General features: G+C 39.2%; 49 protein-coding genes, 2 tRNA genes and 3 rRNA genes (2 of these 54 only partly in view). 37 read left to right on the top strand and 17 right to left on the bottom strand.

Annotation, left to right across the window (positions count from 1 at the left end; translation table 11 throughout):
- Nucleotides 1-242, top strand: partial view of a YqaA family protein gene (locus O1450_RS02770; RefSeq protein WP_269229618.1) — the 3' portion only. It extends 184 nt beyond the left edge of the window; 242 of the gene's 426 nt are visible here — the last part of the coding sequence; its start codon lies off the left edge, out of view; its stop codon occupies nt 240-242.
- Between the two features lie 34 nt (nt 243-276).
- Here O1450_RS02770 and O1450_RS02775 read toward each other — a convergent pair whose 3' ends face one another.
- Complete coding sequence (locus O1450_RS02775) at nt 277-1,530, bottom strand: MFS transporter (RefSeq protein ID WP_269229619.1); 1,254 nt, start codon at nt 1,528-1,530, stop codon at nt 277-279.
- A 236-nt stretch (nt 1,531-1,766) separates the two neighbouring features.
- Between O1450_RS02775 and rpmI the strand changes: the two genes are divergently transcribed.
- The 3 genes from rpmI to O1450_RS02790 all read left to right on the top strand — a co-directional run bounded on the left by rpmI (nt 1,767) and on the right by O1450_RS02790 (nt 2,983).
- Nucleotides 1,767-1,961 carry a 50S ribosomal protein L35 gene (gene rpmI / locus O1450_RS02780; protein ID WP_004637967.1) on the top strand — a complete coding sequence of 65 codons (195 nt, stop codon included), beginning with the start codon at nt 1,767-1,769 and terminating at the stop codon, nt 1,959-1,961.
- An 11-nt stretch (nt 1,962-1,972) separates the two neighbouring features.
- The gene (gene rplT / locus O1450_RS02785) at nt 1,973-2,332 is read left to right on the top strand and encodes a 50S ribosomal protein L20 (protein ID WP_004664213.1); all 360 of its coding nucleotides are present in this window, start codon (nt 1,973-1,975) and stop codon (nt 2,330-2,332) included.
- A gap of 93 nt (nt 2,333-2,425) precedes the next feature.
- On the top strand, nt 2,426-2,983 hold the full coding sequence (locus tag O1450_RS02790) for an NADAR family protein (RefSeq protein ID WP_269230397.1): 558 nt from the start codon (nt 2,426-2,428) through the stop codon (nt 2,981-2,983).
- A gap of 155 nt (nt 2,984-3,138) precedes the next feature.
- Here O1450_RS02790 and O1450_RS02795 read toward each other — a convergent pair whose 3' ends face one another.
- Complete coding sequence (locus tag O1450_RS02795) at nt 3,139-4,140, bottom strand: hypothetical protein (protein WP_269229620.1); 1,002 nt, start codon at nt 4,138-4,140, stop codon at nt 3,139-3,141.
- Between the two features lie 230 nt (nt 4,141-4,370).
- On the opposite strand from O1450_RS02795, the gene pheS reads away from it, so the two are divergent.
- From pheS to O1450_RS02810, 3 genes are read left to right on the top strand one after another with little or no spacing between them, the layout of a single operon-like run.
- Entirely contained in the window at nt 4,371-5,351 is a 981-nt protein-coding gene (gene pheS, locus O1450_RS02800) for a phenylalanine--tRNA ligase subunit alpha (RefSeq protein ID WP_269229621.1), read from the top strand.
- Nucleotides 5,352-5,384: 33 nt separating this feature from the next.
- On the top strand, nt 5,385-7,766 hold the full coding sequence (pheT, locus tag O1450_RS02805) for a phenylalanine--tRNA ligase subunit beta (protein ID WP_269229622.1): 2,382 nt from the start codon (nt 5,385-5,387) through the stop codon (nt 7,764-7,766).
- Nucleotides 7,763-8,059, top strand: a complete 297-nt coding sequence (locus tag O1450_RS02810; RefSeq protein ID WP_004664224.1) for an integration host factor subunit alpha — start codon at nt 7,763-7,765, stop codon at nt 8,057-8,059. Before pheT ends, O1450_RS02810 begins: the two co-directional genes overlap by 4 nt.
- A gap of 99 nt (nt 8,060-8,158) precedes the next feature.
- Here the strand turns inward: O1450_RS02810 and O1450_RS02815 are convergent, their stop codons facing one another.
- The 3 genes from O1450_RS02815 to trxA all read right to left on the bottom strand — a co-directional run bounded on the left by O1450_RS02815 (nt 8,159) and on the right by trxA (nt 10,724).
- A complete protein-coding gene (locus O1450_RS02815; RefSeq protein WP_004664225.1) occupies nt 8,159-8,410 on the bottom strand; it encodes a hypothetical protein in 252 nt (83 codons plus the stop codon).
- 392 nt (nt 8,411-8,802) lie between these two features.
- Nucleotides 8,803-10,071: a transcription termination factor Rho gene (gene rho / locus O1450_RS02820; protein WP_269229623.1), complete on the bottom strand. Its 1,269-nt coding sequence runs from the start codon at nt 10,069-10,071 to the stop codon at nt 8,803-8,805.
- A 326-nt stretch (nt 10,072-10,397) separates the two neighbouring features.
- Complete coding sequence (gene trxA, locus O1450_RS02825) at nt 10,398-10,724, bottom strand: thioredoxin (RefSeq protein ID WP_004675702.1); 327 nt, start codon at nt 10,722-10,724, stop codon at nt 10,398-10,400.
- 273 nt (nt 10,725-10,997) lie between these two features.
- Here trxA and ppx point away from each other — a divergent pair, with 273 nt between their 5' ends.
- Genes ppx through O1450_RS02850 form a run of 5 tightly spaced genes read left to right on the top strand, consistent with a single transcriptional unit; the run spans nt 10,998 to nt 16,133 of the window.
- Nucleotides 10,998-12,518, top strand: a complete 1,521-nt coding sequence (ppx, locus tag O1450_RS02830; protein WP_269229624.1) for an exopolyphosphatase — start codon at nt 10,998-11,000, stop codon at nt 12,516-12,518.
- A gap of 33 nt (nt 12,519-12,551) precedes the next feature.
- Nucleotides 12,552-13,376, top strand: a complete 825-nt coding sequence (locus O1450_RS02835) for an acetyl-CoA carboxylase carboxyltransferase subunit alpha (RefSeq protein WP_269229625.1) — start codon at nt 12,552-12,554, stop codon at nt 13,374-13,376.
- 56 nt (nt 13,377-13,432) lie between these two features.
- The gene (gene tilS, locus O1450_RS02840) at nt 13,433-14,704 is read left to right on the top strand and encodes a tRNA lysidine(34) synthetase TilS (RefSeq protein ID WP_269230398.1); all 1,272 of its coding nucleotides are present in this window, start codon (nt 13,433-13,435) and stop codon (nt 14,702-14,704) included.
- A gap of 3 nt (nt 14,705-14,707) precedes the next feature.
- Complete coding sequence (gene proC, locus O1450_RS02845) at nt 14,708-15,547, top strand: pyrroline-5-carboxylate reductase (protein WP_269229626.1); 840 nt, start codon at nt 14,708-14,710, stop codon at nt 15,545-15,547.
- Nucleotides 15,548-15,563: 16 nt separating this feature from the next.
- The gene (locus O1450_RS02850; protein WP_004664238.1) at nt 15,564-16,133 is read left to right on the top strand and encodes a YggT family protein; all 570 of its coding nucleotides are present in this window, start codon (nt 15,564-15,566) and stop codon (nt 16,131-16,133) included.
- 61 nt (nt 16,134-16,194) lie between these two features.
- Here O1450_RS02850 and polA read toward each other — a convergent pair whose 3' ends face one another.
- Nucleotides 16,195-18,960 (bottom strand): DNA polymerase I, encoded by a 2,766-nt coding sequence (polA, locus tag O1450_RS02855; protein ID WP_269229627.1) that lies wholly within the window; start codon nt 18,958-18,960, stop codon nt 16,195-16,197.
- A 189-nt stretch (nt 18,961-19,149) separates the two neighbouring features.
- Here polA and O1450_RS02860 point away from each other — a divergent pair, with 189 nt between their 5' ends.
- Nucleotides 19,150-22,026 carry a DUF2339 domain-containing protein gene (locus O1450_RS02860; RefSeq protein WP_269229628.1) on the top strand — a complete coding sequence of 959 codons (2,877 nt, stop codon included), beginning with the start codon at nt 19,150-19,152 and terminating at the stop codon, nt 22,024-22,026.
- Here the strand turns inward: O1450_RS02860 and O1450_RS02865 are convergent, their stop codons facing one another.
- Both O1450_RS02865 and O1450_RS02870 read right to left on the bottom strand, forming a co-directional pair.
- A complete protein-coding gene (locus O1450_RS02865; protein ID WP_269229629.1) occupies nt 22,027-22,944 on the bottom strand; it encodes a mechanosensitive ion channel family protein in 918 nt (305 codons plus the stop codon). It abuts the gene before it with no gap.
- A gap of 9 nt (nt 22,945-22,953) precedes the next feature.
- The gene (locus O1450_RS02870; protein WP_269229630.1) at nt 22,954-23,775 is read right to left on the bottom strand and encodes a hypothetical protein; all 822 of its coding nucleotides are present in this window, start codon (nt 23,773-23,775) and stop codon (nt 22,954-22,956) included.
- A gap of 93 nt (nt 23,776-23,868) precedes the next feature.
- Between O1450_RS02870 and gspE the strand changes: the two genes are divergently transcribed.
- Entirely contained in the window at nt 23,869-25,359 is a 1,491-nt protein-coding gene (gene gspE, locus O1450_RS02875) for a type II secretion system ATPase GspE (RefSeq protein WP_046738491.1), read from the top strand.
- Nucleotides 25,360-25,423: 64 nt separating this feature from the next.
- Here gspE and O1450_RS02880 read toward each other — a convergent pair whose 3' ends face one another.
- The 7 genes from O1450_RS02880 to O1450_RS02910 form a co-directional block, all read right to left on the bottom strand.
- The gene (locus O1450_RS02880) at nt 25,424-25,858 is read right to left on the bottom strand and encodes an organic hydroperoxide resistance protein (protein WP_269229631.1); all 435 of its coding nucleotides are present in this window, start codon (nt 25,856-25,858) and stop codon (nt 25,424-25,426) included.
- 87 nt (nt 25,859-25,945) lie between these two features.
- A complete protein-coding gene (locus O1450_RS02885; protein WP_269229632.1) occupies nt 25,946-26,383 on the bottom strand; it encodes a MarR family winged helix-turn-helix transcriptional regulator in 438 nt (145 codons plus the stop codon).
- An 80-nt stretch (nt 26,384-26,463) separates the two neighbouring features.
- Entirely contained in the window at nt 26,464-26,817 is a 354-nt protein-coding gene (locus O1450_RS02890) for a DUF4951 domain-containing protein (RefSeq protein WP_269229633.1), read from the bottom strand.
- A 202-nt stretch (nt 26,818-27,019) separates the two neighbouring features.
- Complete coding sequence (locus tag O1450_RS02895) at nt 27,020-27,844, bottom strand: carbon-nitrogen hydrolase family protein (protein ID WP_269229634.1); 825 nt, start codon at nt 27,842-27,844, stop codon at nt 27,020-27,022.
- Nucleotides 27,845-27,872: 28 nt separating this feature from the next.
- A complete protein-coding gene (gigB, locus tag O1450_RS02900; protein WP_269229635.1) occupies nt 27,873-28,394 on the bottom strand; it encodes an anti-anti-sigma factor GigB in 522 nt (173 codons plus the stop codon).
- A 102-nt stretch (nt 28,395-28,496) separates the two neighbouring features.
- Nucleotides 28,497-29,465 carry an RsbU family protein phosphatase GigA gene (gene gigA, locus O1450_RS02905; RefSeq protein ID WP_269230399.1) on the bottom strand — a complete coding sequence of 323 codons (969 nt, stop codon included), beginning with the start codon at nt 29,463-29,465 and terminating at the stop codon, nt 28,497-28,499.
- A gap of 131 nt (nt 29,466-29,596) precedes the next feature.
- The gene (locus O1450_RS02910; RefSeq protein WP_269229636.1) at nt 29,597-30,481 is read right to left on the bottom strand and encodes an MlaA family lipoprotein; all 885 of its coding nucleotides are present in this window, start codon (nt 30,479-30,481) and stop codon (nt 29,597-29,599) included.
- Between the two features lie 561 nt (nt 30,482-31,042).
- On the opposite strand from O1450_RS02910, the gene O1450_RS02915 reads away from it, so the two are divergent.
- The 14 genes from O1450_RS02915 (at nt 31,043) to hisC (ending at nt 45,122) form a co-directional block, all read left to right on the top strand.
- Nucleotides 31,043-32,580, top strand: a 16S ribosomal RNA gene (locus O1450_RS02915).
- A 59-nt stretch (nt 32,581-32,639) separates the two neighbouring features.
- Nucleotides 32,640-32,716 (top strand) — tRNA-Ile (locus tag O1450_RS02920).
- A 36-nt stretch (nt 32,717-32,752) separates the two neighbouring features.
- Nucleotides 32,753-32,828: transfer RNA gene (locus O1450_RS02925), tRNA-Ala, on the top strand.
- Nucleotides 32,829-33,213: 385 nt separating this feature from the next.
- A 23S ribosomal RNA gene (locus O1450_RS02930) occupies nt 33,214-36,104 on the top strand.
- A 174-nt stretch (nt 36,105-36,278) separates the two neighbouring features.
- Nucleotides 36,279-36,393: ribosomal RNA gene (rrf, locus tag O1450_RS02935) — 5S ribosomal RNA — on the top strand.
- The 16S, 23S and 5S rRNA genes sit together here with 2 tRNA genes alongside, the layout of an rRNA operon.
- A 146-nt stretch (nt 36,394-36,539) precedes the next feature.
- Nucleotides 36,540-37,157, top strand: a complete 618-nt coding sequence (locus O1450_RS02940; protein ID WP_269229637.1) for a hypothetical protein — start codon at nt 36,540-36,542, stop codon at nt 37,155-37,157.
- A 292-nt stretch (nt 37,158-37,449) separates the two neighbouring features.
- Nucleotides 37,450-38,901, top strand: coding sequence for an RNA polymerase factor sigma-54 (locus tag O1450_RS02945; protein ID WP_269229638.1), 1,452 nt, complete (start codon nt 37,450-37,452; stop codon nt 38,899-38,901).
- Nucleotides 38,902-39,068: 167 nt separating this feature from the next.
- On the top strand, nt 39,069-39,410 hold the full coding sequence (gene hpf, locus O1450_RS02950) for a ribosome hibernation-promoting factor, HPF/YfiA family (protein ID WP_005158799.1): 342 nt from the start codon (nt 39,069-39,071) through the stop codon (nt 39,408-39,410).
- 135 nt (nt 39,411-39,545) lie between these two features.
- On the top strand, nt 39,546-39,797 hold the full coding sequence (gene ibaG, locus O1450_RS02955; RefSeq protein WP_004663844.1) for a BolA family iron metabolism protein IbaG: 252 nt from the start codon (nt 39,546-39,548) through the stop codon (nt 39,795-39,797).
- Between the two features lie 6 nt (nt 39,798-39,803).
- Nucleotides 39,804-41,063, top strand: a complete 1,260-nt coding sequence (gene murA / locus O1450_RS02960; protein WP_269229639.1) for a UDP-N-acetylglucosamine 1-carboxyvinyltransferase — start codon at nt 39,804-39,806, stop codon at nt 41,061-41,063.
- Nucleotides 41,060-41,749 carry an ATP phosphoribosyltransferase gene (hisG, locus tag O1450_RS02965; protein ID WP_004663840.1) on the top strand — a complete coding sequence of 230 codons (690 nt, stop codon included), beginning with the start codon at nt 41,060-41,062 and terminating at the stop codon, nt 41,747-41,749. Before murA ends, hisG begins: the two co-directional genes overlap by 4 nt.
- Before the next feature lie 139 nt (nt 41,750-41,888).
- On the top strand, nt 41,889-42,551 hold the full coding sequence (locus O1450_RS02970; protein WP_269229640.1) for a DUF4272 domain-containing protein: 663 nt from the start codon (nt 41,889-41,891) through the stop codon (nt 42,549-42,551).
- Between the two features lie 131 nt (nt 42,552-42,682).
- A complete protein-coding gene (gene hisD / locus O1450_RS02975; protein WP_269229641.1) occupies nt 42,683-43,972 on the top strand; it encodes a histidinol dehydrogenase in 1,290 nt (429 codons plus the stop codon).
- Between the two features lie 64 nt (nt 43,973-44,036).
- Complete coding sequence (gene hisC, locus O1450_RS02980) at nt 44,037-45,122, top strand: histidinol-phosphate transaminase (RefSeq protein WP_269229642.1); 1,086 nt, start codon at nt 44,037-44,039, stop codon at nt 45,120-45,122.
- A 13-nt stretch (nt 45,123-45,135) separates the two neighbouring features.
- Here the strand turns inward: hisC and pabB are convergent, their stop codons facing one another.
- Nucleotides 45,136-46,485, bottom strand: coding sequence for an aminodeoxychorismate synthase component I (gene pabB / locus O1450_RS02985; RefSeq protein ID WP_269229643.1), 1,350 nt, complete (start codon nt 46,483-46,485; stop codon nt 45,136-45,138).
- A gap of 520 nt (nt 46,486-47,005) precedes the next feature.
- Between pabB and filA the strand changes: the two genes are divergently transcribed.
- The 6 genes from filA (at nt 47,006) to filF (ending at nt 55,154) form a co-directional block, all read left to right on the top strand.
- Nucleotides 47,006-47,980, top strand: coding sequence for a putative pilus system protein FilA (gene filA, locus O1450_RS02990; RefSeq protein ID WP_269229644.1), 975 nt, complete (start codon nt 47,006-47,008; stop codon nt 47,978-47,980).
- A 286-nt stretch (nt 47,981-48,266) separates the two neighbouring features.
- Nucleotides 48,267-49,100 carry a putative pilus system C39 family peptidase FilB gene (gene filB / locus O1450_RS02995; protein ID WP_241306427.1) on the top strand — a complete coding sequence of 278 codons (834 nt, stop codon included), beginning with the start codon at nt 48,267-48,269 and terminating at the stop codon, nt 49,098-49,100.
- A 44-nt stretch (nt 49,101-49,144) separates the two neighbouring features.
- The gene (gene filC / locus O1450_RS03000; protein WP_269229645.1) at nt 49,145-50,284 is read left to right on the top strand and encodes a putative pilus system protein FilC; all 1,140 of its coding nucleotides are present in this window, start codon (nt 49,145-49,147) and stop codon (nt 50,282-50,284) included.
- A gap of 12 nt (nt 50,285-50,296) precedes the next feature.
- On the top strand, nt 50,297-51,961 hold the full coding sequence (gene filD, locus O1450_RS03005; RefSeq protein WP_269230400.1) for a putative pilus system OmpP1/FadL family transporter FilD: 1,665 nt from the start codon (nt 50,297-50,299) through the stop codon (nt 51,959-51,961).
- Nucleotides 51,961-53,172 carry a putative pilus assembly protein FilE gene (filE, locus tag O1450_RS03010; protein WP_269229646.1) on the top strand — a complete coding sequence of 404 codons (1,212 nt, stop codon included), beginning with the start codon at nt 51,961-51,963 and terminating at the stop codon, nt 53,170-53,172. The genes filD and filE overlap by 1 nt, the downstream gene beginning before the upstream one ends.
- Nucleotides 53,173-53,195: 23 nt before the next feature.
- Nucleotides 53,196-55,154, top strand: a complete 1,959-nt coding sequence (gene filF, locus O1450_RS03015; protein WP_269229647.1) for a putative pilus system protein FilF — start codon at nt 53,196-53,198, stop codon at nt 55,152-55,154.
- 40 nt (nt 55,155-55,194) lie between these two features.
- Here the strand turns inward: filF and O1450_RS03020 are convergent, their stop codons facing one another.
- Complete coding sequence (locus O1450_RS03020; protein ID WP_269229648.1) at nt 55,195-55,743, bottom strand: NUDIX hydrolase; 549 nt, start codon at nt 55,741-55,743, stop codon at nt 55,195-55,197.
- Nucleotides 55,744-55,863: 120 nt separating this feature from the next.
- Between O1450_RS03020 and O1450_RS03025 the strand changes: the two genes are divergently transcribed.
- The 3 genes from O1450_RS03025 to tsaB form a co-directional block, all read left to right on the top strand.
- Nucleotides 55,864-56,478, top strand: a complete 615-nt coding sequence (locus O1450_RS03025) for a CoA pyrophosphatase (protein ID WP_005218190.1) — start codon at nt 55,864-55,866, stop codon at nt 56,476-56,478.
- Between the two features lie 36 nt (nt 56,479-56,514).
- Nucleotides 56,515-57,045: a gamma carbonic anhydrase family protein gene (locus O1450_RS03030; RefSeq protein ID WP_269230401.1), complete on the top strand. Its 531-nt coding sequence runs from the start codon at nt 56,515-56,517 to the stop codon at nt 57,043-57,045.
- 141 nt (nt 57,046-57,186) lie between these two features.
- Nucleotides 57,187-57,671: the 5' portion of a tRNA (adenosine(37)-N6)-threonylcarbamoyltransferase complex dimerization subunit type 1 TsaB gene (tsaB, locus tag O1450_RS03035; RefSeq protein ID WP_269229649.1), read on the top strand. It continues 214 nt past the right edge of the window; the window shows 485 of its 699 coding nt (coding positions 1-485); the start codon lies at nt 57,187-57,189; its stop codon lies beyond the right edge, outside the window.

The following is a 57,671-nucleotide window of genomic DNA, read 5'->3' on the forward strand; positions in this document are numbered from 1 at the left end:
AACATTTTAAAGATAAAAAATGGTTTCCTGTTTCTGGACGGCGTTTAGAGCAGGCTCAACAGATTTATCATAAATATGGTTTTTATTCACTTCTACTGAGTTGGACACCCGTGATTGGTGATCCAATTACTCTGATCGCAGGTTTGATGAAGGAAAATTTTTGGCGATTCTTATTGGTTGTCACCATCGCCAAAGGTGGTCGTTATCTCACTTTATATGCTTTATATCTAGGAATTTTTTAAAAATAAGGGAAAGATTTAGCCTTTCCCAAAATACTTAATGATCAGTACCTTTAGTAATATCGACTTTAAATAAATTGCTGGTTTTAAACCAACAGTAACTTACAACTGCAAGCGTCATACAACCACCAAATATAGTTGCGGTGATTGTCCCAAGATATTTAGCTGCAAGACCAGATTCAAACGCGCCGAGTTCATTACTAGATGAAACGAACATACCATTCACTGCTGCAACTCGACCTCGCATATTTTCAGGCGGGAAAATTTGCAATACAGTTTGGCGAATTACCACTGAAACACTGTCACATGCACCAGTCATCATTAGTGCAAACAGTGACAGCCATATATTGTTTGAAAAAGCGAATAAAATTGTAAAAATACCAAAACCAGCCACTGCCAAGAGCATATTTCGCCAAGCGTGGTGCATAGGCGGGAACTTGGTCAGGACAATCATGGTGACGAGTGCGCCGATCGAAGGGGCGGCGCGTAGATAACCTAAACCTTCAGGGCCAACCTTTAAGATTTCTTCGGCAAAAATGGGCAACAGAGCAATTACACCACCAAAGAGTACCGATACCAAGTCTAGTGAGATTGCCCATAAAACAATTTTGGTTTTCCAAATAAAGCGAAAACCATCGGTCAGGCTTTGTAAGACATTCTCAGCTTCCATTTTTGGGAATGTACGTTTCTGTAAGCAATTAATCAAAATAAAGCAGATCGCCAATAATGCTGATACTGCAAAAAGACTCGTTTCACGTCCCAAAAATGCCAACATAAAGCCACCCAACATTGGCCCGATAATGACACCACTTTGCCAGCCGATCGTGGTCCAAGTGGCACCATTGGCATACAGTTCGCGTGGAATTAAAAACGGTTTGAGTGAGGTTGCTGATGGATTGTAAAAACCTCGAATAGTACCCAAGGCAAATATGACAGCATAAATGTCCCAAGAAAGTGTGCTAATACCAATTTTTTCTAAGCCATGTAAATGGAACAATGACCAAAGAACCAAAGGTAAAGGAATGGAAAAGAATAAACAGACTTTCATAATGCTTTGTTTATTCAGTTTATCTGCAAAATAGCCACCCCATAAAGAAAGCGTGATAAATGGGATTGCTTCAGCCAGACCAATAAAACCTAAGGTTAGGGGATCACGAGTGATTTGATAGAGTGAATAAGCAACAATAATTTCCTGAATTAAAATTGCCAGTGTTAAGCAAAATTGATTCAAGGTCACAATAGAGAAATCTCGATACCGTAACGCGGCGAATGCGTCATTCTGAATATTCATAAGAATAAAGATTTAATAATTTGATTCTATTATAGGTGCTGATTTTGTAGATTTTTCTCATAATTTGAGAATTAGTTATGGAAAATAACGTTTGAGAAAAATAAAGTAGTTGCTGTTAAAAAATGAGCATTTTACTTTTGTTTTAAAGGCAGATGCTATATGATACTGCCTTCCTTACCTGCAGGTCGATTTGCAATAGTGCAAACGAGCCGAACAGGTGCCCAAAAGAGGTTACTATGGCTAAGTTAAAAACTCGCCGTGGTGCAGCTAAACGCTTTAAAGCGACTGCAAACGGTTTCAAGCGCAAACAAGCATTCAAGCGCCACATTTTGACCAAAAAATCTGCTAAGCGTATCCGTCAATTGCGCGGTTGTGTAATGGTTCACGTAAGTGACGTTGCATCAGTTCGTGCTATGTGCCCATACATCTAAGGAGATTATAAATGGCTCGTGTAAAACGTGGTGTAGTGGCTCATCGCCGTCACAAAAAAATTCTTGCTCGCGCTAAAGGTTACTATGGTGCTCGTTCACGCGTTTACCGCGTAGCGTTCCAAGCGGTAATCAAAGCTGGTCAATACGCTTACCGTGACCGCCGTCAAAAGAAACGTCAATTCCGTGCTTTATGGATTGCGCGTATCAATGCTGGTGCTCGTCTTAACGGTTTGTCTTACAGCCGTATGATCGATGGCTTGAAAAAAGCTCAAGTGATCATCGACCGTCGCGTATTAGCTGATATCGCTATGCATGATGCAGTTGCATTTGCTGCTTTAGCTGAAAAAGCTAAAGGCGCATTAGCTGCATAAGCTTAGAGATTCAAAAAAAGACCGCTTTTTAGCGGTCTTTTTTATTTTTAGTGAATTGGATTTTCAATAATAGATAATAATCAGAGATAGATGATGCAAGATGAAATTTTTTTAAATGATTTAATTGAAAAAACTAAACAAGGTCACCAGTTCAAGTATTTATATTTTTGGGGACATACTCCAAAGCAAGCCAATCTTGTTGATAAAAGTTGTTTGAGTCAGTGGTTTCCATCGCCATTTAAACAGGATGGAATTGAATATCTCACGGCTGAACATTATATGATGGCGCAAAAAGCGAAACTCTTTCATGATGATGAGATATTTAATCAAATTTTGAAGGTCACACATCCAAATGAGGCAAAGCAACGTGGTCGAAAAGTGCAGAACTACGATGAACAAGTGTGGTTAGAAAAACGCTTTGATATTGTGGTGGAAGCCAATCTAGCTAAATTTTCACAGCATCCTGAACTAAGCGATTTCTTAATAACGACGAAGGATCGTATTCTTGTTGAGGCATCACCCGTTGATAAAATTTGGGGTATTGGTATGGCGCAAGACCATGAACAGATTCAAGATCCGAAACAATGGAAAGGCCTAAACCTACTTGGTTTTGCACTCATGCAGGTTCGGTCTCAATTTCTGGTTCAGTAGTATTGAGCCTTTGGGAAGAAGCTATACTCAGATTTATTGTATAGCCCTTATATAAGTCTGTTCAAACATGCTGATGTTATGACGATAGAATTTGAGCCATCATCTGAATCTGATTTTATCAACATCTATGAATATGACTGAGCGTTTGATGGGAGTTATAGCCCAAAATAATAAGCAACTAGACAAATAATCACGGTTAATATAATCAATTTAATTACGCCAGACGCACCTACTTTATGATGGGGAGACTTATCAATCTGATGTGGAATTTCCATGGTTCGGTCAATGATTTCAGGTTCTTCTGCCGTAAGTTGAGCCGTTTGGTAGTGATTTGCGGTTTTTACAATCAGCTTTGCAAATAAGTCATCAGTTTTTTGTGAAAAATTACGGAGATTGATCTGTTCTTCAGGGCTAATTAACTCACCTGTAGCCGTATAAGGATGCTTTCTTTGTTGTTCTAAATAATCAGTTAATGCTTGTGTGCGATGTAATAAACGATGCGCACAGTCCGCAGGATAATCGGTTGGAATGAGTGCAAGCTGTTTGCTTGAAATAGCTGTTGGATTAATCTCGTAGCCGTAAAAAGGAAAGTCTTGTTGTTCAGGTTCTAAAAAGTCTTCAGTATATTTATGATTGAATAACTCTCGTTCTAAGAAAACGGCAATCTCATTCCAATTTACCTTCTGTAAGTCTGCATCAACTTTTTTTGCGAATTTATCATTCAACTCATAACGCCAAAAGCTTTCTTCGCGGAGCGTTGTGCATTGAGAAAGTGGAGCTTCAAACTCATTATCACTGTTGTACCACTCTGCAAGTTCAAGTCCACAAATCCATGCGGTTTTTTTATTGCCTTGATGGCTCACAATAAAATGCGCAAAAGGAAGCAGCTCTACGTTAGCATTTGGATTTTGCTCATCATTAAGTACGCTAGATAAATGCAGGCTGAGTTTTTTAACGCCTTGTTTTTTTAGGCCTTCAAGCCAAATCTGGAAATGTTGTGCCAATAGATGTTGAGACAGTAAGTCTCTAAAAATCAGTCGATTTTGATTGAAAATTGGATGTTCAATCCAGCGGCTAAAATTGAGTTCACCTGCAAGAAACTCATTGCCATAAGTCACTAATGTAAGCTGTTGTTTCCAGATTTGATCAAGCGCCATCGTTATTCTTTCTCATTGACGATATCGGTATCTTATACATTTTATTCAATTGTTGAGTAATTTTCAGAAATTTTAGTTGATCTGCTTAGGTATCTTGTTGTTTTATTTTTGCGTCTATATTTTCAAAAGTACGCTATTTAAACCGCTGTTTATTTTCATCAAACCGGTAAAAAGCTGATAAACTATAGCGTTTTATTATATTTCTATATTTTGTTGCTTTGAGAGTTACTATGTCACTGGAAGCCCTGACCACTGAAGCGCTTGCTGCCATTGCAGCGGCTCAAGACCTTGCTGCACTCGATCAAGTTCGTGTGCAATTTACAGGGAAAAAAAGCCAGCTTGCAGAGCAGTCGAAAGCACTTGGAAAAATGGATCCTGAAGAACGAAAAGTACAAGGTGCTGCCATCCATGCTGTTCGTGAAGCAATCAATGCAGCTTTGACCGAGCGTCAACAGACATTACAACAAGCTGAACTTGCAAAAAAATTAGCAAGTGAAACCATTGATATTACTTTACCGGGCCGCGGTCAGCGCATGGGAAGTATTCATCCTGTTACTCAAGTACAAGAGCGTATTTGCCAATTCTTTACTAAAGCGGGTTTCCAAATTGCTCATGGTCCAGAAGTTGAAGATGATTATCACAACTTTGAAGCCTTAAATATTCCGGGACATCACCCAGCCCGTGCGATGCATGACACTTTCTACTTTGATGCAACGCATTTGCTTCGTACCCATACTTCGGGCGTGCAAATTCGAACCATGGAAACCAGTCAGCCGCCAATTCGTATCGTGTGTCCTGGCCGTGTTTATCGTTGTGACTCAGATCAAACCCATTCGCCAATGTTCCATCAGATCGAAGGTTTGTACGTTGCTGAAAATACTAGCTTTGCTGAGTTAAAAGGTTTATTGATTAACCTACTCAATGAGTTCTTTGAAAAAGATTTAAAAGTACGTTTCCGTCCATCTTACTTTCCATTTACAGAGCCAAGTGCAGAAGTGGATATTATGGATGAACGTGGTCGTTGGTTAGAAGTTTTAGGCTGTGGCATGGTGCATCCAAATGTATTGCGTGCTGCAGGAATTGATCCTGATAAATACAAAGGCTTTGCCTTTGGTCTAGGGGTAGAACGTTTTGCAATGTTGCGTTATGGCATCAATGATTTGCGTATGTTCTACCAAAATGACGTGCGTTTCTTACGCCAGTTTGCCTAAACAGTTTTTCAGGATTAAAGAAGGTTTATACAAATGAAAATTAGTGAAAATTGGTTACGCAGCTGGGTAAATCCAGCCATTGATAGCGATACATTGTCTGATCAATTGACCATGTTGGGTTTGGAAGTTGATGAGTTAGCGCCTGTAGCAAAACCGTTTAGCGGTGTGGTTGTTGGTGAAGTCCTTACGGTTGAACAACATCCAGATGCAGATCGTTTACGTGTGACCACGATTAATATTGGTTCAGGTGAACCCTTACAGATCGTATGTGGTGCGCCAAATGTTCGTGTGGGCATGAAAGCTCCTGTTGCAACGATCGGTGCAGTATTGCCAGGCGATTTCAAAATTAAAAAAGGCAAGCTGCGTGGTGTGGAATCACAAGGTATGCTCTGCGGTGCTTCTGAAATTGATTTAGAAGACAAAATTGATGGTTTGTTAGAGTTGCCTCCTGATGCACCAGTGGGAATGAATATTCGTGAATATTTAAAACTTGATGACAATGTGATTGACATCAGTATCACGCCAAACCGTGGTGACTGCTTTAGTATCCGCGGGATTGCGCGTGAAATCGCGGTGATTAACCAGCTTGAAGTGAATGAGCCAAAGATTCAGGCCATTGCAGCAAATATTGCTGATGAGAAAGTGGTCAGCATCAGTACAGAAGGTACACCACGTTATTTAGGTCGTATCGTTAAAAATGTCAATGTGAAAGCGCCAACCCCTGAATGGATGGAACAGGCATTGACACGCTCAGGCATTCGTACCCATAGTATTTTGGTGGATATTACCAATTATGTGTTACTTGAACTCGGCCAACCGATGCATGCTTTTGATTTGGCAAAAATCGAAGGTTCGATTCAAGTGCGCCAAGCGCGACCACAAGAAAAACTGACTTTGCTCAACGATCAAGAAGTTGAATTGCAAGATGACATCATGGTCATTGCCGATGATCAAAAACTATTGGCGATTGCAGGGATTATGGGTGGGTTGGATTCATCGGTAACTGATGAAACTCAAGATATCTTCCTTGAAAGCGCATTCTTTGCACCTTTAGCTATTGCAGGACGTGCTCGTCGTTTTGGTTTGCATACTGACTCATCACAGCGCTACGAACGTGGTGTAGACTTTGAATTGCCAATGATCGCCATGCACCGTGCTTCTGAGCTGATTCAAGCCTTTGCTGGTGGTGAGTTTGGTCCAATTACGGTTGCTGAGCAAGAGGCTTTATTGCCGAAGCGTGAAGCGATTGCATTAAAACAAGCACAAGTAGACCAATTGTTGGGCTATCCAGTTGCTGGTGATTTTATTGCGGATGCGTTAACACGGTTGGGCTGTGTGGTGGAAACCAAAGCTGAAGGAGAGTGGAGTGTTGTCCCACCATCACATCGTTATGATATGGCAATCTATCAAGACCTGATTGAAGAAGTTGCACGTATTCACGGCTATGACAATATTCAAATCAGTTTGCCAAAAATTGATGTGCAATTAGAAAAGTATCAAGACCGTTTTGAAGTTGCACAATTACGTCAAACTGTTGCGACATTGGGTTATCAAGAAGCTATCAGCTTTAGCTTTGCTGATGCAAAACTTGAAAAGCAGTTGAATCCAAATGTACAACCATTAATGCTTGCCAATCCAATTTCAAGTGATTTGGCAGCAATGCGTAGTACCTTGTTATCGAGTTTGATTCCTTGTGTACAGTACAATCTCAATCGTCAACAGCAGCGTGTACGTTTCTTTGAGTTGGGCTTGCGTTTTGATTATCAGAATGCGCAAAGTATTCATGATCTTCAGCAAATTCCAACTTTGGCACTGATTGCCGTTGGTTCTCGTACACCAGAATCTTGGCATGTGAAACCTCAAGCAATGGATTTCTTTGATTTCAAAGGTGAGATTGAGGAGGTTTTAGCTGCGGGTCGTGTGAATGTTGAATTTGTTCGTACTGAACGTGCGTGGCTACATCCAGGTCAATCAGCTGAAATTCTAGTCAATGGACAATCGATTGGTTATCTCGGTCGCTTACATCCATCTTTGGAAAATGAACTTGATTTAGGCATAACTTGGGTTGCTGAGCTAGATCAACAGGCGGTTTTGCAATCTTATGTATCTAATTTTACAGAATTATCACGTTTTCCATCGGTTAGACGTGATATTGCGCTTTTAATCTCTGATAATATTGAGGTAAGAGATATTCAGCGGTTAATTGAGCAAACTGGTGGAGAGTTACTCGACTCTACATGGTTGTTCGATGTGTATACGGGGCAAGGGGTTGAACAAGGCAAACGCTCTTTAGCTTTTGCAGTGTTGTGGCAACACCCAACTCGTACGCTTGAAGATGCTGAAATTAAATCTGGTATGGATAACATTATTCAAGTGTTGGAAGACACTTACCAAGCGACATTGAGGGCCTCATGACAGCATTAACAAAAGCAGAGATGGCGGACCATTTAAGTGAGCTTACTAGCTTAAATCGCCGTGAAGCAAAACAGATGGTCGAGCTATTTTTTGATGAAATTAGCCAAGCATTAATTGCGGGTGAACAAGTCAAACTTTCTGGTTTCGGTAATTTTGAATTACGTGATAAACGTGAACGTCCAGGACGCAATCCAAAAACGGGTGAAGAAATTCCGATTTCTGCCCGCCGAGTGGTTACGTTTAGAGCAGGTCAAAAATTTAGACAGCGCGTTGGAAATGAGCAGATCGATTGATCTGCTTTTTTATAGTGATATTTTTATTTGATTAAAAATCTAGGCGTAAAAAAAGAGAACCTATAAAGGTTCTCTTTTTGATAATCTAAAAATATTAGATTATTGAGCAGCAGAAGCTGGAGCAGCTTCAGAAGCAGCAACGTCAGAAGCAGCAGCAGCAACGTCAGAAGCAGCAGCAGCAACGTCAGAAGCAGCAGCTTCAACAGCAGTAGTAGCTTCAGAAGCAGCAGCTACAGCTTCAGAAGCAGCAGCGTTAGCATCAGCAGCAGGAGCTTCTTCTTTCTTAGAGCAACCAACGAAAGCTAAAGTAGTAGCAATAGCAGCAGCAACAGCGAATTTTTTGAATAACATGGCATCACTCTCATAAAATTGTGAGATTAAAAAAAACCTAGAGTTAGTCTGTTTGTGCTTTTATTATTCCTAAACGCTTTAGGTAACAACGCAGGGAGCAGCCTAACTGGTCTGTCGCTATCCTATCAAAGCAGATCATGAATTACTACTGTTCTGTCCAACAAAACAACAAAAATGGGCAGAATTTGGCTATTTTTTGATAGAAAAAAACTATGGAAATTAAGATTAAAATCGGTATTTTATGGTTTTTATCATTGGAATTAATTTTAAATTTATTAAAAACAATAGCTTATTGTTTTATTGGAATTCTAAAATAATCTGTAAATATTATGTAAGTTTGTCAACCAAATAAAAAAGGCTACCATAAAAGTAGCCTTTTTAATCCACTAATCTTATGTAGATGCTTTACGTTTCATTTGATCAAAGAAGTCATCATTAGTTTTGGTTTCCTTCATACGATCTAATAAGAATTCCATTGCAGCAAGTTCATCCATAGGGTGAAGCAATTTGCGTAAAATCCAAACTTTGCGTAAATTTTCTTCACCCATTAGGCGCTCTTCACGACGAGTTCCAGATTTTTTGATATTCATTGCAGGGAATACACGTTTCTCTGCAATACGGCGATCAAGTGTAATTTCTTGGTTACCTGTACCTTTAAATTCTTCGTAAATCACGTCATCCATTTTACTGCCTGTTTCGATCAAAGCAGTTGAAATAATGGTTAGAGAACCACCTTCTTCGATGTTACGTGCAGCACCAAAGAAACGTTTAGGGCGTTCTAATGCATGAGCATCCACACCACCGGTTAATACCTTACCTGATGATGGGATCACAGTGTTGTAAGCACGCGCAAGACGAGTAATTGAGTCAAGTAAAATCACAACGTCTTTTTTATGCTCAACTAAACGTTTTGCTTTCTCAATCACCATTTCTGCAACCTGAACATGGCGAGCAGGTGCTTCATCAAATGTGGATGCCACAACTTCACCGCGAACAGTACGTTCCATTTCTGTAACTTCTTCAGGGCGTTCATCAATCAAAAGTACAATTAAGAACACTTCGGGATTATTACGCACAATGGATTGAGCAATGTTTTGTAATAGCATTGTTTTACCCGCTTTAGGCGGTGCAACAATAATAGAACGTTGACCTTTACCAATCGGAGCAACCAAATCGACCACACGAGCTGTGAGATCTTCAGTTGTACCGTTGCCCAATTCCATAATCAGTTGTTCTGTTGGGAAGAGAGGGGTTAAGTTCTCGAATAAAATTTTATTACGCGAGTTCTCAGGTGTGTCATAGTTAATTTGATTAACTTTTAGTAATGCAAAGTAACGTTCGCCTTCTTTTGGTGGACGAATAGTACCTGTAATAGTATCGCCTGTGCGTAAGTTAAAACGGCGAATTTGAGATGGGCTGACATAGATATCATCTGGTCCTGCTAAATATGAACCAGCAGCAGAGCGTAAAAAGCCAAAACCATCTGAAAGAATTTCGAGAACACCATCACCAAAAATTTCTTCGCCATTCATGGCATGGCGTTTTAAAATGGCAAAAATAATATCTTGTTTACGGTTACGTGCCATGCCTTCAAGGCCCATAAACTCCGCAATTTTAATGAGTTCGCCAATGGGTTTTTTCTTGAGTTCAGTTAAGTTCATAAGTGATCAGACAGAATGGAATAAGTGGAGGAGTGTTTGGAAAGAATAAAAAATCGACCGCATACATACATGCTGATGTAATTGCATAGTTACACAACCACAATTCAGTAGTCTGGTTCATTGTTTCAGAGAGAAATGTGAAAACAATTATTATTGCCGAGCGGCGATCTTATGTTTGTGTCTTGTAAGAAACGCGATGAAGTAGATTCCATTCAAAGCTTCTTGATCCAAGAATATAAGCGAAACTAAGAAATTTGTCAATTTTTACTGAGAAATACGTCGCTTAATTTAGACGTATTTCTCTTATTTATACGGTCAAAATCTCATTAGATATTTTGATCAATAAATGCTGCAAGTTTAGAACGAGGTGCTGCACCGACTTGTTGAGCAACAACTTCGCCATTTTTAAACATTAATAATGCTGGAATGTTACGAATGTTGTACTTCACAGCAGTGTCTTCACATGCAGTCACGTCAACTTTAACGATTTTGACTTTTCCTGCATATTCATTTGAAAGGTCTTCTAGCACTGGTGCAATGGCTTTACATGGTGCACACCAGCCAGCCCAGAAGTCAACAAGTACAGGAGTTTCAGCATCTAAAACATCTGCTTGGAAGTTTTCATCAGTTGTATTAACAATAGTCGCAGACATAAGGTTACTCCAAATTTAATAAATAAAGTGCAAATTCGTTCATCATCAGCATGAATATTACATTGCTACTTTACTCAATGTAAGGGTTTGTTCTGATTATTCAAGTTTCAAAATGAAAAGTCTAATGGATGCTCACGATGTTGATTATCGGCTTCTACAATCATTTATAGCTTAAAAGCGAAAATACGCACCTATTATTGCTTAAAATGACTTTAAAATTATTGGCGTGTGAATTACTCTAATGCGTGAATTGAGCATAGGTTTATATGAATAATGTCTGATTTTCTGATTGATGAAGAATTACTTGCTGCAATTGATATGGGATCAAATAGTTTCCACTTGGCGATTGCTCGTGTTGATCACGGTGAAGTGAAAAAAGTTGCTTCAATGTCAGAAAAAGTACAATTAGCGGCTGGACTGGATGAAAATAAAAATTTAACTGAAGCTGCGCAACAGCGTGGACTTGCGTGTTTGGCTCGTTTTGTAGGTCGTTTAAGCTCTGTTCAAGCAAATCGTCTAAGAATTGTGGCGACGAATGCTTTAAGACAAGCAAAAAATGGTCATGAATTTATTCAAAAAGCAGCTGAAATTTTACCAAAACCAATTGAAATTATTGCTGGACGTGAAGAAGCGCGTCTAATTTATTTAGGCGTTTCACACACGATGGCGAATGGTGGTCGACGTTTAGTAATTGATATTGGTGGTGGTTCAACAGAGTTCATTATCGGCGAAGAATTTGAGCCACTGCACACTGAATCTTTGCAAATGGGTTGTGTCGCTTACAGTAAAGCTTATTTTGCTGATGGTGAGATTTCAAGCAAGGCTTTTGATAAAGCTGTTGTCGCAGCGCGTAAAGAACTCTCTGCGATTGCAAATACCTATAAAGCAGAAGGTTGGGATACTGTTGTTGGCTCAAGTGGAACAATCAAAGCTTGTCGTCAAATTACTGTAAATCTTGGTTTGAGCGATGAACAAGAAAATTTAACTCGTGAAGGTTTATATAAGTTAAAAGATCGTTTGCTCAAATTTAAACATATTTCTGAAATTGATTTTGAAGGTCTACGTGAAGATCGACGAGCAGTTTTGCCAGCAGGTCTTGCGATTTTATATGCCATTTTTGAAGTTTTAGAGCTGGATAAATTGGCATATTCTGATGGTGCTTTACGTGAAGGCGTAATGTATGACTTACTTGGTCGCTTTAAACATGAAGATATTCGTGACCGAAGTGTGCAAGCTTTAATGGGACGTTATAATGCTGACCCCAAGCAAGCGGAACGTGTCGTAAATACAGCACAACACTTATTTGATGGTGTGGCGGATGCTTTAAATTTAACGACTGAAGACAGTGACTTACTGCGTCGTGCGGCCTATTTGCATGAGATCGGATTAGCAATTAGTCATGGTGGATACCATCGTCATGGCGCATATTTATTACAGCACTCCGATATTCCGGGTTTTTCACAAATTGATCAAAATCATCTGTCTCATTTAGTTTCACATCATCGTCGTAAGTTACGTGCTGATGCAAAAAATGACGTTCTAAAAGTTGGTGGTAGTCATTTATTGTATCTGTGCTTGTTGCTTCGTCTCGCTGTTTTGCTGAACCATAGTCGTAGTGATCAGATGCTTCCTGCCATTGAACTGAGCGTTGGAAATGATCAACAATGGCAACTCAGCGTTTCTGGTGATGCTAAACAATGGCCTTTATTGGTTGCAGACTTGCATGATGAGCAAGTGCAATTTAAACATTGGGACATTGAGTTAAATATTCAGTCAGACAATTTTGTTGATTAACAATATATCCTTGTTAGGGATTATCTACGACTTATGAAAAATAAAGCGACTCAGTCCAAGGCTTGGGCTACGGTTCAAATTGCACGACATCCTGAACGTCCGCAATTTCTAGATTATGTCAGTGAAATCTTTACTGAATTTGATGCTCTTCATGGCGACCGTTTATATGGTGACGATGGTGCTATGATTGGTGGTTTAGCCCGTTTCGATGGGCAGCCAGTGATGGTGGTTGGTCAACATCGTGGTCGCAGTACGCGTGAAAAATTACAACATAACTTCGGTATGTGTAATCCAGAAGGTTATCGTAAATCACAGCGTTTACTTGATATGGCTGAACGTTTTAATCTCCCAGTATTTACTTTTGTCGATACCATGGGTGCTTATCCTGGTGTAGGTGCCGAAGAGCGTGGTCAAGCAGAAGCGATTGCAACAAGTTTAGCGCAGCTTTCTAGTTTAAAAGTACCTGTGATTGCGACTGTGCTTGGCGAAGGCGGTTCTGGCGGGGCACTTGGTATTGGTGTCGCTGACCGCGTGATTATGCTATCGCATAGTATTTACTCAGTCATTTCACCTGAAGGCTGTGCTTCGATTTTATGGAAAACTGCGGACAAAGCTGCACAAGCCAGTGAAGCGCTTGCATTAACTGCCGACAAGCTGAAAGCTTTAGGTATTGTTGAGTATGTGGTGGATGAGGGTGAGGGTGCTCACTTACAGCCTGAAAAAGTCATGCATGATTTGAAAGATGTGTTAAAACTAGCCTTAAATGAATTGCAACCGATGGATGCACAAGAACGATGCGATGCACGTTATCAACGTTTAATGAAGTTTGGCAGCAGCAATTTAGGCATCGCGTCTTAGCACAAACTCAGCATTTTTCTGAACAAACTCAATTCTTAATTGGGTGCAGCGGCGGCATGGATTCCATGCTGTTGCTGTATCTGATGTCTGAACTTTTCCCCACCCGAACCCGCGCGATATATATTGATCATCAACTTCAATCGATGAGTGAAGAATGGGGCAATTTAGTACAAAAGCACGCTGATGCGCTAAAGATTCCTTGTATTTTGCAAAAAGTCTCAGTCGAGTCAGGTAATTTAGAGCAACAAGCACGAAATGCGCGCTATCAGGCTTATTGTAGACATTTAACTGAGAATGACATTTTAGTACTCGGGCATCATCAGCAAGATCAAGCGGAAACGCTGTTATTACGATTATTTTCTGGTGCAGGTGTCAATGGTTTGGCCGCGATGCAGCAAATTGATGTTCGGCAAGATATGACCATTTGGCGACCATTTTTAGATATCAGTCGTGAGAAAATTGAGCAATGGTCACAGCAACTGGGTTTTGATTATGTGACTGATCTCACTAATTACGATACGTACTATGATCGGGCATGGTGTCGAGAAGAGTTATGGCCTGTATTAGAAAATCGCTTCCCTAAAATGCAATCAGCTATGTCACGAACGAGTTATCTGATGCAAGATGCCGCAGAAATTTTAGATGATGTGCTGCAAAGTGATTGGAAATTATGTGCAACTGAGAATGAGCTGGATTTAACTTGTCTGTTGGAATTATCGGATGCACGACAACGTCAATTACTGTCCGCTTGGGTAAAAGGTAAGGATCAATATCGCCCAAGCTACGATATGGTACAACGCTTACAACAAGAGGTTATTCTGGCAAAGCCAGATGCCCAGGCAATTTTACATATCAATCAACACTATTTTGTTCGCTATCAGAAAAAATTATATCGTTTAACTCACAACCAATTATATGCAGAAAAACAATCTACCATTCTCCCTGCATTATTAGAGCGATATGAAATGGGTGAAACGATCAAAGTTGCGGCTGGAACGTTTAAAATCGAATCTCAAGTGATTGGGTTTTCATCCCAGCTTTTAGGGCGAGAGTTAAAGCTGCTGAAACGCCTAGGGGGGGAAAAAATTCATCTCTATGGTCGTGTTGGACATTGGCCACTGAAAAAAGCCATTCAAGATGCACAGATTTTGCCTTGGTTACGTCATACAATTCAAATATTAGTCGTAGATAATGTTATGCTTGGGGTTTTTAGCCCAAAGGGTTTTTGGTTGGCGCAATCTGATTATTTAGAACAGGGCGGTTGGCAACCAAGTTTAATTTCTGACTGCAATGACTTTTTTCAGCAGTCTTTTTCATATGATGAGTAGGACATGGCGACAACATTGAATCAAAATATTTGTTTTATTGGTGGTGGTAACATGGCGCAAGCCTTGATTGGTGGGCTACTTTCTCGTGGTTTACCGACGACCCGCATTACCGTTTCTGATCCAGTCGAGCAAATTCGTCACATCTTAGAAGAAAAAAATATTCAAACCACAACAGACAATGTGGACGCAATTAAAAATGCGGACGTTGTGGTATTGGCGGTTAAACCCCAAGTTTTGGCAACGGTATTACAACCATTGAAAGACTTATTGTCAGATAAACTCGTGATTTCAATTATTGCAGGTGCTGAAATTCAAACGATTTCAGATTTAATTGGCGGTAGTCAGCGTATTGTTCGTGTAATGCCCAACACGCCAGCATTGGTACAAACGGGTGCACATGGTATTTATGCATCTGAAGCAGTAAATGCTCAAGATCGTGAATTAACCAGTCAAATTTTGGCTGCGACAGGTTTAACCATTTGGGTAGACAATGAAGCGCAAATTGATGCAGTAACAGCAGTCTCTGGTTCTGGTCCAGCCTATTTCTTTTACTTGATGGAAAGTATGATTCGTGCAGGTAAAAACTTGGGCTTAGATGAGAAAGTCGCGACAGCATTGACCCTGCAAACAGCGTTGGGTGCGGCACAAATGGCGATTACTAGCTCAAATTCTCCAACAGAATTACGTAAAAATGTGACTTCTCCAAATGGTACAACGCAAGCAGCTCTAGAAGTGTTTGATCGTGCGCAGATTTCACAAAATATTCAAGCAGCGCTTGCAGCAGCTCAGAAGCGTAGCCAAGAGCTTGCACAAGAGTTGAGTGACAAGACTAAATCGGTTTAAGTAGGATAAGACAATTATGGGTGCAAGTTCTGCGCTAATTTTTGGTGTTTTGATCAATGTTGCAATTTTATTGGTCTTTTTCCGTTTTTTAATGCAATTAGCGGCAGTCAGTCCATACAATCCTGTGGTCCTTTCAACCGTGAAAGCGACCAAGATTGTGGATGTTTTTAGCCGTATTTTTCCCACTCTAGGCAAGGGGCGTGTTAATTTAGCCGCAGTTGCTTTGTTGGTGGTATTGTACTTACTGAAAATTTTTGGGTTGATGTATTTGTCAGGACAAATGCCACATAGCGCAGTGTATCTTGTAATCACGACATTTGTGACGATGATCCAAGATTTAATTCGTTTCTGTCGTTATTTAATTTTTGCAACGATCATTTTGAGTTGGGTGGTGATGTTTACGCAGTCACGATCACCTTATATTGAAGTGATTCAAGAGCTTGCAGAACCTTTACTTGCGCCATTTCGTCGTCTGTTACCGAATATGGGGATGATTGATTTATCTCCAATTTTGGCTTTCTTAGCTTTATATATTGCTGAGATCTTAATGAATGAAGCAGCTAAAGTTCTTTTAACAGGTCTTTAATCTGCTTCAAAAATAAAAAAAGGATTGTGTAAAACACAATCCTTTTTTTATTGCTCACGTATTAGTGAGCAGCATCCCAGTTAAGACCTTGTCCAACTTCAACCACAAATGGCACTGAAATTTCCAATACAGACTGCATCACTTTAGTAATCTGTTTTGAAAGTTCATCCGCAATGGCGACATCTGCTTCAAACACCAATTCATCGTGAACTTGTAATAACAGCTTAGCCTGATCTTTTGGTAGGACTTTATCAACTGCAATCATGGCAAGTTTAATGATATCAGCAGCACTTCCTTGCAATGGTGCATTGATTGCTGCACGTTCAGCTGCCTGTTTGATCATTTTATTGGTTGCCATAATGTCGGGCGTATATAAACGACGACCTAAAATGGTTTCAACAAAGCCTTGTTCACGTGCGATCTGGCGAGTACGTTCCATATAGTCAAGTACACCCGGATAGCGTTGGAAATAACGTGCAATATAGCTACGAGATTCTTCGCGTGTAAAACCCAGTTGACGTGTAAGACCAAACTCAGACATTCCGTAGAGTAAACCAAAGTTAACGGCTTTGGCTTGTCGACGTTGATCATGGGTGACATCTTCAATTGCAATTCCCAATACTTCTGATGCGGTACGACGGTGTACGTCTTGACCTTGTTGGAAGGCGTGGACTAAGGCATCATCCTGAGAGAAATGTGCCATTAAGCGTAGCTCAATTTGTGAATAATCGGCTGCGAGTAATACACGACCTTCAGGCGCAATAAATGCTTTACGAATCTGACGACCAATTGGTGTACGAATTGGAATATTTTGCAAATTTGGATCAGTGGAAGATAAACGCCCAGTTGCCGTGAGTGCTTGGTGATAACTAGTATGTACACGATGCGTTGCATCATGTGATTGCTCGATCAAGCGATCAGTATAAGTATTTTTGAGTTTTGCTAATCCGCGATGTTCTAAAATAACTTCAGCTAAGGGATGTTCAATTTTCTCTAAAATACTTTCACTGGTACTGTATTGACCCGTGGCAGTTTTCTTACCACCTTTAAGTCCAAGCTTATCAAATAGGACTTCACCCACTTGTTTAGGTGATGCGATATTAAATGCTTCACCTGCTAATTCCGTTGCTTGGTTTTCTAAAGTTTGAATCGTTTCAGAGAACTCAACACTGAGTTGATCCAAAAATTGATGATCCAGTTTAATTCCATCTTCTTCCATACCTGTGAGGACACGAGCAACAGGCATTTCGATGTTATGCAAAATATTGACCAGTTCAGGATGGCTTTGCAGTTTTGCTTTTAAGACCTCATAAAGACGATAAGTGACATGGGCATCTTCAGCAGCATAATGTGCCGCTATTTCTAATTCAATTTGATTAAAGGTTTTTTGCTTTACACCTTTACCTGCGATTTGTTCAAAAGTAGTGGTCAAATGGCTGAGATAAACACGTGCTACATCATCCATCCCATGACGAGTTGCCGCTGCATTGAGTACATACGAGGCAAGCATGGTATCGAAATACCAGCCTTGAATCGTGATACCGTGATTAGCAAAAATATGCGCATCATATTTTAAATGATGACCAATTTTTTTGATTTGCTCATTTTCTAAAATTGGTTTGATCTGAGCTAATAATGTTTCACGGTTGAGTTGAGCAGGTGCACCTTCATAGTCATGTGCAACAGGTATATAGTAAGCATCATGAGCATCGAATGCGATTGAGAAGCCGACTAACTCAGCAACACGATAATCTAGATTAGTCGTTTCAGTATCAATTGCAAAATGATCAGCATGCTGCATACGTTGAAATAAAGCATCCCAAGCATCTTGAGTTAATACAGTGTGATAGGTCGCTGTTCCGAGTTGATCATCTTGACTGGAAAGGCTGGCATGATCTTCGGCAATCACTTGCTCAATTTTCTGTTCGGCTTTGACAATACTTTGAGAGGTTTGTTGGTAAGCTGAATTATTTGGATTGTTGGGATGGTCTAAAGATTGTAATTGGTTACGGAATTCTAGTTCTGTATAGAGGTCACGTAATTGATCTACATTTGGATTGGCGAGTTTAAGGTCATGCCAATCTAAAGCTAAATCTAGATCACAGACAATACTGGCCAGTTGATGGTCAATCTTAATATTCTCTAAATTGTCTTTAATATTTTGGCTGATTTTGCCTTTTAGTTGATCAACATTGGCAATAATATTATTTAATGAACCATATTCAGTCAGTAGTTTTGCGGCAGTTTTTGCGCCGACACCTGGCACTCCCATAATACCGTCAGAAGCATCTCCCATTAGGGTGAGATAATCAATAATTTGATGAGGATGTACGCCAAATTTTTCTAATACCCCCGCCTCATCTAACACACGTTCTTTAAAACTATCTTCAAGTTTAACGTGTTCATTAACCAATTGTGCCATGTCTTTGTCACCTGTTGAGATTAAGACATGGTGACCTTCAGCCAATGCACGTTTAGTGAGTGTCCCAATAATATCATCGGCTTCTGCACCCGGAAGACTATACAGAGGAATGCCTTGAGCTTTGATCAATGCATGTAAATAGGGAATTTGTTGAGATAATTCCTCAGGCATGCTTGGGCGATCACCTTTATAAATAGGTGATAATTTGTGGCGGAAAGTTGGTTCTGGTGTATCAAAAATCACAGCCATATGAGTAGGCTGAGTACGACGCATTAACTTTTGAATTGCTGAAATTGCGCCACGGATTGCGTTGGTGTGTAAACCTGTAGAGGTTGTTAATGGCGGTAAAGCGTGAAAAGCACGAAATAAAAAATAAGACCCGTCAACCAAGACAAAAGGTGGCATTATGCAAATCCTTATGATGAACTAAATGCCATTTTACGTGAAAAAGTAGTGGCTGTCCTTGTTGTCTTCTAGAGCAGTGGCAAACTGTGTCGCGTTAAATAATTGCAGTATTTTGTATGTAAAAATGGCTGCTTATCAAGTGATCAAGTAAGATAACTTAAATGAAGGTGTCATAATTGATCTAAGTCTATGTATAAAAAAAATAAACAGGGAATTATTATCGTTTTAGTTGCTTTGACGGTGCTGCTTGCTTGCGCAATTGCATTTCAATGGCATGGAGCGATTGTTGCTGCAACAATTGGATTAACTGTTGTTATTGTGCACGTTATTTCAGAAATTCATCAGCGCTTACGCCAGCTAGAGCAGGTCGCGCCAAGTTTTTTTGCACAATCAGCGAATATAAATGGGCAAAAAATTATCATTTATGCTGCGGCACTCGTGGCACTTTTTGCTTACGCCAATACGTGGATGTGGTTAGCTGGCGGTGCATTATTGGTATTAATGCTATGTTTAATCCAAACGATCAGCGCATTTCAAACTCGACTGATTCATTTGGAACAATATGCAAATGTAGAGCCTGACATAAAGGCTTTAGCTCAGCAAAGGATCAACGCCCAAAATATTGAGCAGTATCTTGATGAAGCCAAGAAGACAGAAACTCAGACACCAGTTTTTGAACAACATCCTGCGTGGATGAAAGCTGATTATCAGGCGATACCAAATCAAAATAGTCAGTCACCTGTTGATTTTGAGCATCAAGCAACAACTCAAACAGTATCATGGTGGCAACCTGCACTTGATTGGATGATGCATGGCAATCCAATTTTACGCGTTGCAGTTGCAATATTAATGGTTGGCGTGGTGTTACTGTTACGCTTTGCTAGCGAGCATTGGCAATTAAGCTTGGGTGTGAAACTGAGTTTTATTGCTGTTGCTGGTGTTATTACGACCATTGCAGGTTATTTACTACAAAAGAAAAACCAATTATTTGCTGTAGCTTTACAAGGCGTTGGTTTGGCAGTCGTTTTTTTGACCTTGATTTTCTCGCATCACTTCGCCGTGATTGCTAACTTAAGTACAGCGAGTATTTTATTTGTAATTCTATTATTAGCGACGGTCTATCTCAGTTTAAAACAGCAAGCCTTGTATTTAGCGATGTTAGCTTTGAGCATGGCATATCTTGCACCACTGGTGATTCCACAAAATCATCCTGATGTGATTTTCTTATTTGGCTATTACTTTTTAATTAATTTAGCTGTTGCTGCGGTTAATTTTATTCAGCCGTGGAAAATTTTGCATCAAATCGCATTTTTTGCCACCATGTTTATCGGTGGCGCAACGATTGGGATCTATGCAAAAACATATCAGTTTGACACCTTGGATATGATCTTATGGCTGCATATTGCTTTATTCATTTGGTTAAGCATTCGCTATAGCCAACTAATGTTACGGACACAAACTCAAGATACAAGCATTGATCAGACAGTTCCTCAAAGTCATCAACGTTTACAGCCTATCTTAGATGTTGGGCTTATTTTTAGTGTTCCCGTACTTGGTTTTTCCTTGCATGCATATTTAATGCATAACTCGACTCAAGCATTAACTTGGGGAGCTGTTGCATTAGCCATTGTGTACATCGCATTAAATCTATGGATTAAACGTCAACATCCGCAATTATCTATCTTGGCAAAAAGTTTCTTTATTCTTGCAGTGGTTTTTACGGCATTAATTTTCCCATTGGCTAAAGGGGCACATTGGACTTCAACGGGTTGGGTGATTCAAGGTACAGCATTAATTGTCTGGGGAGTAACTGAACGTTATCGTTTAAGTCGTTATGTGGGTGTTGTATTGGTGCTGTTAAGTTCAGTGGCACTCATTTTTCAAGTTTGGTCAAATGACCACTTTCCGATACTCAGTACAGTCATCTATGCAATCGCTCAGTTTATTTCAGCTTACTATTTATTAAATTATCAACAAGTTGAAAAATATTTTAGTGCTCGAATGCTCAGTGGAATTTTTTTAGCATTGGGGATGTATGCAGGAGCGATTGCAGGCGTTGAATTGATACAGTGGCAACAATATGGACTGAGCCCATATTTAGCAATAGCAGTTTTATTATTGGCTTCTTTCAGTCTAGTCGTTCACTTCACATCAAGATTACAGTGGGACAATGTACAGCTGATCTTATTGGGGAGTTTATTATTTCTGCTTTATGGTGAAAGTTTTGCAGAGAATGTGTATTCCGTGTTGCATTGGTCGAGTAAGTTAAATCAAGTCAGCTTTGCGGTTGCTTCGGTTGTATTGGCTCTAATGTTAATCACTTTGAAGAGTACTACTTCTAAGGAAAGTCTCATTATATGGTCAAGCTTATTGTGGCTAGGTTTGGCGAGCATTGGTTTGTCGATTTTCCCAATTATGCCATTGATTGGATTAGCCCTCATTCCAGTGTTGTATGGAATATTTTTAATAACCACTAAAAATACCCAACTTCTACAACAAATACCCGTGCTTAGTTTAAGCCTTGTTTGGTTAATCCTAATTAGTTTAGATATACATTCTGCTGAACAATATTATTTTTTACCTTTATTAAATCTTACTGATATTTTCTCCTTATTGATCTTCATCGGACTGATTTGGACAATCTACCATTATAAGTTGAGTGATGAGCATTCAATAGAATGGGGCTTTAAAGTCACCACTATTTTAGTTGGCTTATTGGTTTTGAGTAGTATTGTTGTACGTGCGATGCATCATTATCTTGGGACGCCACTATGGGGTATCGAGATTTGGTCGAATGGCGATGTGCAGTTGAGTTTGACTTTGTTGTGGGTGATTTTGGCTTTTGTTCTGATGACATTTTCAAGTCGCCGTCATATTCGACAAATCTGGTTTGTTGGAGCTGCATTATTGGCAATTGTCGTCGCTAAATTATTGCTGCTTGATCTATCGCAAAGTGGCACATTGACTCGTGTCATTTCATTTATTGGGTCAGGTGCAATTATGCTTGTGATTGCTTATCTTGCACCGTTACCACCAGCACTTGAGGAATCTGAGAAAGAGAGTTGATTATTTCTCTTTCTCCGCTTTTTTCAGTTCTTTTTGATTTGCATATTGATCAACTTCGTCATCCTCTAATGGTAAAGGGCGATCAATTAAGCCCATTTTAGGTACAGGAATTTCAATTTGATTTTCTAAGAAACCATTGCGTACACGTTCTTGCATTTCATCGCGAACTTTCAATGCATTTTCCTGTCTACACCATACCGCAAAAAGGAGTTCAATCGATGACTCCCTAAATGCTGTTACGGTAACGGTTGCTTTCGGATCATCCATGACCAAAGGATATTTAGCAGCAACATCTAAAAGTACTTGTCGTACTTTGATAATGTCTTCATGGAAATTGATCGCCAATGTAATTGGAATACGCCGTATTGGGTATTTTGATAAATTCATGACGGGTGTTCGAATCAATTGTTCGTTTGGTAGGCGAATATACACATTATCTAGTGTTAGCAATTTAACTGAGAGGAGGTCAATTGAAATGACTTGTCCTTCAATCGTTTGTCCGCGAATTAAGGTAATTTGAATCGTATCACCAACTTCAAATGAACCTTCTCCGATCAAAAATAAACCACTGATCAAATTGGTTGCCGATGTTTGTGATGCAAAACCCAAAGCAACGGTCAGAATTCCTGCTGCACCCAAGAACACGCTGAGTTTAAATCCAGCCTCTCTTAAGCTGGTCATAATAAATAACAGGAAAATAAAATAAAAAATCCCTCTACGCCATAGCAAGCGTTGATGGGCATTAAAACGATTTCCAATTGTACGAATGAAGGCATTCGATACCAGTCTTGCGATTACAAAACCAATAAACGCTAAAATAATCGCAACAACGATTTCACTTAAACGTTCGAAGTTAATATTGGTGAAAATACTGGTGAGGCTACTAGCAACATCCTTTGGAATATTCGAATCAGGCATAGCAACCTCTTAAAAGAATGAATCAAACATATTGAATAAGGTACTGCCAGGCGCACGAGGAGGATGTACATAAATCACTTCACCCGCTTGAGTTGGGGTTTTATTCTCAATCCGAATACGTGCTGGATGATCTGTCCCTTCGTAATAGACTTTGATTTGTGAGGTCCATAAACGACCTGTACTTTCACTATAAAATAAAGGCAACGCAGGGACGGGGACATTCATACGGTCAAAACGCAATTGGTGATGACTGGTATTGTGGAACTCAATTGGAGTGACTGCGCGAAAAGCACGCGGTTTGAGTAGATTCAAATCAATACGACCATCTACAGAAGTTGCGTAGCAGATCTCACCATTTTGTGGGTCTTTACCAAACCAAGTGTCTTTCGGTTGAATCACGGGAATATCAAATAAGGGCTCAGAAAGACCGTCAACCAAACCCGCAATCCACAAGGGTGTACTGATATATAAGGTTCCACGCTGGCCGGCAGGAATATAAATCGGGTCAACAGGTCGAATCACCACTGAGCGATCCGCCAAGCGAGGCATCAAATGAAAGATGCCATTGGTTTTGTGAAACATATAACGTTCAATTTTTGCAGGAGGTGGCATGGCAAATTCAATATCATTCAATATTCGCCACTGCTGCTCGTAGTCATACTGAAATTGAGGGCGATGATATTCCAAACGCCACTCTTTGATGCCGCGAGTGAGACGAAAGAGCAATGAACCGAATTGCCACGCTTTGGCCTGTTGAATTTCAAATTGTTGTTCGCCCCACCATTTCAATTCGTTGGCATGTGGAGCTTGATATTGATTATTTTGAGACAAGATGCAAAATTCCTGTGTGAGTATGCTAAACAGACTTCACGCTGTAATCTGCTTAGAGTACACTCACTGTTTTCTTTTATCATTATTTGTGTGATGCAAATACTTAAACAAATACAAATTCCTTATAGTTTTGCTAAACGACATGGCGTTTTATTACGTTATGAAGGTGATCAAATTTTTATTGTGCGACGGAAGGACACCGCGCGTATTGCTTTGCAGGAAGCACGTCGAATTTTGGGGAAATCGGCTCACGATCAATTATGTACTGATCAAGAGTTCCATGCTCTATTGAGTTCGAGTTATGCAGGGGATACAGGTGAATCACAACAAGTGGCTGCGGGTCTAGAAGATCATCCAGATTTATTAAGTTTGGCAGACCAAGTGCCTGAAGCTGAAGACTTGATGGATCAAGAAGATGATGCACCAATTGTTCGCCTAATTAATGCCTTATTGTCTGAAGCGATTCGTGTCAGCGCATCTGATATTCATATTGAAGCCTTTGAGAAAAAACTTTCGGTACGTTTACGTGTCGATGGTCAACTGCGTGAAATTGTACAGCCACGCCGTGAACTTGCGCCATTATTGGTATCACGTATTAAAGTCATGGCGAAACTGGATATTGCTGAAAAGCGTGTTCCACAAGATGGGCGTATTTCATTACGTTTAGCGGGACGTGAAGTGGATGTACGTGTATCGACTTTACCGTCTTCGCATGGTGAACGAGTGGTCATGCGTTTACTAGACAAGCAAGCTGGGCGTTTAAACATGACTCATCTTGGTTTAATGAAAAATGACTATGAGCGTTTAACGCAATTGGTACATCGCCCACATGGCATTATCTTGGTGACAGGCCCAACAGGTTCGGGTAAAACCACAACCTTGTATGCTGCATTGTCTGATCTTAATGACAATACACGTAATATTTTGACTGCCGAAGATCCGATTGAATATCAATTGGAGGGGATTGGTCAAACGCAGGTCAATACTAAAGTCGATATGACCTTTGCACGTGCATTAAAAGCAATGCTACGCCAAGATCCAGATGTGGTGATGGTGGGTGAGATTCGTGATCTTGAAACTGCTGAAATTGCGGTACAAGCCTCTTTAACGGGTCACTTAGTGCTATCAACACTGCATACCAATACGGCAATTGGTGCGGTAACACGTTTAAAAGACATGGGGATCGAACCATTCTTGTTGGCAAGTTCTTTGATAGGTGTTATTGCGCAACGTCTTGTTCGGACCTTGTGTCCACATTGCGTGACTTGGCGAAAAGCTGATGATTTTGAGCGACAAGTGTTTCAGCATCTCAAAGTTGATGAATATATGCAGTTGCCTGAACCGCATGGTTGTGAAAAATGTTCACATGTTGGCTTTAGCGGACGAACTGCAATTTATGAAATTGTGCCAGTAGATGAGTCGATGCGCCGTTTGATTCATGGTAATGCAGCTGAGTTTGAATTAGAAAATCATGCGCGTCGCCATGCTGCTTCGATTCGTGATGATGGTTTATTGAAAGTGTTAGCTGGAAAAACCACATTAGAAGAAGTATTGCGTGTGACGAATGAAGCTGCGGAAGTGTAAAGATGATATAAGTAAAAAACAGCATGGATCACCATGCTGTTTTTTTTTATAAAATCTGAAATATTTATTCAATGGTTACGATATTAAAATTCACATCAATATTGCCACGAGTTGCGTTTGAATATGGACAAACAATGTGTGCAGCGGCAACCAGTTGTTCAGCTTCTGCTTGTTCCATACCAATTAGATAAACATTTAAAGTGACTTCGATACCAAAGCCATTTGGAATTGGACCAATTCCCACTTCACCTTCAACATAAGCATCTTTCGTAATTTTGAATTTATCTCGATTTGCAACAAATTTCATTGCACCTAAGAAACATGCTGAATAACCCGCCGCAAAGAGCTGCTCAGGATTGGTCACCTCACCACCAGCACCGCCCATTTCTTTTGGCACACCTAACTGAACATCTAAGACACCGTCTGATGAAGTTGCGCGACCATCACGACCACCTGTAGCTTTTGCTTTTGCACGATAAACGACTTGTTCTAGAGACATGATTCTTATTCCTGAAAAATATTGTGTACAATTAAATCGTACACGATATATTTGGGAATGCAAGTTATCGATTTGTAAACTTAGGTTCTATTGCGTGAGATGGTGACGTAATGTCGCAAGCTGATCTTTAAGCTCTGTAAGTGATGCGGTTGAACAGGTCGCTGCTTCTGAAATTTTGGATGGAATATCGACTGCTTCTAATTTTAAGGTATGACCTTGTGGCGTAAGAGAAATAATAACCTGTCTTTCATCTTCGACTGAGCGTTTGCGTGAAATTAGTTGTGAGGCTTCAAGTTTTTTTAATAATGGAGTGAGTGTGGAAGATTCTAAGAATAATCTTTCACCGATCTCAGACACACTGAGTTGATCCCTTTCCCAAAGCACTAACATTACCAGATATTGAGGGTAAGTTAATCCGAGAGGAGAGAGCAATTGACGGTAGACTTGATTTAAGGCAAGGTTGGTTGAGTAAATCAGAAAACAAAGCTGATTATCTAATCGTAATTGCTGATGTTCATCACCCATGCGCTTCTCAAACAGTATATTCGTGTGATCAGTATATCGTGATCTGCTTATGATTAGTTACGCAGATTTCACATCAATAATTACCAAAGCTCAGCGATTTTTTTCATTAATCGTGCTCTGTAGCGAGCTGTTGGATTATTGGGATTATTGAGCGCTTCTTGTTCATAATATTGTTGCCAAGCAATAATCATTTCTAAAGTGGCACCTTTTTGTTTGATAATGATGACATCCTCTCGCTGAATATTATCTAATCGTTGTCTCGCACCTTCAGCCCCAGTACCCCAACCAATCACCCATTGCCCAAAAGAATTTAGCGATAAATTTTGTGGCGTGGACAAGGTACTTTGTGAACTGGTATTGGTTTCAACTACGGCTGCATGAAGTTGTGCAATTGCCCCTATAAAAAATAAAAAAATGAAAATTACTTTAAACATAAATCAAACTTAATACGAATTAATTGAGGATATTACATCACGTATAGAATATGACCATTTGATCTTGTTCTACCATGATAAATAAAGCCTATTAAATCATGATCCTACAAAACATACATTTATGAAAATTGACTATAATAGTCAAAGTGATGCCATATGAGGATAAATTGAACAAAAGTGTGCTCAGATAAAACGATTATTTTTAATAATTGATAAGTTTACGATGCTGCATCAATGGCATTGCTAGTCGAATATTATTTTGTTCTGCTAGGTCAAATGAAGATGTAATTAAACCATGTCCTTCGGCCGTAATCATTTCTAATAGTTGCCCTCGGCTATTTGTAATTCCTGCATGACCCCAAGTTTGACGCTGTTCACCATGCCAGCCTTGCTGAGCTGCACCAAGCACATAACATTGGCTATCCATTGCACGTGCTTGTAATAGTAATTGCCAATGAAGTTGTCCTGTGGTGTAAGTAAATGCAGCAGGTGCAGTTAAAATATTTGCCCCTTGCTGACGTAACATTAGAGCAAGTTCTGGAAAGCGTAAGTCGTAACACACCATCAGACCAATATTGCCAAACGGTGTTTTGGCAACAACGACTTTATCACCTGCTTCAAAGAATTTTGACTCTTGATAGCCGCCTACAGCATCACTGACCTGAACGTCAAATAAATGGATTTTGTCATAACGCGCTTCAGTTCTTTCAGGGCTAATGCATAAACTGACGGTTCGAACTCGACCATCATCAATGATTGAACCATCAGGACGAAACGGGCAAGGGAGAGTACCCGCGATAATCCAAATTTTATAACGATGAGCGAGTTGTTCTAAACGCTGTTGAATGCTCTCGAATTGCGCAGCAGTTTCACGCTGTTTTCCTGCTGCAAAACAAACAAAATTTTCTGGGAAAACAATTAACTCCGCCGCTTGAGCCTTACTTTGCTGAATCAATGATTCAATGACAAGGAAATTTGCTTCAATGTCATTTTGAGAATTCATTTGTACAACAGAAAGTAAGGTCATATCGGCATCAAGATTGGGTTTTCAACAATTATGCATTTTGTTTTTGTGAATCAAGAGATAAGCACTCTTGTTCTTTTTGCAATTGCTTCACAAGAGGCTCAAACATATTTTGGTTGTTTTCATTTAAACGCATCAATGTTTTGTGTGCATCAAGTACAGTATTGAGCATTGCACTATGTGTTACATGCTCTTCAGTCAGTTCTAAAGTGCATACACTTGGATCACCGCAGTAATTTAAAATTACAAATACCTGACCTAGCCCCATACTATTGGCTAAGGTGGTGATATCTGGATTTATCGAAAGCATAACAGCTTGAATATGATGAACTTGTTTAAGCTTAAGACCTAGTTTTGCAAGTACACCCAAGACCGTGCTGTCAATAAATGTAGTTTCAGTTAAATCAACAATTGCACCGACAACATTCTGTTGCTGTTCAATTTTGTTGAGTAACTTGTCTAAACTTATACAAGAGTGAGCGCGCACTTCGCCAATAAGCTTGAAAATATGCGTTCCGTTCAAACTTGCATATTCAACATGACCTGTTGACATATAAATGCCATTTTCAGAGAAAGGATATAAAATTATCCCATAGTGATATTCTAGACACAAGTGGTTGGATGCTGTGATCTAATTAAAATATTGATTTTAGGGTTAATTCATTCGGCATATGCTTAAAATAGCAATGTCATCAGCAACATGATCTGGTGCTTTGAAAGCGTCATGCTGAAGATGTTCGACCAATTGATTAAATTGATCATTCAAACCGCCATCAAATGGTTCAAGTGCACCATCAGAACATAATATAAAACGAGCATTACGACTCAGAGTACAACAATGTTCTTCAACTTCTAGCTCTTCAGTAAGACCTAATGGAAAGCTACTTGTTGTAAGGATTTGTGGAGGTTGGTTGGGCTCAAAAATAATTGGAGGAGGGTAGTGACCAGCGCTAGACCAACATACTTCATGGGTTGATAAGTTTAATATTCCTGCAACCATAGTAATATGCTTTTCAATATTTTCTTGTACTAACATTGCATTTAGTTTTTGAATCAATTGACTAGGTGTTTTTGATCGGCCATGAAATGCCGCCATCCAAGATGTCAGTAAACTACTTGTTACCCCATGACCTGAAACATCTGCTAAATAAAACAAGACTTCATCATCATTTAATCTCCAGTAATCATACCAATCTCCTGACAGATAAGCTGAAGGCTGAAAAAATGATTCAAATTGATAGTTTGGTAATTCGATCGGGTTTGGTAATAATCTTTTTTGTAGTTCTGCGGCAGAAGGTAAATCTCTACTATCTTGATTACGTTTATATTGAGCATCGATTTTAAACAATGAATGAACAGGATTTTTGGGTAATTCACTCCAAATCCATCCTGCCAACGCACCCATTTCCCATGCTTGAGCTAATGCAGTTCCTTCATGTTCAAAAGCAAGAACAATTGTAGGCAATTTCCATTGGTATTTTAAAAAATCTTGTACATCGGCAATAGCAATTATCGTTTGATCATACAAATCTAAATCATCAATATGAATGATTTGTAAACTCGGTAACTCATTTAGTGCTTGGTCTAAATAAGATATTGAGCGTGTGGGTTGAATAAAATACATAGATAAGTAGCCGACCTTTTGTATTTGTATGATCATTTTTTAATTCATCATAGATGAAATATGATGAAAAACATAGTATTGCTAAAACTTTAAATTAATACATAAGTCTATCATTTAAAGTTCCTCAGAGATTATTTGTCATCACCTGATTGATCGTTATTGTCATTTTCGTCACTTACAAATGAAACATCTGCCGAATCTCCATGCTTTTCAGCAATTTGGAAGGCTTTACGTTGTAAGTAAAAATCACGGATCATTGAATATTTATCACCTTTTAAGCTTTCTTCAATATCCAAAATTTGTGAGCGAGCATCAATTGCTTGTAATAAATTAGTAGACCAATAAATACCTTCTTGATCATCTAATAAATATTTTTGTGGGCGACCAAAACGATCTGTTGCTAAACCAAAACCGTCACGGAATGTGCTTGGACCAAAAAATGGCAGCATCACATAAGGACCTGATGGTACACCGTAGTAACCTAAAGTGACGCCAAAACTTTCCTCTTCTGTGGTTAGGCCTAAACGACGAGCAGGATCAGAAAAACCTAGTGTTGTAAGTGTATTAATCGTGAAGCGACCTAATGTCTTGGCAGCGCGAGTTGGTCGTCCTTGGATTAATTGGTTGACTGCATTCCAAGGTTCACCTAGATTTTTTCTAAATTGGCGATAAGGGGTACGGACTTCTTCTGGAACTTTTGCTACATATTGTATTGCAATAGGTTTTAATAAATTACGATCCAAAGCATCATTTAAAGCAAAGATCTGTCTATTTAATGGTTGTAAAGGATCTTTTACAGCATCAGGTTGAGCAGCGTTTGCATTGACCTTTAAATCATTTCTAGTGATATGTTTTAAATCTTTTATGGCTTGAATAGTCGATGTCGATTGTTGATTGTTGGTATTTGCCACTGAGCTTGTTTGAATAGATGGCTCGTTTTGAACTTCTTGTGCTAATACAGGTGAGCATGCTCCAGCGGTTAACAGCCCAAGCAAGATATAATTTGAGTAATGCATATAAGTCCTTCATCGCCATTAGAGCGAAATACAGTCATTAGAATGATTGCGCTGCATGACGCAAAACATAGATATGAGGTATACAGTTTAGTTGTTCTCTTATTATTAAAACAAATTCGGTCGAAAAATATAAGAAAAATTGTGATTTTGGTTTAAAAACGTTCACTTAAATAAAAAGATTAGGAAAGGGGGTTGCGTTGGTAGTGAAATGCTGTAGAATGCACATCCATCGGCGGTGATGCAGATAAAAACTTGTTGAGAAACAAGGATTTGGCTAGAAGGGTTAGATTCTTGGATTGATTAGTGGGTTTAAAAATATCGAAATTACCTGTTGACTTTAGTTTAGATTAGAGTAACATAGCCGACCTAGCTTGATGATGACGAATCATCGAGAAGATCATTAAGAGAATAGAAGAACAACTTGTGTGGATTTTTACTGGTTGATCGATCGAAAATATTTCATTGATTGAAAGGTAGAAATTTCTCGAAGTTTATTTGAGCGAATTTTTAGTCAGAAAATTGATGAGCCAAGATTTGTAGCCATAAGCTACTAATGATTTTAAACTGAAGAGTTTGATCATGGCTCAGATTGAACGCTGGCGGCAGGCTTAACACATGCAAGTCGAGCGGGGTGAGGTGCTTCGGTACTGATCCTAGCGGCGGACGGGTGAGTAATGCTTAGGAATCTGCCATTTAGTGGGGGACAACATTCCGAAAGGAATGCTAATACCGCATACGTCCTACGGGAGAAAGCAGGGGATCTTCGGACCTTGCGCTAAATGATGAGCCTAAGTCGGATTAGCTAGTTGGTGGGGTAAAGGCCTACCAAGGCGACGATCTGTAGCGGGTCTGAGAGGATGATCCGCCACACTGGGACTGAGACACGGCCCAGACTCCTACGGGAGGCAGCAGTGGGGAATATTGGACAATGGGCGGAAGCCTGATCCAGCCATGCCGCGTGTGTGAAGAAGGCCTTTTGGTTGTAAAGCACTTTAAGCGAGGAGGAGGCTACCTAGATTAATACTCTGGGATAGTGGACGTTACTCGCAGAATAAGCACCGGCTAACTCTGTGCCAGCAGCCGCGGTAATACAGAGGGTGCGAGCGTTAATCGGATTTACTGGGCGTAAAGCGTGCGTAGGCGGCTGATTAAGTCGGATGTGAAATCCCTGAGCTTAACTTAGGAATTGCATTCGATACTGGTCAGCTAGAGTATGGGAGAGGATGGTAGAATTCCAGGTGTAGCGGTGAAATGCGTAGAGATCTGGAGGAATACCGATGGCGAAGGCAGCCATCTGGCCTAATACTGACGCTGAGGTACGAAAGCATGGGGAGCAAACAGGATTAGATACCCTGGTAGTCCATGCCGTAAACGATGTCTACTAGCCGTTGGGGCCTTTGAGGCTTTAGTGGCGCAGCTAACGCGATAAGTAGACCGCCTGGGGAGTACGGTCGCAAGACTAAAACTCAAATGAATTGACGGGGGCCCGCACAAGCGGTGGAGCATGTGGTTTAATTCGATGCAACGCGAAGAACCTTACCTGGCCTTGACATACTAGAAACTTTCCAGAGATGGATTGGTGCCTTCGGGAATCTAGATACAGGTGCTGCATGGCTGTCGTCAGCTCGTGTCGTGAGATGTTGGGTTAAGTCCCGCAACGAGCGCAACCCTTTTCCTTATTTGCCAGCGAGTAATGTCGGGAACTTTAAGGATACTGCCAGTGACAAACTGGAGGAAGGCGGGGACGACGTCAAGTCATCATGGCCCTTACGGCCAGGGCTACACACGTGCTACAATGGTCGGTACAAAGGGTTGCTACCTAGCGATAGGATGCTAATCTCAAAAAGCCGATCGTAGTCCGGATTGGAGTCTGCAACTCGACTCCATGAAGTCGGAATCGCTAGTAATCGCGGATCAGAATGCCGCGGTGAATACGTTCCCGGGCCTTGTACACACCGCCCGTCACACCATGGGAGTTTGTTGCACCAGAAGTAGGTAGTCTAACCGCAAGGAGGACGCTTACCACGGTGTGGCCGATGACTGGGGTGAAGTCGTAACAAGGTAGCCGTAGGGGAACCTGCGGCTGGATCACCTCCTTAACGAAAGATTGACGATCGGTAAGAATCCACAACAAGTTGTTCTTCGAAGATGTATCTGAGGGTCTGTAGCTCAGTTGGTTAGAGCACACGCTTGATAAGCGTGGGGTCACAAGTTCAAGTCTTGTCAGACCCACCAAATCTGAAAGATATATCGTTCATTAAGTGATAAGCTGGGGACTTAGCTTAGTTGGTAGAGCGCCTGCTTTGCACGCAGGAGGTCAGGAGTTCGACTCTCCTAGTCTCCACCATGAATTAAAAGAGTTTTTAAAACAAAATTAATTCAAAGCTAAGAAGATTATAGAGTTTAGTGAATACAGTCTAATTTGACTGGTTTATTAATCTCTGTGATTTATCACAGTTTACTGCAAGCTGACGAGGCTGTAGTTAATCATTAACAGATTAGAATTTGAGTCTGAAATAAATTGTTCAAACTCGATTAAATAGGAAGATAACAAGTAATTGTTAAATTAATATTTAATCTGAGAACTAGCAAAAACACTGAATCAAGCGTTTTGGTATATGAATTTAGATTGAAGCTGTATGGTGATTAAGTTCACAGACAACGAATAGTAGCAATTAAGTTTGCAACGCTAACACTGACTTGTATGTGTTAACGACTGTTTGGGGTTGTATAGTCAAGTAATTAAGTGCATGTGGTGGATGCCTTGGCAGTCAGAGGCGATGAAAGACGTAATAGCCTGCGATAAGCTCCGGGGAGGCGGCAAATATCCTTTGATCCGGAGATTTCTGAATGGGGGAACCCACCCGCTATAAGGCGGGTATCATAAGCTGAATACATAGGCTTATGAAGCGAACGAGGGGAAGTGAAACATCTCAGTACCCTTAGGAAAAGAAATCAATTGAGATTCCCTTAGTAGCGGCGAGCGAACGGGGAGTAGCCCATTAAGTTGTGTGTGTTCTAGTGGAACGCTCTGGGAAGTGCGAACGTAGAGGGTGATATTCCCGTACACGAAAGGGCACACACAATGATGACGAGTAGGGCGAGGCACGTGAAACCTTGTCTGAATATGGGGGGACCATCCTCCAAGGCTAAATACTCCTGACTGACCGATAGTGAACCAGTACCGTGAGGGAAAGGCGAAAAGAACCCCTGTGAGGGGAGTGAAATAGATCCTGAAACCGCATGCATACAAGCAGTGGGAGCCGACTTGTTCGGTGACTGCGTACCTTTTGTATAATGGGTCAGCGACTTATATTCAGTAGCGAGGTTAACCGTATAGGGGAGCCGTAGAGAAATCGAGTCTTAATAGGGCGTTTAGTTGCTGGGTATAGACCCGAAACCAGGCGATCTATCCATGAGCAGGTTGAAGGTTGGGTAACACTAACTGGAGGACCGAACCCACTGTCGTTGAAAAGCCAGGGGATGACTTGTGGATAGGGGTGAAAGGCTAATCAAGCCTGGTGATAGCTGGTTCTCCCCGAAAGCTATTTAGGTAGCGCCTCGGACGAATACCATTGGGGGTAGAGCACTGTTTCGGCTAGGGGGTCATCCCGACTTACCAAACCGATGCAAACTCCGAATACCAATGAGTACTATCCGGGAGACAGACTGCGGGTGCTAACGTCCGTAGTCAAGAGGAAAACAATCCAGACCGCCAGCTAAGGCCCCAAAATCATAGTTAAGTGGGAAACGATGTGGGAAGGCATAGACAGCTAGGAGGTTGGCTTAGAAGCAGCCACCCTTTAAAGAAAGCGTAATAGCTCACTAGTCGAGTCGGCCTGCGCGGAAGATGTAACGGGGCTAAAACTATGTGCCGAAGCTGCGGATTTGACAATAGTCAAGTGGTAGGGGAGCGTTCTGTAAGCCGATGAAGGTGTATTGAGAAGTATGCTGGAGGTATCAGAAGTGCGAATGCTGACGTGAGTAACGACAAAACGGGTGAAAAACCCGTTCGCTGAAAGACCAAGGGTTCCAGTCCAACGTTAATCGGGGCTGGGTGAGTCGACCCCTAAGGCGAGGCCGAGAGGCGTAGTCGATGGGAAATTGGTTAATATTCCAATACTTCTGTGTAATGCGATGAGAGGACGGAGAAGGTTAAGTCAGCCTGGCGTTGGTTGTCCAGGTGGAAGGTTGTAGGCATGTATCTTAGGCAAATCCGGGGTACTCTATGCTGAGAACTGATAGCAAGCTGTACTTGTACAGTGAAGTGGCTGATACCATGCTTCCAGGAAAAGTCTCTAAGCTTCAGTTACACAGGAATCGTACCCGAAACCGACACAGGTGGTCAGGTCGAGTAGACCAAAGCGCTTGAGAGAACTCTGCTGAAGGAACTAGGCAAAATGGTACCGTAACTTCGGGAGAAGGTACGCTGCTGACGGTGATGGGACTTGCTCCCTGAGCTATTGGCAGCCACAGAAACCAGGCCGCTGCAACTGTTTATTAAAAACATAGCACTCTGCAAACACGAAAGTGGACGTATAGGGTGTGATGCCTGCCCGGTGCTGGAAGGTTAATTGATGGGGTTAGCGTAAGCGAAGCTCTTGATCGAAGCCCCAGTAAACGGCGGCCGTAACTATAACGGTCCTAAGGTAGCGAAATTCCTTGTCGGGTAAGTTCCGACCTGCACGAATGGCATAATGATGGCGGCGCTGTCTCCAGCAGAGGCTCAGTGAAATCGAAATCGCTGTGAAGATGCAGTGTACCCGCGGCTAGACGGAAAGACCCCGTGAACCTTTACTGCAGCTTGACATTGAACTTTGACCTTACTTGTGTAGGATAGGTGGGAGGCTTTGAAGTTGGAACGCTAGTTCCAATGGAGCCGTCCTTGAAATACCACCCTGGTAATGTTGAGGTTCTAACTCTGCCCCGTAATCCGGGGCGAGGACCATGTCTGGTGGGTAGTTTGACTGGGGCGGTCTCCTCCTAAAGAGTAACGGAGGAGTACGAAGGTGCGCTCAGCGTGGTCGGAAATCACGCGTAGAGTATAAAGGCAAAAGCGCGCTTAACTGCGAGACCCACAAGTCGAGCAGGTACGAAAGTAGGTCTTAGTGATCCGGTGGTTCTGTATGGAAGGGCCATCGCTCAACGGATAAAAGGTACTCTGGGGATAACAGGCTGATACCGCCCAAGAGTTCATATCGACGGCGGTGTTTGGCACCTCGATGTCGGCTCATCTCATCCTGGGGCTGAAGCAGGTCCCAAGGGTATGGCTGTTCGCCATTTAAAGAGGTACGCGAGCTGGGTTTAGAACGTCGTGAGACAGTTCGGTCCCTATCTACCGTGGGCGCTGGAAATTTGAGAGGATCTGCTCCTAGTACGAGAGGACCAGAGTGGACGAACCTCTGGTGTACCGGTTGTGACGCCAGTCGCATCGCCGGGTAGCTATGTTCGGAAGGGATAACCGCTGAAAGCATCTAAGCGGGAAGCCTACCTCAAGATAAGATTTCCCTAGGAATTTATTCCTCTAAAGAGCCGTTCGAGACTAGGACGTTGATAGGTTGGGTGTGGAAGCACGGTGACGTGTGAAGCTGACCAATACTAATTGCTCGTGAGGCTTGACTATACAACACCCAAACAGTTGTTGTATTCAAGATAAATTCAATACATAACTTGATTTAGTGTGAAAACTAGTTAAAATGCTGAACACAAAGTTAGACTCAATATCTAATCCGTTAATAACTCATTTGGAAAAAGCCTTGGCATAGATAAGACCAAAGCAAGTATCCATAAACAGTTTGCTGGCGACAATAGCAAGAGTGAACCACCTGATCCCTTCCCGAACTCAGAAGTGAAACCTCTTAGCGCTGATGGTAGTGTGGCGTTTGCCATGTGAGAGTAAGTCATCGCCAGCTTTTAATTCTAAAACACCCCCTCCGCTAATGCAGAGGGGGTGTTTTTTATTGGGTGGGGAAAATAGACTAAAAAATGATAGCGTAGAAAACATCGTAAATTTAGAATTATGGTACATTTAAAAATAAGTATGAGGAAAAGTATCGACATGATGTTTTTAATTTTCACAATATTTTGTGTATGTGTTTTTTATCAAATTTGTGTTTATATTAATCGTAGAGAAAGAATAAAAACCAGAATACCACATAAAAAGAAGGTTGTATTTGAAAGAAGATCCATTCCTCCTATAGATGAAAAAATGCAGTTAGTAAATGAATCAGCAGCAATTAATAATCAAAATTATATAGAAAAAATAGATCAAGTACTTAAAGATTTGGAGGATAAAGGTGAGGTAATACTTATTTCAACTAATCCAAAATATATACCAAAATTTATATTTCATTCAATAGTTGAGGAGGTGTTGAAAGATCGGTACAGTGATTTTTTAATTGAATCTGATATACCTTATTTATTAGAAAGGGTTGCTCAAGAAGTAAGCTTAATATTCTCTGAGGATATAAAAAATGCGGAAAGAATAGCAAATGAGTTTTATCATAAATTATTATATCGCTATACTATGGTTCAGGTTGCAGAGATCATACATCATGAGACTCCTTTTGAGATAGCATTAAGAGCATTCTATAGTATAGAGTTGAAAAATATAGATAATCGAGATTTTAATTATCTGGACTGGAGAAAGCAATACTACATGAAGTTGAGGGGGTGAATCTATTCTTATGTGTCGGTGAAAAAATGTAAGAAAATTATCATTTATTAGCGTATCGATGTTAATTATAATAAATTTATCCTCTTAGCTAAAAGGAGGGTGGGAAAGATATTTATTTTTTACGTTAATTTTAACAATTAAGACACTTTTTGATGAGCTTTATCACCCTACTTACCATCAGAATGAAAAAGAAAAATAGGTAAAGATACCTTTTCTATAGGTTTTTGTATTTTTTTATGCTATAAATCTTCTTGCAGGCATGTTTTTTGCTTGTTTAAAAAGGGATTTTAGTATGAAGCTATCTGTAGGGTTGAAAGTTGCGAATAGTTTATCGTTAACCCCTCAATTACAGCAGGCAATTCGTTTACTACAACTTTCTAGTTTGGAATTGGAGCAAGAAATACAAATTCAATTAGATAGTAATCCGTTACTGGAAAAAATTGAAGAAAATAATAATACAACAGAAAGTTTATCTACTTCAGAAATCAGTGAGTCAGGAGATTTAACAACTGAACTTAATGCAGACCATTTACCAAATGACTTGCCTGTTGATACCGAATGGGATGATATTTATACACATCAATCAACTGCATTAGCGTCACCAGAATATGAGGAACGAGAGGATAATCGTCAAGTTCAATTGAGCCTAAAAGAACACATTTTAGAGCAAGTAAATTTATTACATTTTTCCACAGTAGATAAATTAATTGCTTATTGCATCGTTGATTCTTTAGATGATAAAGGGTTTTTAGATGCTGAATTAGCTGATATTTTGCTTGCAGTTACTCGGCTATTACAGGAAATGGAGAGTGCTGATGAGGTTGAAGAAGATGAAATTATTGTTGTTTTAAAACATATTCAACGTTTAGATCCAATTGGAGTGGGTTCTCGAAATTTAGCAGAATGTTTAAAGATCCAATTAGAAGTCATAGATCAAAAAAAATCATACTTAGCTGAAGCAAAGTGTTTACTGAAGTATTATGAATTATTAATAGCAAATGATCTAAATAAACTATTAAAACAAACAGGTTTGTCTAAAGAGCAGTTGAAAGGTGCTGTTGATTTATTAAAAACATTAAAACCATATCCAGGATTAGAATTTAGCCAACAAGAATCTGAATATCAAGTTCCTGATGTTGTGGTTTCCAAGAAAGATCAGCATTGGCAAGTCCAGCTTAATCCCGATGTTATGCCTAAATTAAGGATTAATTCTTTTTACTCAAATATGATTCGTCGTGCTGATCAGAGTGATGATAATGTTTATTTACGTAATCAAATGCTTGAGGCGAAAAATTTTATTAAAAGTATAGATGAACGGCATAAAACATTACTCAAAGTTTCAACTTGTATTGTTGAACATCAGCGAGCTTTTTTAGAACAAGGTCCTGAGGCAATGAAACCTTTAGTTCTTCGTGATGTTGCAGAGGAAGTTGAATTACATGAATCTACTGTTTCACGTGTAACAACTAATAAATATATGCTTACACCACGTGGTTTATTTGAATTGAAATACTTTTTTTCAAGCCATGTTGGAACGACGACAGGTGGGGAAGCATCTTCAACTGCGATTCGGGCAATGATTAAAAAATTGGTTTCGAATGAAAATCCGCGTAAGCCTTTGTCTGATAATGCAATTGCGGAAATGTTGAAAGATGAGGGCATTGAAGTAGCTCGACGTACAGTCGCAAAATATCGTGAATCGTTACATATTCCATCATCTTCAGAAAGAAAAGTCTTGATCTAAATTTCAAGGTGTGACTATTCTAGGGATTCATTATTACGGAATAATGAATCTTTTTAATAATCACTAAAGGAATCGCTAAAATGATTTAATGAATGTTGAATCTTGATATGCATTAAATTTGCTTGGGCGATTCTTTGTATCCTTAGAAAAAGGTGAGGGATAGAATTATGCAAATAACGATTCGTGGACACCATTTAACTATTACGCCTGCTATTGAAGAAAATATAAAAATGAAATTTAGTCAAATGACTAAGCATCTAGATCAAGTGAATAGTATGCAAATCAAATTGGCTAAAGATCATCAAATTGATAGACGTTCTCATAAAGGGAGCTCTAATCATATTGCTGAGGCGATTATTCGCTTACCGGGGATTGAACTGTTTGCGCAGGCGACAGCAGATGATATGTATACTTCGATTAATAAATTAACAGAAAAACTGAAAAGACAGCTTGCAAAACATAGAAAAATACAGTGTTCTTATCAACATGAGCTAGCAATTTTAACTTAAGTTTTTTTATTAAAAGAGGCTTTGCAAATAGCCTCTTTTTTTTATCGATAAAAAAAGAAACGGCTTACTGAATTATCTGAAAAAGTTATAGTAAAATGTATGGTTTGACGCCATGGTTGTATAAGAGGTCTAGTAATGAATAGTGAGCAGCTCACGCAAATTTTAAAAGAAGCTTTCCCTGAAGCAGAAGTAGCAGTGAGTGGCCAAGCTGGGAAATTCGACCTTCGAATAGTTGATGATCAGTTTGATGGCAAACGTACGATTACTCGTCAACAAGCCGTATATGCACCATTAAACTCTTATATCGCAAGTGGTGAAGTGCATGCAGTTACGATTCGCGCAATGACAAAAGACGAATGGCGCAAAGCAAGCCTTTTCGGAGCTTAAATATTAATGGATAAATTTTTAATTACGGGCGGTGTTAAGCTCGAAGGCGAAGTACGTATTTCTGGTGCTAAAAATGCAGCTCTGCCTTTACTTGCTGCAATGATTCTTGCAGATTCTCCGATTACTTTAACGAATGTACCTCATTTAAAAGATGTGAACACCTTAGTGAAGCTGATTGCTGGCTTAGGCGTTACAATGAGCTATGAAGGAGATACGGTTCGTGCGGATGCGTCAACATTAGATAATCAGTTTGCACCTTATGAACTTGTGAAAACTATGCGTGCATCAATTTTGGTACTTGGTCCACTATTGGCTCGCTATGGGAATGCTAAAGTTTCATTACCTGGTGGTTGTGCGATTGGTTCACGTCCTGTCGATCAGCATTTAAAAGCATTGGAAGCTTTAGGTGCGCAGATTGAAGTTGAAAATGGTTATGTCCATGCTTCTGTTGATGGTCGCTTAAAAGGTGGCGAAGTTATTTTTGACATGGTCACTGTTGGTGGCACTGAAAATATCTTGATGGCTGCTGTATTGGCTGATGGTGTGACCACGATTCGTAATGCTGCTCGTGAACCTGAAATTACTGACCTTGCACAAATGCTCATTAAAATGGGTGCAAAGATTGAAGGTCTAGACACAGATACATTGGTTGTAACAGGCGTTGAAAGTTTACATGGCTGTGAATATGCGGTTGTTGCTGATCGAATTGAAACTGGTTCATATTTAGCTGCTGCTGCAATTACAGGTGGTCGAGTTAAAACCACGCATACGGACCCAGCATTGTTAGAAGCAGTATTGGATAAGTTTGAAGAAATGGGTGCAGAAGTGACCCGTGGTGATAATTGGATTGAACTAGATATGCAAGGTAAACGTCCTAAAGCTGTGAGCTTTAGAACTTTACCTCATCCCGAATTTCCAACTGATATGCAAGCACAGCTTATGGCGGTCAATGTGATTGGTCGTGGTTTTGCAACGATTTCAGAAACAATTTTTGAAAATCGTTTTATGCATGTTCCTGAATTGTCACGTATGGGCGCAAATATTCAAGTGGAAGGGCATGATGCAGTCATAACTGGTGTAGATAAATTGCAAGCTGCTCCTGTAATGGCGACTGATTTACGTGCATCATTTTCTCTTGTTCTCGCTGCATTAGTCGCAGAAGGAGAAACCTTAGTCGATCGTATCTATCATATCGATCGTGGGTATGAACAAGTTGAAGAAAAGTTACAAAGTTTAGGTGCTCAGATTAAGCGAGTAAAAGGATGAATGACTTAAGAAACGATGATCCAAATTTTGATGTAATGGGTAATTTTGATCATGGTTTAACCTTAGCACTCAGTAAAGGTCGTATCTTAAAAGAGACATTACCTTTACTTGAGAATGCGGGTATTAATTTATTAGAAGATCCTGATAAATCACGTAAATTAATTTTCCCAACTACACATAAAAAAGTACGTATTTTGATTCTTCGTGCTTCTGATGTACCGACGTATGTGGAGAACGGTGCAGCAGATTTTGGTGTAGCGGGTAAAGATGTGCTGATGGAACATGGCGCCCAACATGTGTATGAGTTACTTGATCTAAAAATTGCAAATTGTAAATTGATGACTGCTGGTAAGGTTGGCATGGAACGTCCGAAAGGGCGTTTAAAAATTGCAACTAAATATGTGAATCTTACTCGTCAATACTATGCAAGTTTAGGTGAGCAAGTTGATGTGATCAAACTTTATGGATCTATGGAGCTTGCACCTTTAGTTGGGTTGGGTGATTACATCGTCGATGTGGTTGATACAGGTAATACTTTACGTGCCAATGGTTTAGAGCCATTAGAAGAAATTTGCAAAGTTTCTTCTCGTTTAATTGTCAATAAAGCGAGCTTTAAACGTAAACAAGCCGTGTTAAATCCAATTTTGACTCAACTTGAAGAAGCTGTGAAATCACGTTCAGTATGATTTTGCATGATCATTCAAAAAAACCGTTCTTTTGAACGGTTTTTTTATCGCTTAATTTTCTGATTAAGGGAAAGAATGCCTTACTTTCAGATTTGGCTGTGTGCTAAAAGTGTTTATCGTTTTGTGATTAGAGATAAGAATGAAAACACCCTTACAGCGTAAACAAGAGTCTATTTTAAAATTACAAGCACAATCTATTCCTTACATCGAGTGGTTGCCACATATTGAATCGGTTGATGAAGTTATAGCCCGTTCAGTTGAAAGTATTGCCAAACGAGCAATTGCGTGTTTGATCATTATCCAAGTGGCATGTGATTTAAACAATCAGCAATTTGATCAAGAAGCTAAAGACTTTATCGTTGATTTGCTAAATAAATTTGAAGTATTTGATGAGCTAACCCTTAAAGAACGAAATATTTTAAATCAAGAGGTTTCTCAACAAGATGTCGTGAATATGATTTGGAAATATGAGGCTTACTGGGTTTTACTTTGGGCACTCGGAATTGTGAAAGAACTCAATTATCCAAATGAAATAGCAGATTGTGATTTTGCAGTTCAGGTAGTTTCTGCTTGTAGCTCATTTGATGAATTTATGCAGCAAGTTGAGTTAAGAAATCTGGATGAAATTTTAGATCAGGCAGATTTGACCTATCGTTATGATTGGGCATGTGTAGATGCTCGTTTAAAACAACAAGATGCGCCTGAAAATTTAAATGCTTCAGTTGTTGTGGAACGTCACGGTGCTTTGAATTGGCTAATACAGCATGATGAAGATTGGGATAATCCAGACTTAAATACATAAAATTTAAAATATTTAAACCTAAAAATGATTTTTCCTATTAAAGCAGGTGGAAATGCCGATGTTATCTTGCCCACAAGCGTGTTGAAAAAGAGTAAACTTAGCCTTCTATTATTCGCCTTGTGGGTAAATTGATGCGACGTTTATCGACTCAGGATCAAAATTTTAAACAGGCATTTGCTGAACTTTTAGCATTTGAAACTGTGAATGATCCTCAATTAGTACAAACTGTAGACCAAATCATTGCTGATGTTCGTCAGTATGGTGATGATCATGTACTTAAATTAACACAACAGTTCGATCGACATCCAGCGCATCAATTCTCGGATTTGGAACTGACCCAAACTCAACTTAAAACTGCATTTGAAGGCTTAAGCATAGAAATTCGTGAAGCCTTAGAATTGGCTGCAAAACGTATTCGTTCTTTCCATCAGGCACAAAAGCAGGAAGGTTGGACTTATGTTGATGATCTGGGGAATACCTTAGGTCAGAAAGTCACACCACTTGATCGCGTCGGGATTTATGTTCCTGGTGGATTAGCGTCTTATCCATCATCTGTACTTATGAATGCTTTGCCTGCACATGTAGCGGGGGTCCCTGAAATTATCATGGTGGTTCCAGCGCCGAATGGTGAATTGAATCCATTAGTGTTAGCAGCTGCATATTTAGCAGGGGTAAGCCGTGTATTTACGATTGGTGGCGCTCAAGCCGTTGCCGCGTTAGCTTATGGAACGCAAACCATTCCAGCTGTCGATAAAATTACAGGACCGGGGAACCGGTTTGTAGCAGCAGCCAAACGTGCAGTCTTTGGTCAGGTAGGTATTGATATGATCGCAGGACCTTCGGAAATTTTGGTATATGCCGAAGGGGAAAATAATGCTGAATGGTTGGCTATGGATGTGTTGTCTCAAGCTGAGCATGATACGGTTGCACAAGCCATTTTTATTACACCAGATGAAGCACTTTTAAATGCTGTCGAAACAGCCATTGAAAAACATTTAAGTGAATTGCCAAAAGCAGAAATTGCTCGAACTTCGATTCAAAATCGTGGTGCATTGGTACTGGTAAAAGATCGTGCGGAAGCGATTAAACTGATTAATCAGGTTGCTCCAGAGCATTTAGAATTATGTCTTGATGAGGCTGAATTAATGAGCCAAGAGATTCGTCATGCAGGTGCGATCTTTATGGGACGTTATACGCCTGAAGCGATCGGTGATTATTGTGCAGGTCCAAATCATGTTTTACCGACTTCGGGTACAGCGCGTTTTTCTTCACCGCTCGGCGTTTATGATTTCCAAAAACGTTCAAGTTTAATTATGTGCTCGCAAGAGGGCGTTAAAACTTTGGCTAAAACAGCAGATGTGTTGGCAGTTGAAGAAGATCTTGATGCCCATGCGCGCTCGGCACGCTATCGTTATCAATAACCGATTCGAAGAATAGATAGGGGCTGATAGAAGCCCCTTTTTTGAGATATATGAGAGTAGAACAATGACGTTTACAACTGAACAAATGCGTTTTTGGAGTCCAGAAGTTCGTGAACTTGAGCCATATGTACCAGGTGAGCAGCCTAAGATTCAGAACTTACTAAAACTTAATACCAATGAAAACCCATATCCACCATCACCTAAAGTTGTGGAAGCAGTTCAAGCTGTTTTAACTCACCAAGCTGATGCTTTGCGCTTGTATCCAGATCCAGATGCGATGGCTTTAAAGCAAGCAATTGCCAAACAGCAGCATGTTGATGTTGCTCAAGTCTTTGTTGGTAATGGTTCGGATGAAGTTCTAGCGCATATTTTTAAAGCTTTTTTTATTCAGAAAGAGCCAATCCTCTACCCAGATATTACCTATAGTTTTTATCCTGTTTATAGCCAGTTTTTTGCAACACAAACCAAGCAGATTCCTTTGAATGATAAGTTCGAAATTGATGTTTGTGATTATGCACAGGAAAATGGCGGTATTATCATTACCAATCCGAATGCGCCAACCAGTATTGCATTAGGATTAGTGCAGATTGAGCAAGTACTTAAAACAAATCCTGATCGAGTCGTGGTGATTGATGAAGCCTATGTCGATTTTGGTGCAGAGTCAGCGGTACAATTGGTCAATCGTTACGAAAATTTAGTTGTTTGCCAAACAACATCTAAATCACGTTCATTAGCTGGTTTACGTGTTGGATTTGCGATTGCTCAATCTCATTTGATTGCAGCACTTGAAGCTGTAAAAAATAGCTTTAATTCCTACCCAATTGATCGTTTTGCGATTGCCGCGGCGGTAGCCTCATTTGAAGATCAAGCTTATTTTGAAGCGCAATGTGCCAAAGTGATTGAGAGTCGAGAAAAATTAGTTGGTGATCTCACGGCTTTAGGTTTTGATGTATTGCCATCGAAAGCCAATTTTATTTTTGCCACACATTTAGAATATGATGCTGCTCAACTGGCTCAACAATTGCGTGAGCAGGGCGTGATTGTGCGTTATTTCAATAAGCCACGGATTAATCAATTTTTACGTATTACAATTGGTACAGATGAACAAAATCAACGTCTAGTGAATACGCTTAAAACGCAAATTTTATAATTTGTAGAAAAATTTAGTTCTCAGATTTTTGCCATGTATTGAGTAAATCAAGCATGGCAGAAATTTTATCAAAGCATTCCTGATATTCAGCTTCTGCATCAGAGGCGATGGTGATGCCTCCACCTGCCCACATCGATAATTGATCCTGATATTTTTGAATAGTACGGATTAAGATATTCCAGCAACCTGTTCCATCAAAATTAAAATAACCCAAACTTCCACAATATGCGCCACGTGGAGTACCTTCTAATTCATCAATAATTTGCATAGCGCGAATTTTCGGTGCCCCTGTAATTGAACCACCTGGAAGGGCGGACAATAACATTTGCATAGGGTTTACTTCTTTTTTTAAGGTTGCAGTGATTTCACTGACCATATGATGAACTTGGTTGAAGCTTTCAATTTCGAAAAGTTTTGTAGTTTCTACAGATCCTGTTTCTGCATAAACACTTAAATCATTACGAAGTAAATCAACAATCATCACATTTTCAGCCTGATCTTTTTCAGAGCGGCTGAGCTTATCTTTAGATTGTTGGTCTTGCTCAGCATCATCAAAACGAGGCATTGTACCTTTAATTGGCCGCGTTTTAATTTTTCGATTTGTTTGAAATTCGATAAACAACTCTGGAGAACAACTGAGTAGCTCAAAATCATCTATCTTGAGATAGGCAGCGTAAGGTGCATGGGTGAGCGCCCATAAATCCTGTGCTCGATCTAATAATGAACCTTGTGTTTTTGCAATAAACTCTTGAGTTAAATTAATTTGGTAGCAGTCACCAGCTTTGATATATTCCTGTACTTGATTAAATGCATATAGGTATTGTTGCTTAGACCAGCGCGGATAGCATTTTTCTAATAATGAGAAAGGTGTTTTTTGAATATTGATTGATTGATTGAGTAGATTTATGACATTTTCATAAATACTTTCAGCTTCATTTTCATCACTATAAAAATACCAAGCATCATCCTGAAACTTTAAAAAAGTCGAATATAGACCTAAGAAAAAACTGGGTTGATTTCGTGAAACCATGTTTATAAATTGATTTGCACTATAGTCATAACTAAAAAAGCCAATATATCCCCCGCTAAAAGTAGTTTTCATTGAATTTTCTGAATTGGCTTGAAAATTTAAAAAATCGCTAATAGGCAAGGTTGCTTGTTCATTCTTATATTTATTAAATTGAGTTTTATAAAATTTTTTTAGTTCTGCTTGTTCTAATATCAAGAATTCTTGAGGCAAAAAACCAATTGTCGGGGTGTGATTATCATATAAATAAACTAAACCGGTTAGTTCATTCAGTTGTATAAGAAGGTCAAATGCAGAGGTGAGTTGCGTGTCAAGTTTTTGCTGAAAATGAGACATATAACAAAAATACATTCATATACATTTGGAAAATATAATTGTACTACAATCATCTAAATTCTACTGATATTTATCCTATAGATAAAAGCTTGAAAAATATTTGTGAAATATATCGTGATTCTATCTACTGAAATTGCAAAACAAGTTGAAATTTTCATACACTGATTTAAGAAAGCGCAATTGTTTACATTTTGCAGTGATTTGGGCGAATAATAAGAGGTCAAAATTGGATATTTGACTATGATTTTCCAAAAATGCCGATTAGAAAAATTATAGTGCTTTCCACATGTTAGAGCATATAAGTTAAAGTGATGCACGAAAAAAGTATCACGCCGTTTGTCGGGTTATTTATAAAAATCGATTAACACTAGTTGAACATAAAATAACAAACCTGTAATTTAGTACTTGCTAAACGAACTACTCAAGGATTGGAAGTTCAAGTTGTCATTAAGAAAAAAACGACCGTGGACAGTTTAGAGTAGTGAAAGTCAAAAAATAAATGCTCTTGGGAGAGTGCTCAATGAAAATGTTTACTAAACTAGCTTTAGTTTCTTCAATGGCGATTAGCGCGAATGCAATGGCTATGCAGTCAATGGATGATGCTGCACTAAGCGCTGCAACAGGTCAAGACGGTATCAACTTAGGTATCGGTATTTCAAAAATTGAAATCGAAAAAGTTTTAATTCACGATAACGATGGTTTAGCTGCTGCTGGTACTGCTGGTACTGCTGGTTTTGGTGGTACTGCTACTGCTGGTGCAATCGTAATTAAAGCAAATGGTACAGGCGCTACAGCGACAAACGGTATCGTTATTACTCCAGGAACTTCTCAATTAGCTTCACATAATTTAGCTGATATCACAATTGATACTGATGCTGGCGTTAGTGGTGCTAACTCAGCATTCTTAAACGTTGCTGCTAAGGTTTCAGGTTTAAATATTGCAATTGGTGAAATTGGTGTTTCTGCTTCAGGTACTGCAGGTACAACTAATATCCGTCGTGGTGATACTGCTTCCAACTACAATGCAATTTTATCAGGTTTAACTTTAAAAACTGGCGTTACTAGTGCCAACATTCAATTAGGTGCGGCTCCACAAGGCGCAATGATTATGTTGAACACGACTATGACTGGTGGTTTAGAGATTACAAACCTCGGTATTTTGGATAACTCGACAGCCTCTACTGCTGCAAGCCGTCCAGCTGGTGAAATCCGTATTGGAAGCATCAAAGTTGCTGATGCAAATGGTACTGATTTAACTGTAAATGCTAAAGTAAGCGTATTTGGTGCTTCTGCAACTACAGGTAATGGTTTCCTACAAGTTATCACAGGTTCAGGTGCTTCTACTCCTAAAACTGACGTATATGTTCAAAGCGTGAAGTTGGGTAGTGCTGCTGCTGGTTCAATCGGTGATATCGAAGTTCAAGGTATGCAAACTTACTATAACGTAGGTGCAGGTGATGTTGCTGGTACTCGTATCACAATTTCTGGTCACTAAGTTTTAGTGTAATAAAAAAAGCGCACATGATGCGCTTTTTTTATTGAGATAAAGTTTTAATACTTAATTTTATTTTTAGATTTTTGATCGAAATGCAACAATAATCACGAATTTGTTCTATAAGTTTACTGAATATTAAATTTTGCTACATTTCGTCAAAAAAAACTAAAAAAATGCTGTTTTTTTTTATAAAAAAAGGTATCTTCAACAAACAGGGATGTAGTGTCATGGACGCTAAAAATAAAATGAATAAGGCAAGTAATGCCGCTGTTAAGAAAAGAGACTTATGTTAGAGATTGCTCTAGGCTCTGCATTGATGTATTACTTTACAACGCAAGCCTTCGAAATAGAAAAAAAGCCAGAGGGGACTGTGTATTACACAGAAACTTTGGATTCCCGCAATTCTTCATTTACGAAAAACCACAGAGAAGCAGTGACTATTAAACCTGCTGTTGCTGATCAATTTCGTGGGATTGTCCGTCAAGCTTATGATTATAGTTGTGGCTCTGCTGCCTTAACGACTCTACTCAATGGTTATGGTGGTCTGAAGCTAACAGAGCAACAGACGATGACAGGACTATTACAATATGGTGAATATCAGCGAATTATTGAGCGCAGAAGCTTTTCACTTTTAGATATGAAACGGTTTGTATCAGCTCTAGGCTTAAACAGTGGTGGTTATCGGGGGGAATTTTCAGATCTCACTGCTCTTCAACAACCAGCAATCGTCCCAATTACTTATGCAGGTTTTAAGCACTTTGTTGTATATAAAGCATATAAAGATGGACGAGTATATGTAGCAGATCCATCACTTGGCAATATTAGTTTTGATGAATCTCGCTTTAAACAGATTTGGGATAATAATACATTATTTATTGTTGATGTTCCTGAACAATATCGTAAGAATCTATTGGCATTACAGGATGCTGATATGAGGCATGTGGATGATGCCACAATAAATCGGTATGCTTTAGCCGAAATTCAATTCCCAAATCAAAAACTTGAGCGGATTGCTGATAAGGCATCAACCATGCGTCGTGTATTAGATTCGGATCCAAAATCTGATAACTACAATAAGCCAATCACGACTTATATGCGGATGTACTATAAGCGTAAATAATCACCAAAATTTCATCAAATTAAATGCATAAGTAGGACGTCATAATGAATAATCAATGGATGAACATGAGTGTGCTGGCATTAAGTTTAAGCACAATCACTTCAGTAATTTATGCCGAAGACCAACCTTTAGTTAATCAAGCTGAGCAGGTTAAAGTTGATAGCGCCTCTAGTAGTACAGAAGCGGTAGCTACAAAGACGAATGAAGCAGCGCCATCTACAGAGAATAATGCGAATCAGGCGGCGAATGCATTACAAAAACAAGAAGGCGATGCAACTAAAGAAACAAATCTGCAAGAAGTATTTACATCTAATGAACGTCAATACTCCTTAATTAAAAAAGGTATTTTTTCATCTTATTATGATATTGATTATACCTATTATCGAGATAGTCGTATTGATTTAGCAACCAGTGATAGCACAAGTACTTTAGCTCGTTTGCGTGTTGAAGAAGATGCTAACCATACTTTAACGAATACCTTCACTGTTCAATATGGTTTCTTAGATAATGTAACGCTTTCTGCATCTATTCCATTAATGGCTAAAAAAGATCTTTTACAGGATAAGGCAGCTGCAGGTCTAGGTGATGTTTCTTTTGGTGCTCGTTGGGAGCCATTCCCGTTAAAACAAGGTCGTTTACCTTTAGTCTTGTTTGGTAACTTATCAACTAAAACAGGTGATAGTCCTTATGAAATTGGTATTGATGAATTATCAACGGGTAAAGGATATTATTCTGCTGGGATAGGTGCAAGTACGCGTAAGTATATTGACCCAGTTGTATTATTTAGTTCAGTTTCAGCAAACTATGGTCTGAAAGAAAGTGGTTTGAATCAAATTCGAGGAGGTGGTGCAAAAGGTCCCCGTATTCTTGAAAGTTTTGATCCAGGTTTAAGTGGTGGATTTTCATTCGGCTTCGCTTACTCATTTAACTATGACGTCTCATTAACGATGTCTTATCAACAGAGCTTTAACACGGGCTCTAAATTCTATTTTAAAGATGGTGAAAGCTATCAATCAGCTGATCAAAGTAGTGCAATGTTGTCATTTGCACTTGGTGTAAGAGTTTCGCCTGAAACTATCGTAAATGGAACAGTCGGTATTGGTCTAACTGAAGATGCGCCAGATGTTTCTTTAGGTCTATCATTCCCGTTAGATATCATAGGCTTCGGTAAAAAAATACGCTAAGGAGATGTAATGGTGAAATATCCTAAATTATGTCCTTTAGCGATTTCAATTTTAGTTGCTGGACTATCGAATATTACTAATGCTCAACTAGGGCAAGATTTATCTGTTGATTTACGTTCTCTTTCGTTAGGTAATGCTGTTACTGCTGATCCACCAGGCATTAGTGCAGTACATTTTAACCCAGCTGCACTTGCGAAAATTGATGGTTTACAAACTGATGTACAAGGGATTTTAGCTAATTTTGCGATTAAACGGGATTATTCAGCACCAGCTGGCTATAACGTTTTTGGTTATTCAGATGATCCATTAGTTTGTAATGATGGACCTGAAGTTGACTCAAATATTTGTACAGATTTTAAAGATAGTGTGAGCGGTGATGTAGAATACGCCAGTATTTACGTTCCCATTCTTAAAAAAATTGTAGACTTAGGGCCAAATTCTCCTTTAGCTGCTCCAACGGCTGGTATTGCCTATAAGCCTCCTGGCTCAAAGGTCACTTATGCGACTGCTGTGTATGCTCCATTGGTTGCAGGTTTTGGTGCAGAAGATGGTAATCCAAGTAATTATATGGGGCAACAAGTTGCTCTAGAGCGTATTACTTATTTGTCTCCTTCATTTGGTTATCAAGTCAATGATCATTTATCAATTGGTGCGTCTTTCGGGATGTCTTATCAAGCGATTGCAATGAAGACAGATTTACGCTTTCCAAATGAAATGATCGGTGTTTTACGCATGGTTGATGAAGTGGTATGCGGCCCTTTCAAAGACAATGGTGATATCATCACTGACTTATTGCTTTTTGGTATGTGTAATGCAAAAGAAGGTATGAATCCATTTAACAAAATGGGATCACTAGATGTTTCCTTAGAGCAATCACTTAGTCCAAGTTATAATTTAGGTGTACTTTGGGAACCTACTGATGATTTTAGTTTTGGTATGGTCTACCAAAGTGAAGCCAAAATGCGCTTACGTGGTAAGTATTTAATTAATAATGCAACTGCACCCCAGCAACTCGTTGCTGGGTTAAATTCGTCTGCAACAGGTCAAATTTTAGCTGCAATTCTAGGTCTGCCTGGCTATGTGCCAAATGTTGAATCTGGTTTAGTCGCTATGGATTTTAAATATCCTCAGCATTTCAAGGCAGGGATTAAATATAAAATTTTTCCAGATTTACAAATGAATTTTGATCTTGGTTGGACAGACTTCTCAGCATGGGATAAATTTAAATTTGAATTTGACAGACAAATCTCTTTATTAAAAGTTGCAAAACTTTTGTCAGCTGACGTTACTGATAGATCCTTAGCCTTGCCTTTGAAATTCCAGTCTTCTTGGCGTTGGGGGATTGGTTTTGAATATTCAGCGACGGACCGTTTAAAATTACGTATGGGATATGAACCAAGAACAAGCTCAATTCCTGATGATAAGCGTAACACTATGGTTCCAATCAATAACGCACAATTATTTGGCTTAGGAATTGGTTATAGATTTGATCAAGATACAGACCTTGATTTATCTTTAGGTTTCTTACGTAGTCGTGATGATATTCCAGCAAATACAAGTAGCCTCTCTAATAAAACAGGTGTTGATAATATTTTATTGAATCCTTACGCTGGTTTAAACGTTAAAACAAATACTAAAGTCACCTTACTTGGTATTAATTATAGAACAAGATGGTAATGCAAAAGAAAATGATGAATCGATCTAAATTTGCTATGTTAAGTCTATTTATAGCAATGGTAAGTGGATCAAATTTATATGCAGATGGTTTTTATACAATCATTGGTCCAGATGGCCGTCCAATGATTGTTCCTAAAAGAATATCTAAAGATACATCTGTATCTATAAAAAAACCTGAGCTTGAGGAGAAAAGCAAATCATCAGACAATTCATCTGAGATTAAGCAATCAAATTCAGAAAAAGACCTAAGCATAGTAAAAATAGAAACTCATTCTAATTCTGCCCCAGTTGCTGATCGAAAAAATAGCATTAATCAGAATGATGTGGTAATTCAAGCACCATTAAAAAATAATACACAGTCAATTACTAAAACTACCCAATCAAAAAAAAATGAGTCTATTCAGGTAAACATTCAAAAAGAACAACAAGCCGTTATTTCAAACAATATAGATATGCCAAAACATCGCCAAGTTCCTACGGCAGGAATAAAACAGCAATCTGAAGATAATAGTATAAATCAAGTAGAACAACAGGCTTTTTCAAAAGTTGATGGGGTTGAGTATGTAAATAGTGAATATTTAGAAGACCAAGAATTCAACTTAGAAGGTAAAAAACGATTTTATTCAATGCCTGATGGAACGGGTAGATTAGAAACGATTGAAAGAAAAAAAGGTGTAAGTCGATCGGTGCTAGATAAATTTATAAATAAAGAACAACAATCTAATGCACCTATCAGTTTATCAACGAGTTATATTCGACTATCTGCTGATGAGTTGGCGATAGCTTTTGAAAAAGATCGTTGTTTTTTAGACGGATATTCTAAATCTATTAAAAATTTAACATCTCAAAAAGAAGTTGGTCTATGGCCAAGAAAGCCATTAAAAGAGAAATTTGAATATGAATTAGTTAAATTAGATAACTCGATTCAATTTATGCAAATCGAGTCTTATGCAGCAACCAATGAAAAACCCAATTACTATTGGCCATTGGTTATTTTTTTAAATGAAAAAGGCTGTATCCAAGAAGGGGTGAGTGGGTTTAAAAATGCAAAGACTACATCTACATTATTTCAACACTCTTCACTGCAAGGAACACTCAAAGTCCCATCTAATGCATATTATATGATGCTAACCCCTTTAGCCTCAGCAGTAGATGTTTCTGAAGAAGAACTTTCTAATCAAGGGCAGGTACGTATTTCTGTCTTACAGTAACAAGAATTTAGGATATATGTAGTATGAAAAGGAAAATCTTATTACCATTTGCCTTATCAACAATTGCAGTTTTATTGAATGGTTGTGGTGGCGAAAAAACAAATATTAATGAAGATCCAAATAATGGTGTTACTGGTGTTACGCAAAGTACGAGTTGTGATGTTTCGGCATCTGATTGTTTGCCATTCGTTGTAGATTATCCTATTGCTGGGTTAAATTTTGACTGTAGTACCGACAAAGTAAACCACTTTTCGACAAAAATAGATGGGAATATTGCAACTGGTGCTTGTAAATTAGGTGATGATGTCACGTTTTATATACAAGGTGAAAGCCCACGAAAAATTAGTCTAGGAACTATCAAGTTAGATGATATTTCTAAATTAAAAATGGCAACACCCCCAAGGATTCGCTTAATTGATTTAGCAACGGCATTAACTGGAACACCAGTAGCATCACTTGATATTAATGATCAAACGACGCATGCGGCTCTTGCTTTAATTAATATTTTTCAAGGTTTAGGTATTGAAAGAGAAGATAATGTCGCAGGAGATATTCAACCAACAACCTTAACGGTAGATAAAAAAAATGGATTAGTTAATATCTCAAAGGATGTGGGTGCTCAAGAATTTAAAAATGGGGAATATATTAATATATTAAAACCATGGTTAAAAGTTGATAATCTTTCTGATAATCAAGCATTAGACTTATTAAAGCAACTTTTGAATTTATCAAATACAGGTGTTTGGCAAGCTGATTTACCTTTCGCTAAACCTAGTGGTACTGTAGAAACATCTAGAGCCGATGGTTTTTTTGGCTGTAATAAAGATACATATGCATCATGTACAAAGGCTGATCAAAGTAATCTTTTACACTCTATGGGGAATTTTTTATTACTAAGCGATCGTCAAGGTTACATTCTCGGGTACGGACAACAATTTAAAGGTCCAGCGACTATTGTAAATGGTCTCGTATTTGCTCCTTATATTTTATCAACGAAAGTGAAACCGGTTAAAATGCAATTAAATGCACAGACTGGGTGGCTTAATTCTATAGAAAGAACAATTAATAGCAGTCAACCACTCCGTTTTAGCCTCAATTCGAGTTCTGCAAATGATCTACTTATAACGAAAGGTAAGATTGTTAATGGCAATACGATTGCTGGTACAGAATCTATTTATAGACAATTAACGAAAATGAAGGATACAGATCCTGTTGACTCAAAATATTTAGGTGCATGGCAACAATCAATCGCAAATGAAAATTATAAAGGTGTACTTGATATAGTTAAGGTCAATCCCGTTAGTTATTTAACAAAGGATATTTTTAGAACAGAGAAAAATGTTAAATCTAAAGAGTCTTATGTTTTTCCTTTATATGCTACATTAACGTTTAGATTCAAAGAAACTAGCATTCCTGCTGTTGATGTCGGGATTGTGATTGATGAAAATGGTGATATTCGTACAGATATTAAAAATAATTCAACTTCGACCGATTTAAGTGGTGTTTGTGGTACAGTCAAAACTATAAATGCAAATGGAACGATTACTGACAGTAATGATCAGGTCCAATATCGTATTGGTACAACGGGTGGAACGTTGTTTTCTGCTGATGATAAATCTATAACTGTTCGAATGATTCTTTCTAATCCAAAGTTTGGAAATGTTGATGGAGCAATTTTTGGGTTAAATTTAAGTACAGGTACAGGTGCAAAAATTAACATTCACAATTTATTGGCAGGCCAGCCTACAGGAATTAATTTGAGTAATTTTACAAATGATTCTGTTACGTGGTCTAATACATATGCAGGCTATCAATTAATTTATAATGAATTGTACGATAAATTAAAAGATACTGAACGGAATGATTATATTGCACCAACGACAGAAGATCGCGAATTGGCAAAACGTTATTCTGGTACTGTAAGTATTAAAATTGCAGATCAAAAAATTGATGCTTGTAAGGCGATTAGAATCAAACCCTAAAAGCTTATAATAATGAGACCGCGATAAGCGGTCTTTTTATTTAACCTGTATGATCTAAACGTGTACCTAATGTTTCTAAATGAGAAGGAAATAATCCTAGTTTACGATCTGAGAAATAATGTTTTAAAGTTTGTTCTACACTTGGAAATGCGAGTTCTGTCCATGGGATATCATGTTCTTCAAATAAACGGCATTCGAGACTTTCTTCTCCAGCTCCAAAAACACCATCTTTTAATTGTGCTTTAAATAGAACATAAATTTGTCCAATACGTGGAATATTATACATACAGTATAGTTGTTCAATATCAACTTCGGCTTCAGCTTCCTCACGTGTTTCACGTGCAGCGCCTTGCTCCATGGTTTCAAATAATTCCATGTAACCCGCAGGGAGTGTCCATAGTCCATAACGAGGTTCTATAGCACGTCGACAAAGTAAAACTTTGTCATCCCAAATGGCTAATGCTCCACAAATGACTTTCGGATTTTCATAGTGGATATTGCCACAGTGTGTACAGACAAGCCGTGTTTTATGATCGCCTAGCGGGATTTTTGCTTCAGTTTGATGTCCACACGCAACGCAAAAGCTCATAATTATCATCAACCATAGAGATAACTCAGCATAACTGAATTTTTATCACTTCGCATCATGATCTATGATTGTCATTGAAATTTCAGTTATGATGATTTGTAAGGAAAATGAGAAAAAGAGATGAGTCATATGGAAGAACCATCGTTAATACAGCTTTTACAACAACGGTTGCGTTTTTCCAAACGAATCCAACAAGCTGATGCAGCGGTTTTAATTGCAATTACACAAGAACAGCAACCTAAGGTCTTACTCACACGTCGTTCAATCCATTTATCTCAACATGCAGGTGAGGTGTCTTTTCCGGGAGGAAAGCGTGATCCAAGTGATACCAGTAATATTGTAGTTGCTTTACGTGAAGCACAAGAAGAAACAGCACTTAATCCTTTCGATGTCAAACTGTTAGGTGATTTACCGATACAACGTGCGCGTAGTGGTTTATCTGTGAAACCGATTGTAGGATTAATTCCCGCAGAAGTAGATCTAATTGCCCAACCTACAGAGATAGATCGTATTTTTTTTGCACCATTGCAGCAGCTAATTGATGCACCGCCTTTACCCTATGAAGTGCGTTTAGCTCGACAATCAATTTATTTTCCGAGTATGCAGGTTGAAAATGAGATCGTATGGGGCTTAACCGCTCGAATGTTAGTATCATTATTTCAGTATGGGCTAGGACATCAAAAAAAATGGCCTTTTTTAGTTAATCCTCCTCATTTTGGATTATCTAAATTCTAATCACGTCTTATTAAAATAGAGTAGTATTTTGTCATGATGTACACCTATCAGGGATTGAGCCCTAAAGCATTACATGAACCTTGGGATGGCTGGATTGCACCGAATGCAACGGTGATTGGTCAAGCTGAATTAGGTCGCCAAGTCAGTATTTGGTTTGGTGCGGTTGTAAGAGCTGATAACTGTAAAATTCGGATTGGTAATTTCTCGAATATTCAAGAGAATGCAGTTTTACATACTGATGCAGGTATTGAACTGAATATTGGGGATTATGTGACAGTCGGTCATCAAGCAATGTTGCATGGCTGTACAATTGGAGATAATTCTTTAATTGGTATCAATGCTGTAGTTTTAAATAATGCGGTGATTGGTAAAAATTGTATTATCGGTGCAAATGCATTGATTCCTGAGGGTAAAGTTATCCCTGATAATTCTGTGGTTATGGGGTCACCAGGAAAAGTGATCAAAACATTAGATGAGCATGGCGCTGCACGGTTACGCTTGAGTGCTTTACATTATGCGGAACATTATAAAAATTTCTTAACATTGGAAGAATTTAGCTTCGAATGATTTTAAGCTAAACTCGATTTAAATTTAGCCAAGTATAGACTTGGCTTTTTTGTATCTAGCAAAAGCCAATAACTCGCTTAGGGCGCTTGAGTGGGGTATGATACTCGACGTTTTTTATCTCTTTTAGACTAAGGTTTTTGCATGAAGTTGCTTGCATTGGAAACTGCAAATGAGCACTGTTCTGTTTCATTGATTGATGATGTTGAAGAACTCTATTTTCAATTAGATGAGCGACCAAAAGCACAAACCCAAACGATTTTGCCTTTAACTGAGCACGCTTTACTGCAAACTCAAACTCAGTTAGCCGATTTAACCGCAATCGCGTTTAGTCGTGGGCCAGGTTCATTTAGTGGTGTGCGTATTAATGCTGCGGTTGCTCAAGCTTTGGCATGGTCACAAGATTTACCTGTTATTCCTGTATCAAGCTTGCAAGCGTTGGCGCAAGCTGCATATCGTTTAACAGGATTACAGCAGGTTACAGCTGTTTTAGATGCGCGTATGCAAGAAGTTTATATTGCTAATTTTAGTCTAGATAAAGATGGGATTATGCATGCTGTCGATGAAGAAAAATTATTAAATTATGAACAAGCGACCGCATATCGTAAATTTATCGCGATTGGCTCAGG

This window comes from Acinetobacter sp. TR11 (assembly GCF_027105035.1).
Taxonomy (GTDB): Bacteria; Pseudomonadota; Gammaproteobacteria; order Pseudomonadales; family Moraxellaceae; genus Acinetobacter.

Excerpts from the sequence above, each read along its gene's own strand:
- trxA (WP_004675702.1), bottom strand. The coding sequence starts at position 10,724 with ATGTCTGCGACTATTGTTAATACAACTGATGAAAACTTCCAAGCAGAT.
- O1450_RS02850 (WP_004664238.1), top strand. The coding sequence starts at position 15,564 with ATGGGTGCAAGTTCTGCGCTAATTTTTGGTGTTTTGATCAATGTTGCA.
- O1450_RS02815 (WP_004664225.1), bottom strand. The coding sequence starts at position 8,410 with ATGTTATTCAAAAAATTCGCTGTTGCTGCTGCTATTGCTACTACTTTA.
- O1450_RS02945 (WP_269229638.1), top strand. The coding sequence starts at position 37,450 with ATGAAGCTATCTGTAGGGTTGAAAGTTGCGAATAGTTTATCGTTAACC.
- filC (WP_269229645.1), top strand. The coding sequence starts at position 49,145 with ATGAATAATCAATGGATGAACATGAGTGTGCTGGCATTAAGTTTAAGC.
- O1450_RS02865 (WP_269229629.1), bottom strand. The coding sequence starts at position 22,944 with ATGCCTGATTCGAATATTCCAAAGGATGTTGCTAGTAGCCTCACCAGT.
- O1450_RS02790 (WP_269230397.1), top strand. The coding sequence starts at position 2,426 with ATGCAAGATGAAATTTTTTTAAATGATTTAATTGAAAAAACTAAACAA.
- filF (WP_269229647.1), top strand. The coding sequence starts at position 53,196 with ATGAAAAGGAAAATCTTATTACCATTTGCCTTATCAACAATTGCAGTT.
- O1450_RS02895 (WP_269229634.1), bottom strand. The coding sequence starts at position 27,844 with ATGACCTTACTTTCTGTTGTACAAATGAATTCTCAAAATGACATTGAA.
- O1450_RS02970 (WP_269229640.1), top strand. The coding sequence starts at position 41,889 with ATGAAAACACCCTTACAGCGTAAACAAGAGTCTATTTTAAAATTACAA.
- murA (WP_269229639.1), top strand. The coding sequence starts at position 39,804 with ATGGATAAATTTTTAATTACGGGCGGTGTTAAGCTCGAAGGCGAAGTA.
- hisC (WP_269229642.1), top strand. The coding sequence starts at position 44,037 with ATGACGTTTACAACTGAACAAATGCGTTTTTGGAGTCCAGAAGTTCGT.
- O1450_RS02910 (WP_269229636.1), bottom strand. The coding sequence starts at position 30,481 with ATGCATTACTCAAATTATATCTTGCTTGGGCTGTTAACCGCTGGAGCA.
- O1450_RS03025 (WP_005218190.1), top strand. The coding sequence starts at position 55,864 with ATGAGTCATATGGAAGAACCATCGTTAATACAGCTTTTACAACAACGG.
- O1450_RS03020 (WP_269229648.1), bottom strand. The coding sequence starts at position 55,743 with ATGAGCTTTTGCGTTGCGTGTGGACATCAAACTGAAGCAAAAATCCCG.
- gspE (WP_046738491.1), top strand. The coding sequence starts at position 23,869 with ATGCAAATACTTAAACAAATACAAATTCCTTATAGTTTTGCTAAACGA.
- filA (WP_269229644.1), top strand. The coding sequence starts at position 47,006 with ATGAAAATGTTTACTAAACTAGCTTTAGTTTCTTCAATGGCGATTAGC.
- O1450_RS02795 (WP_269229620.1), bottom strand. The coding sequence starts at position 4,140 with ATGGCGCTTGATCAAATCTGGAAACAACAGCTTACATTAGTGACTTAT.
- filE (WP_269229646.1), top strand. The coding sequence starts at position 51,961 with ATGCAAAAGAAAATGATGAATCGATCTAAATTTGCTATGTTAAGTCTA.
- hisD (WP_269229641.1), top strand. The coding sequence starts at position 42,683 with ATGCGACGTTTATCGACTCAGGATCAAAATTTTAAACAGGCATTTGCT.
- O1450_RS02885 (WP_269229632.1), bottom strand. The coding sequence starts at position 26,383 with ATGGGTGATGAACATCAGCAATTACGATTAGATAATCAGCTTTGTTTT.
- hpf (WP_005158799.1), top strand. The coding sequence starts at position 39,069 with ATGCAAATAACGATTCGTGGACACCATTTAACTATTACGCCTGCTATT.
- pabB (WP_269229643.1), bottom strand. The coding sequence starts at position 46,485 with ATGTCTCATTTTCAGCAAAAACTTGACACGCAACTCACCTCTGCATTT.
- pheT (WP_269229622.1), top strand. The coding sequence starts at position 5,385 with ATGAAAATTAGTGAAAATTGGTTACGCAGCTGGGTAAATCCAGCCATT.
- polA (WP_269229627.1), bottom strand. The coding sequence starts at position 18,960 with ATGCCACCTTTTGTCTTGGTTGACGGGTCTTATTTTTTATTTCGTGCT.
- O1450_RS02860 (WP_269229628.1), top strand. The coding sequence starts at position 19,150 with ATGTATAAAAAAAATAAACAGGGAATTATTATCGTTTTAGTTGCTTTG.
- rplT (WP_004664213.1), top strand. The coding sequence starts at position 1,973 with ATGGCTCGTGTAAAACGTGGTGTAGTGGCTCATCGCCGTCACAAAAAA.
- rho (WP_269229623.1), bottom strand. The coding sequence starts at position 10,071 with ATGAACTTAACTGAACTCAAGAAAAAACCCATTGGCGAACTCATTAAA.
- hisG (WP_004663840.1), top strand. The coding sequence starts at position 41,060 with ATGAATGACTTAAGAAACGATGATCCAAATTTTGATGTAATGGGTAAT.
- pheS (WP_269229621.1), top strand. The coding sequence starts at position 4,371 with ATGTCACTGGAAGCCCTGACCACTGAAGCGCTTGCTGCCATTGCAGCG.
- ibaG (WP_004663844.1), top strand. The coding sequence starts at position 39,546 with ATGAATAGTGAGCAGCTCACGCAAATTTTAAAAGAAGCTTTCCCTGAA.
- O1450_RS02810 (WP_004664224.1), top strand. The coding sequence starts at position 7,763 with ATGACAGCATTAACAAAAGCAGAGATGGCGGACCATTTAAGTGAGCTT.
- gigA (WP_269230399.1), bottom strand. The coding sequence starts at position 29,465 with ATGTATTTTATTCAACCCACACGCTCAATATCTTATTTAGACCAAGCA.
- filB (WP_241306427.1), top strand. The coding sequence starts at position 48,267 with ATGTTAGAGATTGCTCTAGGCTCTGCATTGATGTATTACTTTACAACG.
- tilS (WP_269230398.1), top strand. The coding sequence starts at position 13,433 with ATGGATTCCATGCTGTTGCTGTATCTGATGTCTGAACTTTTCCCCACC.
- ppx (WP_269229624.1), top strand. The coding sequence starts at position 10,998 with ATGTCTGATTTTCTGATTGATGAAGAATTACTTGCTGCAATTGATATG.
- gigB (WP_269229635.1), bottom strand. The coding sequence starts at position 28,394 with ATGTCAACAGGTCATGTTGAATATGCAAGTTTGAACGGAACGCATATT.
- O1450_RS02940 (WP_269229637.1), top strand. The coding sequence starts at position 36,540 with ATGATGTTTTTAATTTTCACAATATTTTGTGTATGTGTTTTTTATCAA.
- proC (WP_269229626.1), top strand. The coding sequence starts at position 14,708 with ATGGCGACAACATTGAATCAAAATATTTGTTTTATTGGTGGTGGTAAC.
- O1450_RS02775 (WP_269229619.1), bottom strand. The coding sequence starts at position 1,530 with ATGAATATTCAGAATGACGCATTCGCCGCGTTACGGTATCGAGATTTC.
- O1450_RS03030 (WP_269230401.1), top strand. The coding sequence starts at position 56,515 with ATGTACACCTATCAGGGATTGAGCCCTAAAGCATTACATGAACCTTGG.
- O1450_RS02880 (WP_269229631.1), bottom strand. The coding sequence starts at position 25,858 with ATGTCTCTAGAACAAGTCGTTTATCGTGCAAAAGCAAAAGCTACAGGT.
- rpmI (WP_004637967.1), top strand. The coding sequence starts at position 1,767 with ATGGCTAAGTTAAAAACTCGCCGTGGTGCAGCTAAACGCTTTAAAGCG.
- O1450_RS02835 (WP_269229625.1), top strand. The coding sequence starts at position 12,552 with ATGAAAAATAAAGCGACTCAGTCCAAGGCTTGGGCTACGGTTCAAATT.
- O1450_RS02890 (WP_269229633.1), bottom strand. The coding sequence starts at position 26,817 with ATGTTTAAAGTAATTTTCATTTTTTTATTTTTTATAGGGGCAATTGCA.